Origin of the sequence: Bradyrhizobium sp. Cp5.3 (assembly GCF_000426265.1) — a bacterium.
GTDB classification, from domain to species: Bacteria; Pseudomonadota; Alphaproteobacteria; order Rhizobiales; family Xanthobacteraceae; genus Bradyrhizobium; species Bradyrhizobium neotropicale.
On record NZ_AUFA01000005.1, the window covers coordinates 337,056 to 394,726 of the forward strand.

Annotated in this window: 51 protein-coding genes (2 of these 51 cut by a window edge); 23 read left to right on the top strand and 28 right to left on the bottom strand. The window is 64.9% G+C overall.

Features of this window, described 5'->3' with window-relative positions; all coding sequences use genetic code 11:
- Positions 1-544, bottom strand: partial view of a catechol 2,3-dioxygenase gene (locus K289_RS0111690; protein WP_027551681.1) — the 5' portion only. The gene continues 425 nt to the left of window position 1, outside the view; the window shows 544 of its 969 coding nt (coding positions 1-544); it begins with the start codon at positions 542-544; its stop codon lies off the left edge, out of view.
- A 427-nt stretch (positions 545-971) separates the two neighbouring features.
- Here K289_RS0111690 and K289_RS0111695 point away from each other — a divergent pair, with 427 nt between their 5' ends.
- The 3 genes from K289_RS0111695 (at position 972) to K289_RS0111705 (ending at position 4,090) form a co-directional block, all read left to right on the top strand.
- Complete coding sequence (locus tag K289_RS0111695) at positions 972-2,711, top strand: ATP-binding protein (RefSeq protein WP_027551682.1); 1,740 nt, start codon at positions 972-974, stop codon at positions 2,709-2,711.
- Between the two features lie 306 nt (positions 2,712-3,017).
- Positions 3,018-3,593 carry a peroxidase-related enzyme gene (locus K289_RS0111700; protein WP_027551683.1) on the top strand — a complete coding sequence of 192 codons (576 nt, stop codon included), beginning with the start codon at positions 3,018-3,020 and terminating at the stop codon, positions 3,591-3,593.
- The gene (locus K289_RS0111705) at positions 3,590-4,090 is read left to right on the top strand and encodes an MgtC/SapB family protein (protein ID WP_027551684.1); all 501 of its coding nucleotides are present in this window, start codon (positions 3,590-3,592) and stop codon (positions 4,088-4,090) included. Before K289_RS0111700 ends, K289_RS0111705 begins: the two co-directional genes overlap by 4 nt.
- Positions 4,091-4,118: 28 nt before the next feature.
- Here K289_RS0111705 and K289_RS51495 read toward each other — a convergent pair whose 3' ends face one another.
- Positions 4,119-4,286 (bottom strand): hypothetical protein, encoded by a 168-nt coding sequence (locus tag K289_RS51495; protein WP_198024686.1) that lies wholly within the window; start codon positions 4,284-4,286, stop codon positions 4,119-4,121.
- Positions 4,287-4,660: 374 nt separating this feature from the next.
- Between K289_RS51495 and K289_RS0111715 the strand changes: the two genes are divergently transcribed.
- On the top strand, positions 4,661-6,868 hold the full coding sequence (locus tag K289_RS0111715; RefSeq protein WP_027551685.1) for an alkaline phosphatase family protein: 2,208 nt from the start codon (positions 4,661-4,663) through the stop codon (positions 6,866-6,868).
- A gap of 386 nt (positions 6,869-7,254) precedes the next feature.
- Here the strand turns inward: K289_RS0111715 and K289_RS51500 are convergent, their stop codons facing one another.
- On the bottom strand, positions 7,255-7,410 hold the full coding sequence (locus K289_RS51500) for a hypothetical protein (RefSeq protein WP_198024687.1): 156 nt from the start codon (positions 7,408-7,410) through the stop codon (positions 7,255-7,257).
- 423 nt (positions 7,411-7,833) lie between these two features.
- Between K289_RS51500 and K289_RS51505 the strand changes: the two genes are divergently transcribed.
- Entirely contained in the window at positions 7,834-7,989 is a 156-nt protein-coding gene (locus K289_RS51505; protein ID WP_198024688.1) for a hypothetical protein, read from the top strand.
- A 15-nt stretch (positions 7,990-8,004) separates the two neighbouring features.
- On the opposite strand, the gene K289_RS0111730 is transcribed toward K289_RS51505, so the two are convergent.
- On the bottom strand, positions 8,005-8,628 hold the full coding sequence (locus tag K289_RS0111730) for a ParB-like protein (protein ID WP_027551686.1): 624 nt from the start codon (positions 8,626-8,628) through the stop codon (positions 8,005-8,007).
- 300 nt (positions 8,629-8,928) lie between these two features.
- Here K289_RS0111730 and K289_RS0111735 point away from each other — a divergent pair, with 300 nt between their 5' ends.
- From K289_RS0111735 to K289_RS0111760, 6 genes are all read left to right on the top strand, one after another.
- Complete coding sequence (locus K289_RS0111735) at positions 8,929-9,273, top strand: hypothetical protein (RefSeq protein ID WP_027551687.1); 345 nt, start codon at positions 8,929-8,931, stop codon at positions 9,271-9,273.
- A gap of 224 nt (positions 9,274-9,497) precedes the next feature.
- Complete coding sequence (locus K289_RS0111740; protein WP_007592476.1) at positions 9,498-9,785, top strand: acyl carrier protein; 288 nt, start codon at positions 9,498-9,500, stop codon at positions 9,783-9,785.
- A 10-nt stretch (positions 9,786-9,795) separates the two neighbouring features.
- Positions 9,796-10,266 (top strand): 3-hydroxyacyl-ACP dehydratase FabZ family protein, encoded by a 471-nt coding sequence (locus K289_RS0111745; protein WP_027551688.1) that lies wholly within the window; start codon positions 9,796-9,798, stop codon positions 10,264-10,266.
- The gene (locus K289_RS0111750) at positions 10,263-11,471 is read left to right on the top strand and encodes a beta-ketoacyl-ACP synthase (RefSeq protein WP_027551689.1); all 1,209 of its coding nucleotides are present in this window, start codon (positions 10,263-10,265) and stop codon (positions 11,469-11,471) included. Before K289_RS0111745 ends, K289_RS0111750 begins: the two co-directional genes overlap by 4 nt.
- Positions 11,472-11,587: 116 nt before the next feature.
- Positions 11,588-12,865 (top strand): beta-ketoacyl-ACP synthase, encoded by a 1,278-nt coding sequence (locus K289_RS0111755; protein ID WP_027551690.1) that lies wholly within the window; start codon positions 11,588-11,590, stop codon positions 12,863-12,865.
- An 8-nt stretch (positions 12,866-12,873) separates the two neighbouring features.
- Positions 12,874-13,806 carry a lipid A biosynthesis lauroyl acyltransferase gene (locus K289_RS0111760; protein WP_027551691.1) on the top strand — a complete coding sequence of 311 codons (933 nt, stop codon included), beginning with the start codon at positions 12,874-12,876 and terminating at the stop codon, positions 13,804-13,806.
- Positions 13,807-13,932: 126 nt separating this feature from the next.
- Here K289_RS0111760 and K289_RS0111765 read toward each other — a convergent pair whose 3' ends face one another.
- A complete protein-coding gene (locus K289_RS0111765; RefSeq protein ID WP_245283892.1) occupies positions 13,933-15,681 on the bottom strand; it encodes a winged helix-turn-helix domain-containing protein in 1,749 nt (582 codons plus the stop codon).
- Between the two features lie 301 nt (positions 15,682-15,982).
- Between K289_RS0111765 and K289_RS47700 the strand changes: the two genes are divergently transcribed.
- On the top strand, positions 15,983-22,366 hold the full coding sequence (locus tag K289_RS47700) for an autotransporter-associated beta strand repeat-containing protein (RefSeq protein WP_156917918.1): 6,384 nt from the start codon (positions 15,983-15,985) through the stop codon (positions 22,364-22,366).
- Positions 22,367-22,384: 18 nt separating this feature from the next.
- On the opposite strand, the gene K289_RS0111775 is transcribed toward K289_RS47700, so the two are convergent.
- The 9 genes from K289_RS0111775 to K289_RS0111815 all read right to left on the bottom strand — a co-directional run bounded on the left by K289_RS0111775 (position 22,385) and on the right by K289_RS0111815 (position 32,623).
- Positions 22,385-22,570, bottom strand: a complete 186-nt coding sequence (locus tag K289_RS0111775) for a hypothetical protein (protein WP_027551693.1) — start codon at positions 22,568-22,570, stop codon at positions 22,385-22,387.
- A gap of 445 nt (positions 22,571-23,015) precedes the next feature.
- On the bottom strand, positions 23,016-24,128 hold the full coding sequence (locus K289_RS0111780; RefSeq protein WP_027551694.1) for a polyamine ABC transporter substrate-binding protein: 1,113 nt from the start codon (positions 24,126-24,128) through the stop codon (positions 23,016-23,018).
- A gap of 6 nt (positions 24,129-24,134) precedes the next feature.
- Positions 24,135-25,316, bottom strand: coding sequence for an aminotransferase (locus K289_RS0111785; protein ID WP_035684461.1), 1,182 nt, complete (start codon positions 25,314-25,316; stop codon positions 24,135-24,137).
- Positions 25,317-25,323: 7 nt separating this feature from the next.
- On the bottom strand, positions 25,324-25,650 hold the full coding sequence (locus K289_RS0111790) for a rhodanese-like domain-containing protein (RefSeq protein WP_027551696.1): 327 nt from the start codon (positions 25,648-25,650) through the stop codon (positions 25,324-25,326).
- Between the two features lie 157 nt (positions 25,651-25,807).
- Complete coding sequence (locus K289_RS0111795) at positions 25,808-27,736, bottom strand: potassium transporter Kup (protein ID WP_027551697.1); 1,929 nt, start codon at positions 27,734-27,736, stop codon at positions 25,808-25,810.
- A gap of 143 nt (positions 27,737-27,879) precedes the next feature.
- Entirely contained in the window at positions 27,880-29,778 is a 1,899-nt protein-coding gene (locus K289_RS0111800) for a potassium transporter Kup (protein WP_027551698.1), read from the bottom strand.
- A gap of 170 nt (positions 29,779-29,948) precedes the next feature.
- Positions 29,949-30,779 carry a flagellar motor protein MotB gene (locus K289_RS0111805; protein WP_027551699.1) on the bottom strand — a complete coding sequence of 277 codons (831 nt, stop codon included), beginning with the start codon at positions 30,777-30,779 and terminating at the stop codon, positions 29,949-29,951.
- Between the two features lie 24 nt (positions 30,780-30,803).
- Positions 30,804-31,577 carry a motility protein A gene (locus K289_RS0111810; protein WP_027551700.1) on the bottom strand — a complete coding sequence of 258 codons (774 nt, stop codon included), beginning with the start codon at positions 31,575-31,577 and terminating at the stop codon, positions 30,804-30,806.
- Positions 31,578-31,798: 221 nt separating this feature from the next.
- Positions 31,799-32,623, bottom strand: coding sequence for an SDR family NAD(P)-dependent oxidoreductase (locus tag K289_RS0111815; protein ID WP_027551701.1), 825 nt, complete (start codon positions 32,621-32,623; stop codon positions 31,799-31,801).
- A 102-nt stretch (positions 32,624-32,725) separates the two neighbouring features.
- Here K289_RS0111815 and K289_RS0111820 point away from each other — a divergent pair, with 102 nt between their 5' ends.
- Entirely contained in the window at positions 32,726-33,007 is a 282-nt protein-coding gene (locus K289_RS0111820; protein WP_027551702.1) for a hypothetical protein, read from the top strand.
- Between the two features lie 17 nt (positions 33,008-33,024).
- Here K289_RS0111820 and K289_RS0111825 read toward each other — a convergent pair whose 3' ends face one another.
- The 4 genes from K289_RS0111825 to K289_RS0111840 form a co-directional block, all read right to left on the bottom strand.
- Positions 33,025-33,744 carry an RraA family protein gene (locus tag K289_RS0111825; protein ID WP_027551703.1) on the bottom strand — a complete coding sequence of 240 codons (720 nt, stop codon included), beginning with the start codon at positions 33,742-33,744 and terminating at the stop codon, positions 33,025-33,027.
- 119 nt (positions 33,745-33,863) lie between these two features.
- Positions 33,864-34,748, bottom strand: coding sequence for a phosphatidylcholine/phosphatidylserine synthase (locus K289_RS0111830; RefSeq protein WP_027551704.1), 885 nt, complete (start codon positions 34,746-34,748; stop codon positions 33,864-33,866).
- An 87-nt stretch (positions 34,749-34,835) separates the two neighbouring features.
- Complete coding sequence (locus K289_RS0111835; protein WP_027551705.1) at positions 34,836-35,534, bottom strand: phosphatidylserine decarboxylase; 699 nt, start codon at positions 35,532-35,534, stop codon at positions 34,836-34,838.
- A gap of 84 nt (positions 35,535-35,618) precedes the next feature.
- Positions 35,619-37,574 carry an ABC transporter ATP-binding protein/permease gene (locus tag K289_RS0111840; RefSeq protein WP_027551706.1) on the bottom strand — a complete coding sequence of 652 codons (1,956 nt, stop codon included), beginning with the start codon at positions 37,572-37,574 and terminating at the stop codon, positions 35,619-35,621.
- 200 nt (positions 37,575-37,774) lie between these two features.
- Here K289_RS0111840 and K289_RS0111845 point away from each other — a divergent pair, with 200 nt between their 5' ends.
- Positions 37,775-38,380 carry a TIGR00730 family Rossman fold protein gene (locus K289_RS0111845; RefSeq protein WP_027551707.1) on the top strand — a complete coding sequence of 202 codons (606 nt, stop codon included), beginning with the start codon at positions 37,775-37,777 and terminating at the stop codon, positions 38,378-38,380.
- 4 nt (positions 38,381-38,384) lie between these two features.
- Here the strand turns inward: K289_RS0111845 and K289_RS0111850 are convergent, their stop codons facing one another.
- The 4 genes from K289_RS0111850 to cysS all read right to left on the bottom strand — a co-directional run bounded on the left by K289_RS0111850 (position 38,385) and on the right by cysS (position 42,369).
- Positions 38,385-38,762 (bottom strand): VOC family protein, encoded by a 378-nt coding sequence (locus tag K289_RS0111850; protein WP_027551708.1) that lies wholly within the window; start codon positions 38,760-38,762, stop codon positions 38,385-38,387.
- Between the two features lie 123 nt (positions 38,763-38,885).
- Positions 38,886-40,484 carry a citramalate synthase gene (cimA, locus tag K289_RS0111855; protein WP_027551709.1) on the bottom strand — a complete coding sequence of 533 codons (1,599 nt, stop codon included), beginning with the start codon at positions 40,482-40,484 and terminating at the stop codon, positions 38,886-38,888.
- Positions 40,481-40,972 (bottom strand): GNAT family N-acetyltransferase, encoded by a 492-nt coding sequence (locus tag K289_RS0111860; protein WP_027551710.1) that lies wholly within the window; start codon positions 40,970-40,972, stop codon positions 40,481-40,483. Before K289_RS0111860 ends, cimA begins: the two co-directional genes overlap by 4 nt.
- Positions 40,972-42,369 (bottom strand): cysteine--tRNA ligase, encoded by a 1,398-nt coding sequence (cysS, locus tag K289_RS0111865; RefSeq protein ID WP_027551711.1) that lies wholly within the window; start codon positions 42,367-42,369, stop codon positions 40,972-40,974. Before cysS ends, K289_RS0111860 begins: the two co-directional genes overlap by 1 nt.
- Positions 42,370-42,654: 285 nt before the next feature.
- Between cysS and K289_RS0111870 the strand changes: the two genes are divergently transcribed.
- Positions 42,655-42,960, top strand: a complete 306-nt coding sequence (locus tag K289_RS0111870; RefSeq protein ID WP_027551712.1) for a hypothetical protein — start codon at positions 42,655-42,657, stop codon at positions 42,958-42,960.
- Between the two features lie 128 nt (positions 42,961-43,088).
- The gene (locus K289_RS0111875; RefSeq protein ID WP_027551713.1) at positions 43,089-44,279 is read left to right on the top strand and encodes a DUF2865 domain-containing protein; all 1,191 of its coding nucleotides are present in this window, start codon (positions 43,089-43,091) and stop codon (positions 44,277-44,279) included.
- 57 nt (positions 44,280-44,336) lie between these two features.
- Here the strand turns inward: K289_RS0111875 and K289_RS0111880 are convergent, their stop codons facing one another.
- A complete protein-coding gene (locus K289_RS0111880) occupies positions 44,337-45,245 on the bottom strand; it encodes a DUF2189 domain-containing protein (RefSeq protein ID WP_027551714.1) in 909 nt (302 codons plus the stop codon).
- A gap of 545 nt (positions 45,246-45,790) precedes the next feature.
- Here K289_RS0111880 and K289_RS0111885 point away from each other — a divergent pair.
- The 5 genes from K289_RS0111885 to K289_RS0111905 all read left to right on the top strand — a co-directional run bounded on the left by K289_RS0111885 (position 45,791) and on the right by K289_RS0111905 (position 50,323).
- Positions 45,791-46,624 carry a cytochrome c oxidase subunit II gene (locus K289_RS0111885; RefSeq protein ID WP_027551715.1) on the top strand — a complete coding sequence of 278 codons (834 nt, stop codon included), beginning with the start codon at positions 45,791-45,793 and terminating at the stop codon, positions 46,622-46,624.
- Positions 46,625-46,704: 80 nt separating this feature from the next.
- Positions 46,705-48,483: a cbb3-type cytochrome c oxidase subunit I gene (locus tag K289_RS0111890; RefSeq protein WP_027551716.1), complete on the top strand. Its 1,779-nt coding sequence runs from the start codon at positions 46,705-46,707 to the stop codon at positions 48,481-48,483.
- A complete protein-coding gene (locus tag K289_RS0111895; RefSeq protein ID WP_027551717.1) occupies positions 48,480-49,184 on the top strand; it encodes a cytochrome c oxidase subunit 3 in 705 nt (234 codons plus the stop codon). Before K289_RS0111890 ends, K289_RS0111895 begins: the two co-directional genes overlap by 4 nt.
- Positions 49,185-49,198: 14 nt before the next feature.
- Positions 49,199-49,921 carry a heme-copper oxidase subunit III family protein gene (locus K289_RS0111900; protein ID WP_027551718.1) on the top strand — a complete coding sequence of 241 codons (723 nt, stop codon included), beginning with the start codon at positions 49,199-49,201 and terminating at the stop codon, positions 49,919-49,921.
- A gap of 9 nt (positions 49,922-49,930) precedes the next feature.
- Entirely contained in the window at positions 49,931-50,323 is a 393-nt protein-coding gene (locus K289_RS0111905; RefSeq protein WP_027551719.1) for a cytochrome C oxidase subunit IV family protein, read from the top strand.
- A gap of 24 nt (positions 50,324-50,347) precedes the next feature.
- Here K289_RS0111905 and K289_RS0111910 read toward each other — a convergent pair whose 3' ends face one another.
- The 3 genes from K289_RS0111910 to K289_RS0111920 are packed head-to-tail and all read right to left on the bottom strand — an operon-like array spanning position 50,348 to position 53,876.
- Complete coding sequence (locus K289_RS0111910) at positions 50,348-52,105, bottom strand: NAD+ synthase (RefSeq protein WP_027551720.1); 1,758 nt, start codon at positions 52,103-52,105, stop codon at positions 50,348-50,350.
- Between the two features lie 24 nt (positions 52,106-52,129).
- Positions 52,130-52,483 carry a diacylglycerol kinase gene (locus K289_RS0111915; protein WP_027551721.1) on the bottom strand — a complete coding sequence of 118 codons (354 nt, stop codon included), beginning with the start codon at positions 52,481-52,483 and terminating at the stop codon, positions 52,130-52,132.
- Between the two features lie 4 nt (positions 52,484-52,487).
- Positions 52,488-53,876 (bottom strand): class II 3-deoxy-7-phosphoheptulonate synthase, encoded by a 1,389-nt coding sequence (locus K289_RS0111920; RefSeq protein WP_027551722.1) that lies wholly within the window; start codon positions 53,874-53,876, stop codon positions 52,488-52,490.
- A 181-nt stretch (positions 53,877-54,057) separates the two neighbouring features.
- On the opposite strand from K289_RS0111920, the gene K289_RS0111925 reads away from it, so the two are divergent.
- On the top strand, positions 54,058-54,954 hold the full coding sequence (locus K289_RS0111925) for an alpha/beta fold hydrolase (protein ID WP_027551723.1): 897 nt from the start codon (positions 54,058-54,060) through the stop codon (positions 54,952-54,954).
- A gap of 3 nt (positions 54,955-54,957) precedes the next feature.
- Here K289_RS0111925 and K289_RS0111930 read toward each other — a convergent pair whose 3' ends face one another.
- Positions 54,958-56,277 (bottom strand): ATP-binding protein, encoded by a 1,320-nt coding sequence (locus K289_RS0111930; RefSeq protein ID WP_035684467.1) that lies wholly within the window; start codon positions 56,275-56,277, stop codon positions 54,958-54,960.
- Entirely contained in the window at positions 56,274-56,936 is a 663-nt protein-coding gene (locus K289_RS0111935) for a response regulator transcription factor (protein ID WP_027551725.1), read from the bottom strand. The genes K289_RS0111930 and K289_RS0111935 overlap by 4 nt, the downstream gene beginning before the upstream one ends.
- A 221-nt stretch (positions 56,937-57,157) precedes the next feature.
- On the opposite strand from K289_RS0111935, the gene K289_RS44240 reads away from it, so the two are divergent.
- Positions 57,158-57,671, top strand: partial view of a membrane protein gene (locus K289_RS44240; protein ID WP_035684470.1) — the 5' portion only. It continues 236 nt past the right edge of the window; 514 of the gene's 750 nt are visible here — the first part of the coding sequence; its start codon is at positions 57,158-57,160; the stop codon falls past the right edge of the window.

The following is a 57,671-nucleotide window of genomic DNA, read 5'->3' on the forward strand; positions in this document are numbered from 1 at the left end:
GCTCGGTGAGCCGGCAGCCGAGATAGTTCTCGAAGAACTCGCGGTTCGCCTTGATGTCGACGGCGAGGCAGTTGAGATGATCGAGACGGCGGACGTTGACGCCGCGCGCCGGAAAACGCTGCGCCTGGTTCTTCAGCGCCGGCTTGAGTTCGGGCGGAGCCTGGTACCATTCGGTCTCGTAATAGAGCTCGACGATGTGGCCGTCGGGATCGCGGCAGCGGAACGTCGGCCCCTGCCCCATGTCGCCGTCGATCCAGCCGATGTCGAAACCTGAACCCTTGAGCGCAGCAACGCGGCGCTCGAGCGCCTGCTGGCTGCGCGCGCGCAGCGCCATGTGGCCCATGCCCGACGTCTTCGACGCCGTGAGCTTCAGCGAATAGCGCTCATAATCGTCCCAGCCGCGCAGGTAGACCGACTCGCCTTGTCGTCCGCTGACCGTCATGCCCATGACGTCGACGAAGAACTTCAGGCTCTCGTCGGGCTTGGGTGTCAAGAGTTCCATGTGACCGAGATGAGCGAGATCGAAAATCGGTTCGGGCTGCATGGTTTCCTCCAAGGCAAGACGTGCAATCCGCTTGATCGGATCGCGCAATCGGGCGCAGCGCGCAGCGGCAAAGCGCGGGGCAGCCCTGAGGGCCGCCGGGTTCATTTGTACTAATGTACAAATGATTAGGTCCCGTCAACAAATAGAACGCCCCCAGGGAACCGGTCGGGGGAGCCGGCTTTGTTCCGTTGGGGCCACGGGCCGAGTGCCCGGATGGTAAAATCTTCCTTAATCGCCGTCGGGTCGCCCCAGCCTGGAAATGCAGCATTTTCCCGCTGATTCCGCGCACAAATCTGCATTGGGAACAAACGTCTCGGCCGAATTGTCGTGGATTTAACGAAGCGCCCGCGCCTGCCGTTTAACCGTTTGTCCAGTGACGGCCCGCATAGTCGGGAGAAATCCCTCGTGCTTGCCAGGTTCATCTATCGTGACATCCTTTGGACGCGTGATTTCGGTTCGCGGATCGCTCGCCCGGGTCGGGCTGTTGGCGGAAAGCCGGCTGCCGATCTCGGAGGTTCGGGCGACCGTCGGCCGTTTCGTCAGCATCCGCTGCGCCAGCTCGGTCATCGTCGCCATGATCACCGAGGTCTCCTGCGAAAATCTGTCGAGCACCGACAATTATATCGCGATCGCCTCGGTCGACCTCCTCGGAGAAATCCTCAACGCCAACGACAAGGCGAAATTCCAGCGCGGCGTCACCAACTATCCGACCATCGGCGATGCCGTCGACCTGATCACCAGCCAGGAGCTGCGCACGATCTACGCGCCGACCGGCTCGGACCAGATCAATGTCGGCTTCCTGCAGCAGGACCGCTCCGTCGTCGCCTATGTCGACGTCGAGGAGATGCTGTCCAAGCACTTCGCGGTGCTGGGATCGACCGGCGTCGGCAAATCGACCGGCGTGTCGCTCCTGCTCAACGAGATCCTTAAGTCCCGCCCGAACCTGCGCATCTTCCTGCTCGACGTGCACAACGAATATGGCCGCTGCTTCGGCGACCGCGCGCTGGTGCTCAACCCGCGAAACCTGAAGCTGCCGTTCTGGCTGTTCAACTTCGAGGAAATCGTCGACGTGCTGTTTGCGGGCCGCCCCGGCGTGCCCGAGGAGCTCGACATCCTCGCCGAGGTCATTCCGGTCGCCAAGGGCGTCTACACCCAGTACCAGAACGCCGACCGCATCGGTTTGAAGCGCATCGATCCCAAGCAGGTCGGCTACACCGCTGATACGCCGGTGCCCTACCGCCTGGTTGACCTGATCTCGCTGATCGACGAGCGCATGGGCAAGCTCGAGAACCGCTCCTCGCGCATCGTCTATCACAAGCTGATCTCGCGCATCGAGGCGGTGCGCAACGACCCCCGCTACGCCTTCATGTTCGACAACGCCAATGTCGGCGGCGACACCATGGCCGAGGTGATCAGCCATCTGTTCCGCCTGCCCGCCAACGGCAAGCCGATGACGGTGATGCAGCTCGCCGGCTTCCCGGCGGAAGTCATCGATTCCGTCGTCTCGGTTCTCTGCCGCATGGCCTTCGACTTCGGCCTGTGGAGCGACGGCGTCTCGCCGCTGCTGTTCGTCTGCGAGGAAGCGCACCGCTACGCGTCCGCCGATCGCAATGTCGGCTTCGGGCCGACGCGCAAGGCGGTGTCGCGCATCGCCAAGGAAGGCCGCAAATACGGCGTCTATCTCGGCCTCATCACCCAGCGTCCCGCCGAGCTCGACGCCACCATCATCTCCCAGTGCAACACGCTGTTCACGATGCGTCTTGCCAACGACCGCGACCAGGCGCTGCTGCGCGCCGCGGTCTCCGATGCGGCCGCCAACCTGCTCTCCTTCGTGCCCTCGCTCGGCACCCGCGAGGTGCTGGCGTTCGGCGAAGGCGTCGCGCTGCCGACGCGGCTGCGCTTCAAGGAGGTGCCGCCGCACCAGCTGCCGCGCGGCGAAGCCACCATCAGCAGCGTGCCTTCGGTCACCTCCGGGCACGACATGCATTTCGTCAGCGCCGTGCTCGAACGCTGGCGCGGCGCCACCTCGCAGCGCGACGTGCCGAATGACCCGGTGTTCGCGGCCCCGCCCGCGAAATCGTTCTCCAGCTTAGATGCCCCGATGCTGCAACCCTCGATGGGGCTCGATCCGGACCGCTTCTCGCTGCTGAAGAAGCCGCTGCGGTAAGCGGCGAGTTCTCGTGTCCCGGACGCGCTGCAACGCGCATAGCGCGTCGAAGACGCGCGTGAACGCGCTTATGGCGTTGCGGCGCAGAGCCGGGACCCAGGCCACACATACGACCCTCGGAAACATGGGCCCGCCTCTGCAGCGCACCGCTGAAGGGCGCTGCGCTGCGTCCGCGGCACGAGCGCGCGACCCGTGGCACGCGCGTTCCCCAATCTCGGTATTGGGAGCCCAACCCAATCGCAGGGCACGTTGAGCGCGGCGCCCGCATCGACTATCTTTTGCCGACCCGATCCGGAAACCATGCCAATGACAAAGCCCCCACGCTTTCCCGCTCCCGCGCTCGACACGCTGCCCGAGGACATCCGCACGCGCCTCCTTGCCGTGCAGGAGAAGAGCGGCTTCGTGCCGAACGTGTTCCTGACCCTGGCCTATCGCCCCGACGAGTTCCGCGCGTTCTTCGCCTATCACGACGCGTTGATGGAGAAGGACTCCGGTCTCACCAAGGCCGAGCGAGAGATGATCGTGGTGGCGACGTCGGCGGCCAACCAGTGCCAATACTGCGTGATCGCACATGGCGCGATCCTGCGCATCCGCGCCAAGAACCCGCTCATCGCCGACCAGGTCGCGGTGAACTACCGCAAGGCGGACATCACGCCGCGGCAGAAGGTGATGCTCGACTTTGCGATGAAAGTTTCCGCCGACGCGCAGCGGATCTCCGAGGATGATTTCGCCGCCTTGGGGCCCCACGGCTTCAGCGACGACGACATCTGGGACATCGCCGCGATCTCCGCCTTCTTCGCGCTGTCGAACCGGCTGGCCAATTTCACCGGCATGCGGCCGAACGACGAATTCTACCTGATGGGACGCCTGCCCAAACAATGAACGAGCTCGACTGGTCCGACATCCTCCTGCGCCTCGCCGTTGCCACGCTTGCCGGCGGTGCGATCGGACTGGACCGCGACTTCCACGGCAAGCCGATCGGGCCGAAAACGCTCGGCATCGTCAGCCTCTCCACCGCCACCGTCGTCGTGCTCGCTGTCCAGTTCGCCGAGCCGGGCAAGATCTCCGATGCGGCGAGCCGTGTCATCCAGGGTGTGCTCACCGGCATCGGCTTCCTCGGCGCCGGCGTCATCGTGCAAGGCCACCGTCTCCGCGTCCACGGACTGACGAGCGCGGCCTGCGCCTTTCTCGCCGCGTGCCTCGGCATCGCCTGCGGCGTGGGACAATGGCGGATCGTCGCGATCGCGGTGGCCCTCGCCCTCGTGCTGCTCACGATCGGCCGGCCCGTCGAGCGTTGGCTGCACCGCCGGTTTGGCGGCGAGGACGAGGCGCATGAGCCAGAAACGCCGCCGAAAACGCCCGGCCCGAATGTGAGCTAGGAGCGAAGCTGTAACTGCGCTTCGCTGCTCACGTCTTCCGCCGCAGGCTCCAGAGACTTCCGGCGCCCAGGACAGCCGTCACGAGCAGAACGGCCACGAAGGTCTGAATGATGCCGAAGTTCAGGGCATCGCGCGCGACGAACAGCGCGGTGATGGCGCCTGCGAGCAGAAAGAGAATGCGAAGGATCACGCTCATGGTCACTCTCCAGGTCAGCATGACCTGGAGCCCACTAGCACCTCGACGCCGGGCGCAACGCTGGTTCTACGATCATGCCGCCGGACCATAGCGGCCTGTAGCAATGTGAATTTGCGATACGTCAAGCCCAAGCGTGCCACACTCGAGGAGTGCCACACTGTCGCGCGTTAGGTTGTTGTTTGACTGTGAACTTTTCGAAAGACCGCCACATCCTCCTCCGCAAGATGCGCCAGCGATCACACGCAGCCTAGTCGCTGCGACGTACAGGTGTCGCCAGGGCGTCACATGCGCGTCGTCGGCCACGCTCGATAATCGCTCCGGCTTTTCAAACCACATCCACGCTGGAATCGCGCAGCGAGCATTGGGGCATCCACATGAACAAGAAGACTTTTTTCTACTTGATATCGGCGATGTCGCTCGCCACATCGCTGGCCAGCGTGGCACCGCCTGCCCGCGCCGACGACAATGATCGCGACCAGGGCTTCGGCAACTCCCGCAATCAAGACCACGGTGGCCATCATGGCCGCAAGTCGCGGCAAGTCGTGCTGATCTCGCTTGACGGGGCCAAGCCCGATCTCATCCAGCAATTCATCGAGGAAGGCGTGCTGCCGCGCGACGGCGGCCTGGCGCGGCTGAGCCGCCACGGCGCGGTGGCGCTGCAAAACGTGACGGCTTCTCCGTCGCTCACCGCGGTGTCGCACATCGAGATCGCAACCGGCTCGACCGCGGTCCACAACGACATCCCGTCGAACACATTCCAGGCGATCATCGGACCGATCTCATCGAGCCTCAGCGGTTTCGCAGCTCCGATCGGCGGCTATCAAGAGAGCCCGCTCGGGCCTACGCCGTACCCGACCGCGGCACCGCTGTGGGTGCAGCTGCGCCAGCAGGGCAAGAAGGTGGCCACCGCGACCTGGCCGGGCGGCGACGGCGCCGACATCTCCATCAACAACACGGTGGTGCAACCGGCTCAGCCGACCCGCGTCACCAACTACACCGTGCCGTTCGGAGCGTTCGGCGGCATCGGAGCCCAGGGCTTTTCGCTGTCCCAGTCCGACTTCGCGCCCGATCCGGCGGTGGTCGCAGGGCTCCAGGCGGCCGGCCACTTCTCGTTCAGCCCGGTGCTGGCGACGACGACGCCGATCGAGACCTTCTCCTGCTCCTCGGCGTCGACCGCGACCTGCACCAGCGCGTCGACGCTCGACGTCAAGTACGCGATCCGCGTCGCAGCACTCGATACCACCAATGACAACCAGGTGAACTACGATACGCTGGTGTTCTTCGATGCCGCGCACGGCATCACGCCGGGACCGTTCCATGCGCCGTCGACCGGACCTGCCTATGCCAAGTTCGGCGGCGAGAACGCGCCGTTCTTCTTCGAAGGCAGCGGCGCCAAGGTCGGTGCCGCCTACTTCGTCTCGCAGCTTTCGCCCGACCTCTCGGTCGTGCGCTTCGCCCGCTATGGCGCCAACTTCATCCCGCGCAACACGCCGGTGCTGGCCGACGTCGACGACATCAACAACAATATCGGGTTCTGGCGTCCGCAGGCCGATTTCCGCATTCCGGAGCGGCTGAGCCCGGGCTTCACCAACTTCCCCGACGTCGAGATCGAGACGATGTTCGAGGACATGGTCAAGACCTTCGTGCGCTACCAGGCCAAAATCGGCGTGCGTGCGATCGAGACCAATCCCGATGCCGACCTGGTCATGATCTATATTGAGCAGCCCGACGGCTCCGAGCATCAATTCCTGCTCACCGATCCCCGCCAGGGCACCAACCCGAAGGACCCGAACTCGATCGGCGCCAACCAGGATCCCGCCAAGGTCGCGCGCTACGCCTCGTACATCCGCTTCGCCTATCAGACCGCCGACAAGGCGGTGAAGCGGATCGCCGATGCCGCCGAGCCGGACAGCAACGTCATCGTGGTGTCGGACCACGGCTTTGCGCCGTTCCACACCTCGGTCAGCATGGCCAACATCCTGAAAAATGCCGGCATCGACACCAGCAAGGTGGCAATCCGCACCTCGGGTCCGGCGGCCAACATCTACATCAACCTGCAGAACCGCGAAGCGGGCGGCACCGTCGATCCGGCGACCTACAAGGCGCTGCTTGCCCAGATCAGCGACGCGGTGAAGAACGCGGTCGATCCGAACCCGAAGTTCAACTTCTCGCTCAATAGCGGGCACATCTTTACAGTCGTCGAAACCCGGCCGCTGCAATGCGAGGCCGGAACCGGGCTGTGCATCAGCAAGACCATCGGCCAGGATTTCGGCGATGTGTTCGCGCTGATGGCTCCGGGCTACAATTTCGACGGCATCCAGAATCCCGGCGTCGCCCGCCTCGGCGACGCTCCGTTCAATGCGACGACGACCATGCTGTCGATGCCGAACTTCTACGGCGCCCACGGCCACGATCCCGAGCTGCCGGTGATGAGCGCGACTTTCATCGCCGCCGGCCCGCAGATCGAGAAAACGACGCTCCGGCGCATGCGCAACGTCGACGTGGCGCCGACCATCATGCGGATCCTCGGCGTCAAGCCACATCAGGTCGACGGCGAAGTGCTGCGCGAAATCCTGCGCTGAAACGGGCCGCTCGATCCTTCAAGCTCAGCCGATGGGCGCCAGCGCCCATCGGCTCTTCTTCCGAGCCGCCGCCTGCAATCCGCTGTCGTCGCGGCGACTTCAATGTCGTCACGAGCGTCTCTCGGGCTGGCCCCGCAGCCGCTTCGGGAGATCCTGTCAACGGTGTTGCCGTGAGCCAATCGCGGCGCCATCGCCGCAGATTGCAAGCACTGCGTTCGTCAACGCCCCTCGAGCAAAACAACACAAGGCGACCGGGAACCCGAGGGCAAGAATGCCCTCGACAATGGCGATGTGATTGGTCCAGTCGATGAGAGCGGCCTGGAGCCGGGAGGATCGTTCCGGGCGTGCCACCGCTGCGTTGCTTGCGGCTGCGAAGCACTATGCCGCTAGCGCTTGTCCATCAACTCGAGCGCTGGGGCAAAGCGCTCGGAGAACGTCAACGTCCTGGCGTGGTGAGCTGCGGCAAACGCGGCCGAGACGAAAGTGTAAATCCCTGCTGAGGCGACCGCGAGCATGGCAGCGGCGAAAACCAGACGACGCATTCCTGCCTCCTGTGTGGGCTGGATTGCGGACGAGGATGGAACGGCTTTGTTTCAGGACCTTTTCGTGGGGGGCGGAAAATGATTTCGCTCAAGAGACCGTGATGAGGTTTCGGTACGTGAGGCCACCTGCCGCAACGAGGTTGGCGCACCCTCGTAGACTCGCTCATCCCTTCCAATGCCCACCGCCCAGGCTCGTGCGATTGAGCGACAGCGGGAGACTCTTGTGCGCGCGGACTAGTCCAAAGCGACGCATGAGCAGCGCGAACTTCACGCTCGAAAAGCGCGACCAACAATAGTCAGCGTTGTTTTACGTCAGGCGCGAGCCGCGTTGGGAATTTTGCGCCTGGCACCACGATCGTGAATCGCAAGACTGCCGCGACAAGCAGCTCTTGCTGGACTGCAGAGTCTTCGAGGAACACTCAAATGAACGTCGCCATTCAGAAGCTCAATGGCCTGTGGCACCTCATCGTCGGGTCGTGTCGGATCCGAACTCCATTCCTGGAAACCCAGGACCGCGAGCTTGTCGTGACCTACGCCCGGCGCATCTACCCCGGCGCCAGGATCTTCCAACGCGACTGACGTGAGCTTCGCGCCCTAGTCATCGTCCGCGGGGCCGCACCAGCCGGGCAGATAGATCGCGTCCTTGCTCTTGGCTGCCGCCAGGGCCTTCTCGAGCGCCTTGTCGAAATTGGCGTCCACCGCCTTGCGCGAAAGTTGTCGGCGCAAGAAGTCGGCCCACAGGAATTCGGAGAACGGCGTGGTGTCCTTGGCGAAGCCGCCCATGCGGCGAAGCTCGCCGGCAAGGCTGCGGAAGGGATCGTCCTTGAGGTCGGCGACCGATTTCGGCAAATCCTTGAACGGCCGCCGCTCGCCCTTGGCGTCGTAGGGGTAAACCCAGCGCTTGTTGTCCATCACGCCCCAGAAGGCCTCGCGCTCGACCATCCTGAGATCGCCGATGACGGTGACCAGCACGTCCTTGACGCCCTCGTCGTGCAGCGCGCGGCCGAGATGGTGGTGGTCGACGACGTAGTAGCGATCGTCCGGCCCATGCACCACCGGGATCATGTGGGTGCCGAGCATATCGGACTGCTTCTTCGTGTCGTGCTCGCGCCAGCGCTTGCGCTTCTCCTTCACCTCGCGCATGCCGACCGTCATCTGCGTCGGCCGCAGCGAGAGGATCGGTATCGGATGCACTCTGGGCTCGCGCGTGGACATGATTGAAGGCCCCTTGGTTGGTTGCAATTGGCAGTTCAGGAATCGGCGGACTATGCCATGAGCCCCGCGGCGGCAAAATGCATTCGGCCTGTGCAGAGATCACAAGCCGATGTACACGAGCCTGTTGTTGCAACGCAAACGTGCATCCGCAACGCCGGAATGAGGTGGGTTCCGGATGCCACGCAGCATCCATGAACGATAATGCGAAAGCGCAAATGCGCGGGCCCGTTGAGAAGATTTTCTGCAACGCCTGAGGTCCCTGTGCTATCTAAAATCGCTGCTTCGGAGTGATCCCCCCGCGCCATGAAAACCCAGCGGCCCATAAGCTCGGACGAGGAGCACCAGGTGCTCCAGTTCAGGCCGCGCAACTCGCCCTCCCCGTCGGTCCGCCGGGGTAACGGGACGGTCCAGCCGCTGCGTGCAGCGACACCCGAGCCGCTCGATCTGTCGCGCTACGAGCAGCCCCGCGAGGAGCCGGACGACTTCCGCCATCGCATGCTTGCCAACATTGCGGCGCTCGCCTTCACGATCGCGCTGACGGCAATCGGCATCTGGCTCGCGGTCAGCATCGCCGACCTGCGCCGGACGCAGGATTGCGTGCTGATGGGCCGGCGCGACTGCGTCAAGATCACGACGCCGCATATCTAGGCGGCCACGTCCCGGCCTGGGCCCCGTTTGAAGCCGTTTGGCAGGCATCCCCAGGGGGGCCATTGGCCCTGTCCGGCTCCATTGAACTCAGGGCGGCGCTCCGATATACGGGCAATCGACCCGGCCAGAGGGGGGTTTGAGGGCGTCATCTGGGGCGCGATGCCCACCCACCATGCCACTCTGGCAAATCTGACAAATACCTGCAATATATCAAAGGCTTAGTGATGTCCTCCACATTCGATCAGGTCGCTACGATCATCGCTGAAACCTGCGACATCCCGCGCGACACGATCACGCCGGATAGCCACGCTATCGATGACCTCGGCATCGACAGCCTCGATTTCCTGGACATCGCGTTCGCGATCGACAAGCAGTTCGGCATCAAGCTGCCGCTGGAAAAGTGGACCCAGGAGGTCAACGACGGCAAGGCAACCACCGAGCAGTATTTCGTGCTGAAAAACCTGTGCGCCCGCATCGACGAACTGGTTGCGGCCAAGGGCGCAAGCGCCTAATCGCGCGGCCATGCAACTCGAATACTTCCACATGATCGATCGCATCGTCGACCTCAACGTCGACGAGAAGCGGATCGTCGTCGAAGCCCTGGTTCCGAACGCGAGCACCATCTTCGAGGGACACTTTCCGGGCTATCCCCTGATGCCCGGCGTGCTCCTGATCGAATCGATGGCGCAGGCGTCGGGCTGGCTGCAGCTCGGCGTGCTGAAGTTCGAGCGCATGCCGATTCTCGCCGCCGTGAAAGAGGCCAAGGTGCGCGGCTCGGTCTTCCCCGGCGATCTCATGAGCATCGAGGCAACCCTTACCCATCAGGGCTCGGGCTACGCCGTGACCGAAGCCAAGATCCGGGTCGGCGGCAAGCTGCGCGCGAATTCGACGCTCACCTTCACGCAGATCCCCTTCCCCAATGCGGATATGCGCGGACACATGGACGCGATCGCCAAGCGCGTCGGATTTCCGCAACAGGCCGTTTCGCCATGACTGAGAACTCCGCTACGAAGCCCGGCCAGACGGAAGTCTGGATTACCGGCATCGGCCTTGCCACCTCGCTCGGCGAAGGGCTCGACGCCAACTGGGCCGCGCTCCAGGAGCGGCGCATCAATGTCGACGAGAAGGGATTTGCGCCCTGCGTCGTGCACCCCCTGATGCCGGTCAGCTTCGACGGCCAGATCCCGAAGAAGGGCGACCAGCGCCAGATGGAAGCCTGGCAGCGCATCGGCACCTATGCCGCGGGGCTGGCGCTCGATTCCGCCGGGATCAAGGGAAACAAGGACATCCTTGCCAAGATCGACATGGTGGTGGCGGCCGGCGGCGGCGAGCGCGATCTCAATGTCGATTCCGGCGTGCTCACGGCCGAGGCCAAGGGCGCCAATGCGCCGGGCTTCCTCAACGAACGCCTGATGAGCGACCTCAGGCCGACGCTGTTCCTGGCGCAGCTCTCCAACCTGCTCGCCGGCAACATCGCCATCGTGCATGGCCTTGGCGGTACCTCGCGCACCTTCATGGGTGAAGAGGTCGCGGGCGCGGACGCTGCGCGAATCGCGCTGGCGCGCATCGCCTCGGGCGAGAGCGACATCGCGCTGGTCGGCGGCTCGCATAATGGCGAGCGCAAGGACCTCCTGGTCCTCTACGAATTCGGCGACTTCAATTTGAAGGACAAGTTTGCGCCGGTGTGGGCGCGCAAGGACCACGCCGGCTTCGCGCTCGGCTCGGCCGGCGCGTTCCTGGTGCTGGAGTCCAAGGCGCACGCCGAGGCGCGCGGCGCCAAGCCGTATGCAAGGTTGACGAGCGTCGTCGCCGACCTCGCCAAGCGCAAGCAGCCGGGCGACATGGCCGCGACGCTGGAGAAGCTGTGGGCGAAGCTGCCCAAGCGCGAGGGCAAGGGCGCGATCATCTCCGGCGCCACCGGCGCGGAGCCGGCGACGTCGGAGGAGCGGAGCTTCCTGAAGGGCCACGCCGACTTCCCGGTGCGCGCGACCGGCACGATGTTCGGCCACACCATGGAAACGCAATTCCCGCTCGGGATTGCGCTCGCTGCGCTCTCGATCTCGCGCGGCGCGCTGTTCCCGCCGAACGATTCCACCGGAACCGAGATTGACATGCAGGGCGCCCCCACCCAGATCGTGGTGGTGGGAGCCGGACACTGGCGCGGCGAAGGCATGGCGCTGGTCGAGGCGGTTCGCTAAAGCGCGTCGCGCTTTAGCGGTTATTGTTTGAGCATGATCTTCTCGGAAAACCGCGCCAGACTTTGCGCTAACGCGGCCCTCCGGGTCCGGATCATGCTCTAGCTAGCGGGGGAAACATGACTGCACCACGCGACAAATTCGGACGTCCCGTCGTCGTCGTCACCGGCATGGGCATCATGACCTCGCTCGGCACAGGCAAGGCCGACAACTGGTCGAAGCTCGTCGCCGGCGAATCCGGCATCCGCACCATCACGCGCTTTCCGATCGACGGTCTGAAGACCACGATGGCCGGCACGGTCGATTTCGTCAGCGTCGATCCGTTCTCCTCCACCGCCCTGTCCGAGCGGATGGCCGAGATCGTCACGGAGGAAGCGCTGGAGCAGGCCGGCATCGGCGCCAAGGGCGATTTCCCGGGCCCGCTGTTCCTGGCGGTCGCACCCGTCGAGGTCGAGTGGCCGCAGCGCCTCGAGCTCGGCCACGCCGTCGGCAAGCCCGACATCAACTACGACGATCTCCTGCGCATCTCCGGCGGCGGCAGGTTCGGCGCCTATCATCACCGCTTCATGTTCGGCTCGGTCGCCGCCTACCTCGCCGAGACCTTCGGCACCAAGGGCTCGCCGATCTCGCTGTCGACGGCCTGCGCCTCGGGCGCGACCTCGATCCAGCTCGGTGTCGAGGCGATCCGCCGCGGCGAAACCGATGCCGCGCTCTGCGTCGCCACCGACGGCACGGTGAATCCGGAAGCGCTCGTTCGCTTCTCGCTGCTCTCGGCGCTGTCGACCCAGAACGACCCGCCGCAGGCGGCCTCCCGCCCCTTCTCCAAGAACCGCGACGGTTTCGTCATGGCTGAAGGCGCCGGCGCGCTGGTGCTGGAGAGCTATGAAGCCGCGACCGCGCGCGGCGCAAAGATTCTCGGCGTGCTCGCCGGCTGTGGCGAGCTCACCGATTCCTTCCATCGCACGCGCTCCTCGCCGGACGGCAAGCCGATCATCGGCTGCATGAACAAGACGCTGGCCGACGCCGGCATGGAGCCCGGCCAGATCGACCACATCAACGCCCACGGCACCGCGACGCCCGAAAACGACAAGATGGAATTCAACACGACATCGGCCGTGTTCGGCGAGCTCGCGCAGAAGATTCCGGTCACCTCGAACAAGTCGATGGTCGGCCACACCATCTCGGCGGCGGGCGCGGTCGAGGCGATCTTCTCGCTGCTCACGCTCGAGCATCAGCGGATTCCGCCGACGATCAACTACGACAATCCGGATCCCACGATCCTGTTCAACGTCGTCGGCAACAAGGCGCGCGACGCCCGCGTCACCGCGGTGATGTCGAACTCGTTCGGCTTCGGCGGCCAGAACGCCTCGCTGATCCTCACCCGCGAACCGGCCTGACCGGACGCATGGCTCTGCTTCCTGCGAGCACGAAGGCCCGCGCGCGGGAGGCTGCCAAGTCGATCGGCGGCGGCCTGATTGGCGCCGCGACCGTCGGCATGCTGCGCACCACGCGCTATTTCGATCCGGTCAAGACCGCGAACTTCTTCTCGCGCGTCACAAAGCTGATCGGTCCGCGCCTGCGCGAGCACCGCATCGGCCGCGCCAATCTCACCGCCGCCTTCCCGGACAAATCGCCGGAGGAGATCGAGCAGATCCTGATGGGGGTCTGGGACAATCTCGGCCGCGTCGGCGCCGAGTTCGCCCATATCGACCATGTCTGGGACTATGACCGAGATCATCCTGAGAAGAGCCGGATCGAGCTGCCCGAACGCAGCGTCGAGCTGTTCGACCAGATCAGGGATGACGGCAAGCCTGCGCTGATCTTCGCCGCGCATCTCGCCAACTGGGAATTGCCGGCGCTCGCCGCCGTCGCGCATGGGCTGGATGCGGCGATCCTCTACCGCCGGCCGAACATCGCCTCCGCCGACCGCATCATCCAGGAGATGCGCCAGGTCAACATGGGCACGCTGATCCCTGCGGGGCGCGACGCACCGCTTCGCCTTGCGCAGGCGCTGAAGGACGGCAAGCACGTCGCCATGCTGATCGACCAGTACCTCACCGCCGGCGTCGAAGTCACCTTCTTCGGCCGCAAGACCCGCGCCAACCCGATGCTGGCGCGGCTCTTGCGCCAGGTCGAATGCCCCATCCACGGCGTGCGCATCATCCGCCTGCCCGATGGCCGCTTCACCGGCGAGATCACCGAAGAGGTCAAGCCGGTCCGCGATGCCGACGGCAGGATCGACATCCAGGGCACGACGCAGGCGATCACCAGCGTGGTGGAGAGCTGGGTGCGCGAGCATCCGGAGCAGTGGCTGTGGCTGCACCGGCGGTGGCGGTAGGCAGCACAGCTTTCTCCGTCATGGCCGGGCTTGTCCCGGCCATCCACGCGCTGCCACGAGATCAAAGACGTGGATGCCCGGGACGAGCCCGGGCATGACGACCGAGCACGCGGCTGCACGTAGCCCTCACCGCTCCGGCAATCCGGCGTCGACCTCGGCCTGAACGACGCGATCCCAGGCTGCGATACACACCGGACTTGCGTTCTTCATCGGCGGCGAGACGTTGAGCCTGGTCGTGCCGGGCCGCAGCCGCAGTCCCTCCGCGATCGCCGCCCTCGCCTCCGCGAACCGGCCCGTTCTCTGGTAGGCGGCAGCGAGCAGAAAGTGCGAGCGGCCGGTCCCCGGAGTGACAGCGATCGAACGCTGCAGCCACGGCAACGCCTCTTCGTCGCGTCCCATCGAGACATACGCCATGCCTGCGCCGAGCAACCAGGTCCAGCGCGAGGCCGGCGGCGTGTCGTAGCGGTCGGCTTGCTGGAATGTCGCGAGCGCATCGTCGAAGCGGCCGAGATAGATCTGCCCGAGACCGATCAGGTAGAGCGCCGACCCGTTCCACGGATCGAAGCTCAAGGCCCTGGCGCAGGTGACGAGACTTTCCACGAAATGGTTGGTCGCGCTGAGGAAGCGGCAAGTGGCCTCGAGCACCGGAATGGAATTCGGCTTCAACCGCAACGCCTGCTCGAGCGTCGCATTGGCCCTGGCCTCGACCGCGGCCGCCTCCTCCGGGCTGAACCAGACCATCTGGATGCCGCGCATCTGGAGCGAAGAGAGCGCGACGGCGAGATCGACATTATCAGGGTCTTCGTCAAGCGCCTTTTGTAACATCGACTGCGCCACGCCAAAACGCTCGCGCGTCGTCTGGTTGATCGAAGCGATGGCCTGCTCGATCGCGACCTTGTCACCGCCCGCCGACGCGCTGCGGCTCGTGGATGACGACGCACTCGGCTCGAGGATTTCGTTGAGGCGGCGCGCAAGCACATGGCCGACGCCCGCAACGAGCCGGGACTGCGCGAGCTGCGCATCCGGCTCATCAGCATTGACCGAAGCAGCGACCACCGACTGAACCTCGCCAGTGCCCGCCTTGATAAGGCGCGCCCGCAGTGTCCAGGACTGATCGCTGTGCTGCAACTCGCCTCGGATTTCGTAATCGGACGGCGCGGACGGCGCGCTGGCGCTTTCGACACTCGCCAGCGCGGGCGAGCGCGGCGCAACCACGCTGACCTTCTGGATCTTGGCAAAGCCATCCGTGAGACGGCCGGTGACCTCCGCCGCCATCACCGCGCCGCGCGAATCGTTGCTGGCGTCAACGATCGGCATCACCGCGATGCGAGGCGGCGTGCGCTTGAACAGGAGCTCCGGCTTCAAAACCGGCGCGGCCACCGCAAGCCCCACGACGATCACACCGAGCCCGGCCATCGCGGCGACCATGGCCCGCCGGCTGAAACCGAAGATGGCGCGCTGCGACCTCGCCTCTGCCGGGACACCTTCGGCCGGCGCCGCAGGCCCGGCCACCACGGCCTGGGCGAGCGGAGGCGTCTCGGCAGGCGCCGTGACCTCCGGCTCAGCCTGGACCTCCGCCGTCAGCAAGTAGCCGCCGCCGGAAGCGAGCTTGATCATCTGCCGCCGCTCGTCGCCGAGCGCGGTGCGAAGCTCGCGGATGCATTGAAACAGGCTGTCCTCGCCGACATGGACGTTCGGCCAGACCGCCTCCATCAGCTCCTGCTTGCTCAGGACCCGGCCGCCGCTGGTGGCGAACAGCCGCAGCATCTCGAAGGTCTTGGGCCGGAGCTTGATCGGAGTGCCATCGGCTCCGCTCAGCTCCGCGCGCTGCTGGTCCAGCACGAAGCCGGCGAAACGAAGCAAATGATCCCCCAAAGCAACTCTCCCAGCCGGCTCGTATAGCGGAAGTCTGCCGAAAATGACCGAAAATCGGGTCTGAAACGGAAATATCAGAAATCTTCAGAAACTCGCCAGCGCCTTATCAGGACACCGCTTCCCTCTCGGTGAGATGAAGATGCGGCAGACTCGACTTTCCGGGCTGCGGGAATGTTCGCGCACGGATGAGCTGCGAGGCTGATCCACGCCGCGCGGCGGGGGGCACGCAACAGTGGCAGCGGCAACGGATCGATTTGGCGGCAAGCACCGCTTGCGGGCGCTCTTTTTGGTGTCAACGGCCTTGGCGTTGGTATCGACGCTGCCGGCGCTGGCCCAAAGCACGGGCGCCAATGGTGGGGCTGGCGGTAACGCACCAGGCAGTTCGACGCCGGGCGGGGGTGGCGCGGCGGGTCTCGGCGGCGACGGCTCGACAACAGGCACGAACGGCGGCAACGCGACCGGGCCCGGCGGCAATGGCGCCGCCGGGGCCGGCGGCGGCTCGGATCAGGGCGGCGGGGGTGGCCAGGGCTACAGCGCTGCATCGGGCGGCGGCGGCGGCGGTGCAGGCGGCGCCGGGCTGACCTTAACCTCGGACCTGACGAACAACGCCGCGATCACGGGCGGCAACGGCGGCAACGGCGGCTATGGCCGTTCGGCCAACAGCCCGACCTACTCCTATGCGGCCGGCGGTGGCGGCGGCGGCGGCGGGTCGGGCGTCATCGCCACGGCGGGCCGCAATCTCGTCAACACCGGCACGATCGCCGGCGGCAATGGCGGCGGCGGTGGCGCGGGCATGGGTCCGGGCGTCCCCTTCCCGAGTTCTCCCGCTGATGGCACCGGCGGGCGCGGCGGCAATGGCGTTACCGCTACGGCTTCCGCCGGGCTGACGATCACCAATTCAGGCTCGATCAAGGGCGGTGGCGGCGGCACAGATTTCCAGAACGTGAATATTTCCTACAGGCCGCAGGCCGGCGGCTATGGAATCGTCGGACAGAACCTGACGATCGTGAACAGCGGTACGATCGCCGGCGGTGAGCAGGGTGCCGCCAACACGTCGCCTTTTGGCGGTGGGACCGGCGTGCTTTCGTCCGCCATCGTCATCACCGGCGGCGTCAACAGCATCACCGCGCTCGCCGGCAGCAACATCGGCGCGATCGAACTCGGCGGCGCCACGACAATGGCAGGCGCTTTCAACAGCACGGTCCAGGTCAATGGCGGCGTCACCATGTCGGTGACCGGGGCAACGGCGGCGAATGACGCAACCGGCATCACGACGCTGACGAACTACGGCGCCATCGCCATCGGCGCCGGCCGCACGCTGAGCGCCCAGACGATCAACAACAATGGAAGCACGATCAGCATCGGCGCCGGGGCGACGTTGCAAGGCGTCGGCAACACGCTCAACAACAACGCGGTCATCGATGTCGGCGCCGGCGGTGCCATTGTCGACGCCGGTGCGGTGAACAATCTTGGCGGCGCCACGATCAATTTTAACGGTCCCACCGGAACGGCGACGCTGTCTTCGGGAACGAACAGCATCGTCAATGACGGCAACATCAAAGTGCTCGGCGGCAACGTCGCCGTCACAGGCGACATCACAAACCAGAACAACGGCGTGCTGACGCTGACCGGCGGCAACATGACCGGAGTTGGCACGCTGACCAACAGCGGAAGCGCGATCGTCAACATCGGCGCCGGTTACAATCTCGGCGTCGGGACGCTCAACGTCTATGGCGGCAGCGTGACCGGAACAGGCACGATCACGGCTTCAACCGCAATCAATCTCTCGGGCGGATCGATCGGCGCGACGCTCGCCGGCGCCGGCGCCCTGACCAAAGCCGGCGCCGGGACGACGATCCTCACAGGCGCCAACACCTATACCGGCGGCACCACGATCAACGCCGGCACGCTGCAGCTCGGCGCCATCGGCAGCACCGGCGCGATCCAGGGTAATGTCACCGTCAGCGCCGGCAGCACGTTCAGTCTCGTTGACGCCAACACCAGCGGAATCACCAGCATTTGGAATTCTGGAACCACGGATTTCCGCAACGGCACAAGCGCAGGCAACGCCACCGTCACCACCGATTCTGGCGGAACGACAGCGTTCCACGACTCCAGCAGCGGCGGCAGCGCCCGCTTCATCACCAACGCCGGCGGCGCGTTCGACATGTCGGGCCTGACGGTGGCCGGGATGACCGCCAGCTCGATCGAGGGCGCGGGCAATTATTTCCTGGGGTCGAAGCAGCTCACCGTCGGCGGCAACAATGCTTCCACCACGGTCAGCGGGGTCATCGCGGATGGCGGCGCCTCCGGCGGCACCGGCGGTTCGCTGGTCAAGACCGGCACCGGCACGCTGACGCTGACCGGAAACAACAGCTACACTGGCGGCACCACGATCGCGGCCGGCACCTTGCAGATCGGCAATGGCGGGACGACCGGCTCGATCAATGGAAATGTCGTCAACGACGGCGTGCTCACCATCAACCGCAGCGACGCGGTCACCTTGCCCGGCGATATTTCCGGCAGCGGTTCCGTCAAGCAGATCGGCTCGGGCACCACGATCCTGACCGGACACAACAGCTACACCGGCGGCACCACGATCGCGGCCGGCACTTTGCAGATCGGCAATGGCGGCACGACCGGCTCGATTGCCGGCACTATCGTCAACAACGGCGTGCTCGCCTTCAACCGCAGTAACGCGGTTACCTTGGCCGTCAATATTTCAGGCAGCGGTTCCGTACAGCAGATCGGTTCGGGCACCACGATCCTGACCGGCACAAACACCTATAGCGGCGATACAACCGTCTCCAGCGGCCGGTTGCAGTTCGGCGATGGCAGCGCGAGCGGCAGCAACAATCTGGGCGGCAACCTCAATGTGACCGGCGGCACGCTGGCGATTCAGGCGCCGGCCACCCTGAATGTCACGCAGACCGTAACCTTCGGCAACAACACCGCATTATCCATCGTCGCGGGCACGAACAGCCCCACGCTGTCCGCCGACCGCGTCGCGATCGGCAACGGCGTCGCCTTCAACATCAGCGGCATCAACGATGCGAGCCAACTCGACAAGGTGCTGATCGACACCCGATCGGGCATCAGCGGCGCCTTCGCCAGCGTCACCATCGGAGGCTTCAGCGGCACGGTGGACTACCTCACGATGTCCGTTCGTAAATCGGCCGACAACCTGCAATACCTCGCCACCTATGGCCTGAGCTGGACGGCGGGTAACGACCTCGCCCATGGCACCTTCACGCTGACCAACGCCACCGACACCTTCACGGTCGGCGCAGCACTGACCGATCAGGCAGCGAACCCCGCGACCGGATGGAACGGCACGTCGCTCACCAAGGCTGGCGCCGGCACGCTCATCCTGGCCGCACATAACAGCTATAGCGGCGGCACGACGATTTCGGGCGGTACGCTCCAGATCGGCAGTGGCGGCGCGACCGGCTCCATCCTGGGGACAGTCACCGTCGGCAGTGGGGGCACATTCGACGTCGTCAACGCCGACACGAGCGGCATCACCAGCATCTCGAACAGCGGGAACACAAATTTTCGCAACAATACAAGTGCCGGCAGCGCCAGCGTCACCAATAACGGCCAGCTGAATTTCTACGACACCAGCACAGCCGGTACCGCTACCATCACCAACAACGGCACGACGAATTTCCGCAACACCAGCACTGCTGGCAGCGCGACCATCACCAACAGCGGCGCTCTGCTCTTCAACAACACGAGCACGGCTGGGACCGCCACGATCACCAACAATTCCACCGGCAGCATCAACTTCAACAACTCGAGCACCGCCGGGGCCGCCACAATCACCAACAGCGGTCAACTAACCTTCAACGACACGAGCGCGGCCGGCAGTGCCATCATCAATAACAACGGTGTCTACCTCAACTTCTACGACACCAGCACGGCCGGCAACGCCACCATCACGAACAACGGGTACACATATTTCCGCAACAGCACCAGTGCCGGCAGCGCCAGCATCACCAACAACAACGGCGGTTGGCTGTATTTCAACAACACCAGCACGGCCGGCAATGCGACCATCACCAACGGCGGCGCGCTGAATTTCTACGACACCGGCACGGCCGGCAATGCTACTATCACCAATACCGGTACGCTGGCTTTCAACAACACCAGCACGGCCGGCCACGCCACCATCAACGTCAATAGTGGCAACCTCGCGCTCTGGAACGCCGGCACGCTCGGCAACGCCAATGTCACAAACAACAGCGTGACGTCGTTCAACGACGGCAGCTCGGCCGGCAGCGCAACCATCACCAACAACAGCAGTGCCCAGCTCAATTTCTACAACACCAGCACCGCCGGCACAGCGACCATCACCAACCACAACATCATCAATTTCCGGGGCACCAGCGCGGCCGGCAACGCGGCCATTTCCACCGACCATGGCTTGATGTTCTTCGACGCCAGCACCGCCGGCAGTGCCGCCCTCACCAACCTTGCCAGCGGTGAGATCATTTTCATGAACACCAGCGCCGCCGGCAGTTCGGTCATCACCAACAACGGCTACGCCGTCTCGTTCCTCGACACCACCACGGCCGGCAGCGCCGCCATCGTCAACAACTCCATCCTGCAGTTTGCCGACAGCAGCACGGCCGGCAACGCCACCATCACCAATAACGGCGCCCTCGGATTCTTCGTCAACGGCACGGGAGACAGCGCCAGCATCCTCAACAACGCCGGCGGTAGGGTTGATTTCTCGCACAGCGCCGGCCCCGCCAATGACGGCAAGCTCAGCATCGGCTCGATCGCGGGAGCCGGCGCTGTCTATCTGGGCGCACGGCAGCTCACTGTCGGCGGCAACAATCTGAGCACAACGGTCAGCGGTGTGATCAGCGACTGCGGCGCGAGCGGCACGGCGTGCTACGCGAACCTGTTCGGCCTGAGCGCCACCGGTGGTTCCCTGGTGAAGGTCGGCACCGGCACGCTGACCTTGTTGGGCACAAACACCTACACCGGCGCCACGATTGTGAACGGCGGCACACTGGCGGTGAACGGCTCGATTGCGTCCTCCAGCAGCCTCACCGTGAACAGCGGCGGCGCGCTCGGCGGCACCGGTGTCGTCGGCGCCACGACGATCGCAAGCGGTGGTACGCTCGCGCCGGGTAATTCCGTGGGCACCCTCACCGTCAGCGGCAATCTCACCTTCAGTGCGGGCAGCTTCTACAGGGTCGAGGTCTCCGCGACCGCCGCCGACCGCACCAATGTCTCGGGCACCGCAACGCTGACCGGCGCCACCGTGCAGGCGGTGGCGCTGCCCGGCAGCTTCCGCAGCCAGACCTACACCATTCTCAATGCGAGCGGCGGGCTCGGTGGAACGCAGTTCGCCGGATTGAGCGTCACCGGCAGCTTCAGCCCCACCCGCAATCCGCACCTCACCTACGATCTGAACAACGTCTATCTCGTGCTCGATCCCGGCACGATCGTGCTGCCGGCCGGCACGGGCGCCAACCAGATCAGCGTCGCCGGCGCCATCAACAAGGCGGTCGAGGGCGGCGTGACGCCGCCTTCCGGCTTCGACGCACTGCTCAACATGGGCGGCGCGCCGCTCAACCGCGGCCTCAGCCAGGTCTCCGGCCAGCCCGGCGCCGCAGGCACGCAGGCGGCGTTCAGCGCCACGCAGCAGTTCGTCAACATGCTCGATCCGCTCGGTGGCGGCGGCTCGGATGGCGAGCGCGGCGGGACCGGCGGCGACGGCGGGACGCTGGGCTACGCTTCCATCGCACCAAGCGACGCCCGCGTGCGCGAGGCCTATGCCGCGGTGACGCCGCGCGAGGTAAGCGGCGATGTTATCGACCGGCGCTGGGGCGTGTGGGCCTCGGGCTATGGCGGCGCCAGCACGTTGAACGGCAACGCCGCATCAGGGTCGAGCACCACCACCAGCCGCATCTACGGCACCGTGGTCGGCGCCGACTATCGGGTCTCCCCGAACACGCTGGTCGGCTTTGCGCTCGGCGGCGCCGGCTACAATTTCGCGCTGTCTGACAGTCTCGGCAGCGGCCGCGCCGATCTGTTCCAGGCCGGACTCTATGCCCGCCATTCGTTCGGGCCGGCGTATCTCTCGGCAGCCCTCGCCTATGGCTGGCAGGACGTCACCACCGATCGCACCGTGACGGTCTCTGGCACCGACAAGCTCACCGCCAACTTCAAGGCGAGCACCTTCTCGGGCCGCGTGGAAACCGGCTGGCGCTTCGCACCAATCCCCGCCTCCACCTTCGGCGTCACCCCTTACGCGGCCGTGCAAGCCACCACCTTCCATCTGCCGGGCTACGGCGAAACCGCGATCGTCGGCAGCAATCAGTTCGCGCTGTCCTACACCGCGCAGGACACGACCAATGTCCGCACCGAGCTCGGCGCCCGCACCGACCAGCACTTCCTGGTCAACGACGGCGTGCTCACCCTGCGCGGCCGGCTCGCCTGGGCCCACGATTCCAACACCAACCGCCTCGTCAGCGCCGCCTTCCAGACGCTGCCGGGCGCGGCCTTCACAGTCAGCGGCGCGCGCCCCGCCGCCGACTCCGCACTTCTCGGCGGTCGCGCCGAGATGAAATGGAACAACGGCCTCTCGCTCGCCGGCACCGTCGAGGGCGAGTTCTCGCAGAGCACGCAGACTTACACGGGCAAGGGCACGGTGCGTTATGAGTGGTAGGCGGCGTCGCGCGGCGTCTCAGGCGCGGTGAGACACGGCTTGGGTGGCGGTAATTTCGATCAAGCGAGCGGAGCGACGCGATCCGAGCGCCGAGATACTCATCCTGAGGAGCGCCGAACGCGCGTCTCGAAGGATGAAGGCCAGGCCGGTGGCCTCGCCCTTCGGGACGCGCGCGAAGAGCGCGCTCCTCAGGGTGAGGGTCATTGCCACGATGCAATTTTGCCGGTGTTTTGCCCGACGAGTCAAACGACCGGAGGCTGATGATATCAGGCTCGTGCGGCGAAGTGCTTCAGGTTTTGCGCCTGCGGGTCGATTCAACCAAACCTCATCGCGACTTAGGTACCGTCACCGCCGGCAACGCGCCGGTAGCGGCTCTACTTTGCATGGGGTTGTTTTGCAGAATTTGGTTGCCGACTTCCCCTCACCTCCCCGTTCCGAGCGGAGCCAGCCTGCGCGTTCCTCACCCTGTCAGCTTGTGAGGTTTTCTCGTCATTCCGGGGCGCGCGTCAGCGCGAGCCCGGAATCCATTGAGAGGCGGTCTCTGCGGCCCGATGGATTCCGGGCTCGCGACTTCGTCGCGCCCCGGAATGACGCTGTCGGGGTGAGGATCTGGCTTTTTGGACTGCTTCGCGCGCAGACGCGATGACGGCTACCTTCCCGTCTTCACCTTGGTCCAGAGCCGGTTGATGATGCGCTGGGTCGCCGGCTCGCGGGCGGTGATGACGAAGAGCTTTGAGAGCGTCGCCTCGTCCGGATAGATATTCCTGTCGTTCAGGATCTTCGGGTCGACCAGCTTCTGGCTGGCGAGGTTGCCGCTCGCATAGGACAGGAAGTCCGAGTTCTTGGCGGCGACGTCGGGGCGGTAGAGATAGTTGATCAGCTCGTAGGCTTCCTTGACGTTCTTGGCATCCGCGGGGATCGCGAGATTGTCGAAAAACATCTGCGCGCCCTCTTTGGGAATCGCGTAGCCGATCTCGATGCCGTTCTTGGCTTCGGCTGCGCGGGCGCGCGCCTGCATGATGTCACCGGACCAGCCGACCACGAAGCAGATCTCGCCGGTGGCGAGCGCGCTGAGATATTCGGAGGAGTGAAACTTGCGCACGGACGGGCGGACCTTGGCGACGACGTCCGCGGCCTTCTCGAGGTCGGTCGGCTTGGTCGAGTTCGGATCGATCCCGAGATAGTTCAGCGCCGCCGGAAAGATGTCGTCGGCGGAATCGAGCATGTGGACGCCGCAGTCTTTGAACTTGGCAAGGTTCTCCGGCTTGAAGACGATGTCCCAGCTATCGATCTTGGCATCAGGCCCGAGGATCGCCTTCAGCTTGGCGACGTTGTAGCCGATCCCCGTCGTGCCCCACATGTAGTTGGCAGCGAACTCGTTGCCGGGATCGTAGGTCGCAAGGTGCTGCGTCACGAAGGGCCAGGCGTTGGCGAGGTTCGGCAGCTTCGACTTGTCGAGCTTCTGGAAGATGCTCGCCTTGATCTGGCGCTGCAGGAAATAGGCGGTCGGCACCACGACGTCGTAGCCGGACTTGCCGGCCATCAGCCGCGTCTCCAGAGTCTCGTTGGCGTCGAAGGTGTCGTAGACCACCTTGATGCCGGTCTCCTTGGTGAAGTCCTCAAGGACACCGGGCGCCATGTAGTTCGACCAGTTGTAGAAGTTGACGACGCGTTCCTCGGCCCCTGCGGGAGCGGAAAGCAACGTCAGCGCTGCGGCGATGGCCAGACCGAAGCAAAGCCCGGAGCGGCTGACGTTCGTCATCTTGATCTACCTCTTGCGCCCGCGCACCGCATCCGACAGCCGCTCCAGTGCGGTGTCGAGCGTCTCGTCCTTCTTGGCAAAGCAGAAGCGCACCACCGAGGTCACCGGGTCCTTCTCGTAGAAGGCCGACACCGGGATCGCCGCGACCTTATAGTCCTTCACGATGCGCCAGCAGAACTCGGCATCGTTCTCGTTGAGCCCGAGCGGCGAGAGGTCGACGGTGAGGAAGTAGGTGCCTTGCGACTTCAGCACGGGGAAGCCGAGGCTCTCGAGGCCCTTGGTCAGACGGTCCCTGCTCCGCGTCAGATCCTTGCGCATCGACAGGAAATACTCGTCGGGCTTGCCGAGGCCGTAGGCGACGGCGGCCTGGAGGTTCGGCGCGCTCGTGAAGGTCAGGAACTGGTGCACCTTGGCGGCAACGCGCAGCAGCGGCGGCGCGGCGCAGACGAAGCCGATCTTCCAGCCGGTGAGCGAGAAGATCTTGCCGGCCGAGCCGACCTTGATGGTGCGCTCGCGCATGCCGGGGATGGTGATCAGCGGGATGTGCTTGTGCTCGTCGAAGGTGACGTGCTCCCAGACCTCGTCGCAGATCGCGATGACGTCGAACTCCTGGCAGTAGCGCGCGAGCAGCTCGAGGTCCTCGCGCGGATAGACCACCGCGGACGGATTCAAGGGGTTGTTGAACAGCACCGCCTTGGTCTTTGAATTGAACACGCTTTTCAGCATGTCCTCATTCAGCCGCCAGCCCGGCGGCTCGAGCCGCACCAGGCGCGGAATGCCGCCGGCCTGGCGGATGATCGGGAGATAGGAATCATAGACCGGCTGGAAGCAGACCACCTCGTCGCCGGGTTGGACCACGGCGAGGATGGCCGATGTCAGCGCCTCGGTGCCGCCGGAGGTCACCATCACCTCGCTCATCGGATCGAGCTTGAGGCCGTGCCAGTGGCCATAATGCGTGGCGATCGCCTGGCGCAGCTCCGGGATGCCCATCATCGATGGATACTGGTTGTAGCCGTTGAGCGAGGCATCGGCCGCGGCGCGGCGGATGTCCTCCGGGCCCGGATCGTCGGGAAAGCCCTGGCCGAGATTGATGGCGTTGTTGTCGCGTGCGGCCTGCGACATCGCCTCGAAGATGGTGACCGGAAGGTCGGCGAAGACCTTGTTCAGCGAGGAGCTCTTGGTCGTCATTGCGAGGTCAGCCACCGACCTTGGTGGGGAGACCCGCTGCCTTCCAGCCGAGAATGCCGCCGGCCAGATGCTTGTCGTAGGCAAGGCCCGCCGCCTGCGCGGCGAGCGAGGCCGTCACCGAACGCTTGCCCGAGCGGCAGGCGAACACGACCTCCTTGCCTTGCGGATCGGGGATCGCCTTGGGATCAAAGGTCGAGAGCGGCACCACGACACCGTAGGGATAGGCTTCGGCCGAAACCTCGTTCGGCTCGCGCACGTCGACGAGCAGATAGCGCCCTTCCGAAACACCCTTGGAGACCTCGTCCGGGGTGAGATCCTGTACCTGGTTAGCCAAATCATCCTCCAACGTCCAAGCGCGCGCCGGGAAGCATCCCGGCGGCGGCAACCTTGCCTCTCGGCTCACGAAAATCAAGCGCTACAAAGGCTTGAGCTCAGCCCTGCAAGTTAAGGCTAAATCGCAGGGACTTGAAGCACGGCTTTGGAACAGCGCCTCAGATCGTCACCTGGGTGCCGACCTCGACCACGCGGCCGCTCGGGATCTGGAAATAGTCGGTGGCGTCGTTGGCCGAGCGGCTCAGTGAGATGAACAGCCGATCCTGCCAGCGCGGCATGCCGGAATGGGCCGCGGGCTTCAGCGCCCGGCGCGACAGGAAGAACGAGGTCGACATGATGTCGAACTGCCAGCCGAGCTTGCGAGCGATCGCCAGCGCCTTCGGCACGTTGGGCGATTCCATGAAGCCGAATTTCAGCGTGACCTTGGAGAAGGTCGGGCTGATCTGCTCCAGCCGCACCCGCTCGGCCGGATCGATGCGCGGCGTCTGCGCGGTCTCGATGGTGAGAATGACATTCTTCTCATGCAGCACTTTGTAGTGTTTCAGACTATGCATGAGCGCAGTCGGCGCGCTGAGCGGGTCGCTGGTCAGGAATACGGCGGTGCCGGGCACGCGCTGCGGCGGCCGCTTCTCCAGCATCGCCACGAGGTCGGCGAGCGGGAATTCGAGCTTGCGCGACTTCTCGAACAGGAGCCGGCTGCCGCGCCGCCACGTGTACATCAGGAGGATCATGAGCGAGCCGAGCGCCAGCGGCACCCAGCCGCCCTCGAACACCTTGAGAAGGTTGGCGGCGAGGAAGGTCAGGTCGAGGAACAGGAAGGGGACGATCAGCGCCGCGGCGGCGAACGGCGACCATCGCCAGGCCTTCCAGACCACGACAAAGCCCATCATCCCCGTGACCACCATGGTTCCGGTGACGGCGATGCCGTAGGCGGACGCCAGCGCGCTTGAGGAGCGGAACAGAAGCACCATCAGGATCACCGCGACCAGCAGCAGCTGGTTGATGCGCGGGATGAAGATCTGGCCGGAATGGGCTTCAGAGGTATGGCGAATTTCGAATCGCGGCAGAAGCCCGAGCTGGATCGCCTGGCGCGTCAGCGAATAGGCGCCGGTGATGACGGCCTGGCTCGCGATCACGGTGGCCATGGTGGCAAGCACGACCATGCTGCCGCGGAGCCAGCCTTGCGGAAACAGCTGGAAGAACGGGCTCACGATCGCGCCGGGATCATCCAGGACGAGAGCCCCCTGCCCGAGATAATTCAACGCCAGCGACGGCAGCACGATGAACAGCCACGCGGTCTGGATCGGGCGCTTGCCGAAATGGCCGAGGTCGGCATAGAGCGCCTCGGCACCCGTCACCGCCAGGAATACCGCGCCCAGTGTGACGAAACCGATGATGCCGTGGTGGAGCATGAAAGACACGGCGTAAAGCGGGTTCAGCGCGTACAGCACCTGCGGCTGCCGCATGATCGGGCCGATCGCCGCGACCGCGATCACCGCAAACCAGACGCACATCACCGGACCGAAGAACGCTGCGACGCGGGCCGTGCCACGCGATTGCACGGCGAACAGGCAGAGCAGGATCACCACGGTCAGCGGAACGATGTAAGGCTCGAACGTCAGCGTGACGTCCTTCATGCCTTCGATGGCCGACAGCACCGAGACCGCCGGCGTGATCACGGCGTCGCCGTAGAACAGGGCGCCGGAAATGATGCCGAGCAGGACGATGGTCGCGCCGCCCGTGCCGACCGCGCGCTGGGCCAGAGCCATCAGCGCGAGCGTGCCGCCCTCGCCATTGTTGTCGGCCCGGAGCAGGATCACGACGTATTTGAGCGTCACCACGATGATGAGCGCCCACAGGATCAGCGAGACCACGCCGAGCACGGCCGCTATCGTCGGCGATCCTTCCGCGCCCGAAGCGACCGTCACCGCCTCGCGGAACGCGTAGAGCGGACTGGTGCCGATATCGCCATAGACGACACCGATGCTGCCAAGCGTCAGCGCGCCAAAGCCGGCCGTGGTGTGGGCCTCGCCATGCCCATTGGCCGCCGCCGTTTCCGGGGCGGGAACTGCTACGTCACTGGTCATGGGAGAGACTGGTGGCCTCTAAAAATGCTTCACTGCACAACGGCGGAAGAGAGCGCGCGGCTTATAGTCCTGCGCTACCGGCATAGCCTAGACCTATTTTGGGCCCTTGCCATGCGAAAATCGCATAAGTCCGCCAATCGCGTTCAAATAGTGACCTGCGTGCCGACTTCAACCACTCGGCCCGTGGGAATCTGAAAATAGTCGGTAGCGTCGTTGGCCGACCGGCTCAGCGCAATGAACAAATGGTCCTGCCAGAGCGGCATGCCCGACTGCGCCGAGGCCTTCAGCGACCTCCGCGACACGAAGAACGACGTCGACATGATGTCGAACTGCCAGCCCTGCTTGCGGGCGATCGCCAGCGCGCGCGGCACGTTGGGCTGCTCCATGAAGCCGAAGCGCAGGCGCACCTTGGAGAACTTGTCGCTGACCTTCTCGATGCGGAAGCGTTCCGACAGATCGACCCGCGGCGTATGCGCGGTCTCGATGGTCAGCACCACGTTGTGCTCGTGCAGCACCTTGTTGTGCTTGAGGTTGTGGAGCAGCGCCGTCGGCACGAAAGCGGGATCGCTGGTGAGGAACACCGCGGTGCCCTTGACGATGTGCGGCGGCCGCTTCTCCAGGCTCCGGATCAGATCGTCCAGCGGCACCTCGATGCGGCGGGTCTTCTGGAGCAGAATCCCCGTGCCGCGCCGCCACGTCCAGATCGTCGCCGCCATGCAGGCGCCGAACAACAGCGGCACCCAGGCGCCCTCGAGCAGCTTGAGCAGGTTGGCGCTGAAGAAGGTCATGTCGACCATGACGAAGGGCAGGATCACGACCGCGGCGGTCGCGGCGCGCCAGTTCCACAATTTCCAGATCACGATGAAGCCCATGATGCCGTCGGCGACCATGGTGGTGGAGACGGCGATGCCGTAGGCCGAGGCGAGACCGCTGGGGGTGCGGAACAGCAGCACGAGCAGCATCACACCGATCAGGAGCAGCCGGTTCACGCGCGGCAGATAGATCTGGCCGGCGTGGCTTTCGGACGTGTATCGCACCTCGAAGCGCGGCAACAGGCCGAGTTGCACCGCCTGATACACCAGCGAATAGGCGCCGGTGATCACCGCCTGGCTCGCGATGACGGTGGCCGCGGTCGCAAGCCCGACCAGCGGCAGCACCAAATGCTCGGGCACCATGCGATAGAAGGAGTGCTCGATCGCGCTGGGATCGGACAGCACCAGCGCGCCCTGCCCGAAATAATTGATCAGCAGTGAGGGCAATACGAAGAACATCCAGGCTGACTGGATCGGCTTGCGGCCGAAATGACCGAGATCGGCATAGAGCGCTTCGCCGCCCGTCACTGCCAGGAACACTGCACCTAACGTCACGAGGCCGATCGTGCCGTGCGAAAGCAGGAATTGCAGCGCGTAATAGGGATTGATGGCGGCGAGCACCGACGGATCGTCGGCGATGTGAACGATGCCCATGACCGCGAGGCAGGTGAACCAGATCACCATCACCGGCCCGAAGGCGGACGCCACCAGCGCGGTGCCCTTGCTCTGGACCGCGAACAGCACCACCAGGATCATCACCGTGAGCGGCACGACGTAATGCTCGAAGGCCGGCGTCGCCAGCTTGAGGCCGTCGACCGCCGACAGCACCGAGATCGCCGGCGTGATCATGGAATCGCCGATGAACATGGAGGCGCCGACCACGCCGAGCGCGAGCAGGAACCAGCTTCGCCGCCCCAGCGCGCGCTGGCCGAGCGCCATCAAGGAGAGCGTGCCGCCCTCCCCGTTGTTGTCGGCGCGCAGCAGCAGCAGCACATATTTGGCGGTGACGACGATCAAGAGTGCCCACAGGATCAGCGAGAGCACGCCGAGCACGATGACCCGCGAGACCGGCTCGCCATGGGCCGCGCCCCTGACCGCCTCGTGAAATGCGTAGAGCGGCGAGGTGCCGATATCGCCAAAGACGACGCCGATGCTCCCGAGCGTGAGGGCCCAAAAACCCGAGGTGACCGGCCCTTCCTGGGCTTCGGTCGATGTGATGCTCGCCGTCATGAGGATGGAGAACGCTTCTTCCCACGAATTGATCCGGCGCCTTTTGACGCTTCCGGCGCGCCTGTCAATTGGCACAACATAGCAGGCGCCGCAGCGGGTGCTGTGACGGCCTAGCCACGTTCATCGCCAGCGCGACGACATGCCTCAGGTAAAATGGTAGCGCAAGGGCTTTACGGCTTCAGATTCGGCGGCAGCGGCGGATCTTCGCGCATCAGCGTGATGGTCACGCGGCGGTTGGCGGCGAGCGACGGGTCGTCGGGAAACAGCGGTTGGGTATCCGCCTTGCCGGAGACGGCGAAGATGTTCGACGGCGGCAGGCCCTCGCGTTCAAGGATCTGACGCACGGCGTTGGCGCGATCGGCCGAAAGATCGAACGCGCCATAGTCGCTGCGCGTCGGCACGAAGCCAGCCGCGGTGTGCCCGGCGATGGAGACGCGCAAGGGAGTCGACTTCAGCGGGACCGCGAGCTTCTCGATCAGGCGGCGGGTGCGATCGTAGGGCACCTTGGAGCCGTCCGGAAACATCGAGCGGCCGTCCTGGTCGACGATCTCGAGATTGAGACCCTGCTTGGTCTCCTCGAACATGATGTGCTTGGACATCTCGGTCAGTTCCGGCATGTCCTGCAACGCTTGGCGGAGCGAGGCCGCGGCAAGCGCGAAATCACGATCGATCCTGGTCTTGGCGCCCGAGGTGCGGTTGCGATCCTCCTGGTCTGGCGTCGGCGTGTTGGAGGCATCTTCGGGCTGGATGTGGTCAATGTTCTTCAGCCGCGGACGCGTCGGCAGACCGTCGGCCTCGACGATGCCGGCGTAGCGCGCCTCGCTCTGGATGCCGAAGGCGTCGCGCATGGAGCCGGCGACGATCTTCAGCTTGTTGGCGTCCTGGGTCGAGAATGCGACGAGCATCACGAAGAAGCTCATCATCAGGCCCATCAGGTCGGCGAAGGTCACGAACCAGCCGTGACCGCCTCCATGTGCATCGCCGCGCTTCTTCTTGGCCATGTCTTACGATCCCGGCGGGCGGCGTCAGGCCGGCACCGGCTCGCCCTCGGCGTGGCGATGTTTCTCCGGCAGGTAGGCCAGCAGCATTTCGCGCACGAGCGTCGGGCTCTTGGAGTCGCGGATCATCAAAATGCCGTCGATGATCAGCGTGCGGTTGGTCTCCTCGTCGAGCAGCTTGCCGTGCAGCTTGTCGGCGATCGGCAGACAGAACAGATTCGCCACGAGCGCGCCGTAGAGCGTCGCCAGCAGCGCGGTCGCCATGAACGGGCCGAGCTTGGACGGGTCGGTCATGTTGGCGAACATCTGCACCATGCCGATCAGCGTGCCGATCATGCCGAAGGCCGGGGCGCAGTCGCCGATGGCGCGGTAGATCTTGCTGCCCTCGTCGAGGTGCATGAGAAAGTTGTCACGGTCGCGCTCGAGATTGTCGCGGATGAAGTCGAGGTCGTAGCCGTCGGCGACGTAGCGGATGCCCTTGGCGAGGAACGGCTCGTCGGTCTCGACCTTCTCCAGGCCGACCGGGCCCTGCTTGCGGGCGATCTCGGCGATGCGGGCGAGCTCGTCGACGAGGTCATGCGCCGTCAGCCGGCTCATGGTGAAGGCGAACTTGGCGCCGAGCGGCAGGCCATGCAGCAGTGCGCTGAGGGGAAAGCGGATCATGGTGGCGGAGATCGAGCCGCCGAAGATGATGATCATCGCATGTTCGGAGATGAACATGTGGAGATCGCCACCCATGATCATCATCACCGAGATGACGATGATGCCGGCCGCGAGCCCAGCGCCCGTCATAATATCCATGGGACACTCCAACACCAACGCAACAACGGCCATCCTGGCCGGTGGCGCGGCCCAACCCCGAACCGCATCGGAAACCCTAATTGGGCGCCATTAAAGACGCGTAAAGGTTAAGTCGGGCTCCGTGCGGCGCGTCGGCGCGAGGCGTGCTGAGAGGGGCCGGCTTCGCCATCCGGCGACAGGATTGTCAAGACTTTGCTAACCATAAGCGGCCGTCCTGAGGTCTAGGACGACAGCCCCACCAGCTTGAGGCTGAGCGCGCGCAGGCGCTTGCGCGCAGCCGCGTCGTAGGCCTGCGGATTGGCGCGCGCCTCATTCATGCCGTTGAAGAACAGGCCGCTACGGGCCGCGACGTCGTCGCCTTGGATGAGATGCAGGATCGCGGCGCCGCCCTGCTCCACCGTCGAGATCGGCGTGATGCCGCCGGCACGCACCATCGTGGTGTTCATGTAGGTCGCCGGGTGCAGCGCGTTCACGGTGACGCCCATGGCCTTCACCTCCTCGGCGAAATCGATGGTGAACATGATCTGGGCGAGCTTGCTCTGCGCGTAGGCGCGCGAGCCGCTATAGCCCTTCGTGATCATGACATCGTCGAAGTCGATCGGATGCTGGCCGAGCGAGGCGACATTGACGATGCGCGAGGGGGAAGCAGTCTTGAGCAGCGGCAACAGGAGATGGGCGAGCAGGAAGCCGGAGAGATAGTTCACGGCGAAACGCAGCTCATAGCCGTCGGCACTCTCCTGACGCTGCGGCCCGCCGTTCTGCGAGCCGATGCCGGCATTGCTGACGAGCACGTCCAGACGCCGATGATCCCGCGTCACGGCATCAGTGAGCGCACGCGCGCCAGCCAGCGACGACAAATCAGACTGATAGAAGGTCGGCGCGACGTGGCCGTCGCTCACGATCTCGTCGATCAGCGTTGTCGCACGCGCGGCATCGCGGCCGTGGATCAGGACCCTCGCACCGTCTTCGGCCAGCCGACGCGCGACATGGCGGCCGACGCCGTCCGTCGAGCCGGTTATCAAGACTGTCTTGCCATTCATATCCATCGTGCGTTCGCCTCCGACTGCGGCCCTGCGCCGCGGGTCCGGAAGGAGGGATTCTCAGTATTCTATCCCGTGCGGCAAGCTCCATCGCGTGAGCCATTCGCAATGTTGACGCTGTTCAGCCTTCTCACCGCGCTTCCCGCGGTTATTGCGCTCCACATGCTCGAGCCGGAGCTCGTGCTGCCGGCCTTCAGCATCCTGCTCTTTGCCGAGGCCGCCTTCGCCGCGATCGCGGCGCGCTTGATTGGCGTCCCGGACGATCCGGAAGATATCACCCTATGGGATGTTGCCGGCGGATTCACCCTGATTGGATGCGCTGCCGCTGTGTTCGGCGAGCCGGACCAGGCCGCCCTGTTTTTGGTGGAACAGGGCGGCGAGCGGCCTTAGATCGTTCGGTCACGCCCTCAGTGGATTTCCGCCGAGCGCTTCAGCGCGGCCTTCAGCTTCTCCAGCGAGAAGTCAGGGCTGCGCGCGATCTCCAGGATCGGCGTCTCGCGGCGGCCGCAGAGCTCGGCGGCCTCAGGCAGCTTTGCTGCGAGATCGAGCGGGATCACGATGGCACCGTGCCGGTCGGCATGGATCAGGTCGTCGGACTTCACCGTCATGCCGGCGACGCGCACCTGGCCGCCAAAGCTCTCGGCATGCACCCATGCATGCGACGGGCCGATCGAGCCAGCCAGCGCCTGAAAGCCCGGCGCCCATTGCGGAACGTCGCGGATCGAGCCGTCGGTCACGACGCCGAGGCAGCCGAGCGCCTTGTGCACGTTGCTCTGGACCTCGCCCCAGAACGCGCCGTAGCCGATGTCAGGGCCGTCGACGTCCTGGATCACGGAGATGCGTGGGCCGTGGCCGGTGCCGACATACTCGTAATATTCGATGCGGCGCTTGGCCTGCTCTTCCGCAGGAAGTGGAGATTTCTGCACCGAGCGGATCGTGACGGTGCGGGCGTAGCCAACCATCGGCGGCAGGTCGGGAAACGGGCAGACAAGCTGCTTGGTGGTGAAACCGATCAGTCGCCGCTCCGGTGCAATGACCTCCATGGCGTTGCAGATCGTTGGCGTGTCATAGCGGCCCAGCGCTTCGACGACGGAAGCGGGCAGCGGCCCGGTCGCGGAATTTGTCACGGCGTTCTCTCCCAGATTGGCGGCGGCTGTTGGTGCGGTGCCGCCGGCACAGCGCGATATAGCCGAGATAGGGTCTCAACCCAACTCGCTGGACTTCATGGCAGATATTTGCGGGCCGCTCAGTGCAGCCGTCCGGGCCGGTCGTCGTGCGCCTGCTCCGGCACATTTGCCGCAAGCGCCGCAGACGATTGCGGCTGCGCCCCCTCACTGGTCGATGGCGCGGTGGCCCCCGCGGCGCGAGCCTGATCGCGGTACGACTTGTAGCCCAGCGGCAGGCTCAAGAGATACAGCACCGTGCCGGCCGAGAGGATGTACCAGGGATAGCTGATCAACAGCGCGATGAAGAAGATCACCGCGACGAAGGCCGGCAGCACCAGTTCGGGCGGCACGCGCATGCGCATGGTCTTGCCGGAGAACACCGGCAGGCGCGACACCATCAGGAAGGCGATCAGGAGCGTATAGGCCGCCGTCACCGCTGCCGGCCACCGACCGAGCTCCAGGAACGCCACATAGATCGGCAGGAGCACCGTGATCGCGCCGGCGGGCGCCGGCACGCCGGTGAAGAAGTTGGCGGCAAAAGCCGGCTTGTTGGGATCGTCGATCGTGGCATTGAAACGCGCAAGCCGCAGGCACATGGAAATCGCGAACACCATGGCGGCGATCCAGCCGGCATTGCCGAGCTCGTGCAACTGCCAGAAGTACAGCATCAGGCCCGGCGCCACGCCGAAATTGACGAAATCGGCAAGGCTGTCGAGCTCGGCACCGAATTTCGACTGGCCCTTGATCAGGCGCGCGATGCGGCCGTCGATGCCGTCGAGCGCCGCCGCGAACACGATGGCGTAGACCGCGAGCGACATCCGTCCCTCGATCGACAGGCGGATCGCCGTCAGGCCGGCGCAGATCGCCAGCAGCGTGATGACGTTGGGCACCAGCATCCGCACCGGGATCGGGCGGAACCGCCGGCGGCGTGCAGCATCCGGATATTTGAAGTCATAGGGCGTCATAGCTCGTCCTCACCTTAAGGCGAGATATAGCAAGCCGCTTCCCCCTCCGCCATTGCGGCGGAAGGCCCCCTGACGCCGACTTGATGGTTAATTGGCTCGGTAGGCGCGGGCCGGGTCGTCCGCGGCAAGATCAGCCAGGATCGTTTCGCCCGCGATCGCGGTCTGCCCTTCCGAGACCAGCGCCTTGGTGCCGACCGGCAGATAGACGTCGAGCCGCGAGCCGAAGCGGATCAGGCCGAAGCGCTCGCCGGCCCCGATGGCCTGGCCTTCCTTGACGAAGCAGACGATGCGCTTGGCCACCAGGCCCGCGATCTGGATCACGCCGATGCGCGCCGTAGGCGTCGAGATGACCAGCGAATTGCGCTCATTGTCCTCGCTCGCCTTGTCGAGTTCGGCATTGATGAACAGGCCGGGCCGGTAGGCAATGCGGTCCACCCTGCCCGCCACCGGGCTGCGGTTCACATGGCAGTTGAACACGCTCATGAAGATCGAGACCCGCGGCAGCGGGCGATCGCCGAGGCCGAGCTCGGCCGGCGGCAGCGCCATGGTGATCATCGAGACCCGGCCGTCGGCCGGCGACACCACGAGCCCCTCGCGCACAGGCGTCACGCGCACGGGATCGCGGAAGAACAGCGCGCACCAGACCGTGAGGATGGTCCCGATCCACCCGAGCGGCGACCACAGCCAGAACAGGACGAGGCTTGCCAGCGCGAAGCCGCCGATGAAGGGGTAGCCCTCCTTGTGGATTGGCGGGATCTGACGCTGGATCGAATCGAGAATGGACATCGCTATCTGCCGCTAAGGGGTTGATGGCGCGCGGGTCGCCTCGCGCCGGAGTTGTTTAGGCCAGAGTTGGGACCAGAGACAAGGTCACTCCGCGGCCGCAGGCGTCGTCAGGACGTCCTCGACCGGCGGCGGCTCCCGGTTGGGCGCCTCGCTGCTCTCGCCCATCCTCGCCAGTTTCTCGCGCGCCGCCTCGGCCTCGCGCTGCCTGTTCCACATGCCGGCATAGAGGCCGCCCTGCGCGAGCAGGTGCGCGTGGGTGCCGCGCTCGGCGATCCGGCCCTGGTCGAGCACGATGATCTCGTCGGCGCCGACGATGGTGGAGAGCCGGTGCGCGATCACGAGCGAGGTGCGGTTCTTGGCGACACGGTCGAGCGCCCCCTGGATCTCGTGTTCGGTATGGGTGTCCAACGCCGAGGTCGCCTCGTCCAGCACCAGGATCGGCGGCGCTTTCAGCACGGTGCGCGCAATCGCGACGCGCTGCTTCTCGCCGCCGGACAACTTCAAGCCGCGCTCGCCGACCTGGGTCTCATAGCCCTTCGGCGCCATGCGGATGAAATGGTCGATCTGCGCGAGGCGTGCCGCCTGCTCGACTTCGGCATCGCTGGCGTCCCAGCGGCCGTAGCGGATGTTGTAGCGGATGGTGTCGTTGAACAGCACGGTGTCCTGCGGCACCATGCCGATCGAGGCGCGCAGCGAGCTCTGCGTGATTTCCCGGATGTCCTGACCGTCGATCAGGATCTTTCCGCCGGAGACATCGTAAAGGCGGAACAGGAGGCGCGAGATGGTCGACTTGCCGGCGCCGGACGGGCCGACGATCGCCACCGTCTTGCCGGCCGGCACCTCGAAGCTGATGCCCTTGAGGATCGGCCGCGCCGCCTCATAGGCAAAACGGACGTCTTCGAAGCGCACCGTGCCTGCCGAGACCACCAGCGGCTTGGCACCGGGCGCGTCCTTGATCTCGGCCTCGCGCCCCAGCACGTTGAACATCTTCTCGATGTCGATGATCGCCTGCTTGATCTCGCGATAGACCATGCCCATGAAATTGAGCGGCTGGTAGAGCTGGATCATCATCGCGTTGATCAGCACGAAATCGCCGACCGTGTTGCGCCCCTGGCGCACGCCGATCGCACACATCAGCATGGTCGCGGTGAGCCCCAGCGTGAAGATCACGGCCTGGCCGGTGTTGAGCACCGCGAGCGAGGTGTAGCTGTGGACGCTCGCCTCCTCGTAGCGCGCGACCGAACGGTCGTAGCGCTGCGCCTCGCGCGCCTCGGCGCCGAAATATTTCACGGTCTCGTAGTTGAGCAGCGAGTCGATCGCCTTGGTGTTCGCCTCGGTGTCGGAATCGTTCATGTTGCGGCGGATGCCGATCCGCCACTCGGTCGCGATGTAGGTGTAGTACATGTACACCGCGACCATGATCAGCGTCGCGACCACATAGCGCCAGTCGAACTGCCAGAACAGCACGGCCATCAGCAGCGAGACCTCGACGATGGTCGGGATCAGCTGCAGGATCACCATGCGCACGATGACCTCGATGCCCTCGCGGCCACGCTCGAGCACACGCGTCAGGCCGCCGGTCTTGCGCTCGAGGTGAAAGCGCAGCGACAATTCGTGCATGTGGACGAAGGTGATGGCGGCGAGCTTGCGCACCGCATGCATGGCGACGCGCGCGAAGATGCCGTCGCGCCACTGCGTCAGCACCGCCATCAGGATGCGCATTGCGCCGTAGCTTGCCGTCAGCAGCAGCGGCGAGGCGATCACCCAGAGGTGCCAGTTGTCGGGTTGCACCGGCGCAGTGTTCGCCCCGGTCAGCGCATCGGTTGCCCATTTGAAGCTGAACGGCACGGCCAGCGTGATCAGCTTGGCCGCGAGCAGGAGCACCATCGACCAGATCACGCGCATCTTCAGGTCGAAGCGGTCGCTCGGCCATATATAGGGCCACAGATGCGCCAGCGTCCCGATCAGGGTGGCCCGTTCCGGCGATGTGGTAGCCGCGTCAGGCGCGGCAGCGCCGGCGGGCGAATGAGGGTGATCCATCGAGAAGCCTGGAGGCCCGCCGGATGCGGGCCCGTTGAGATTTGCGATTTTCGCTCGTCATATAGAGACTTCTGGGCGTCAGCGCATCCCGCTAGGAACCGATTCTTGCATTGTTTGTCGTCATTTACCGGTAGATTTCCGGGGGCGGCGAATCACCGATTGGACTTGACGCCCTTTCGCTGCAATGCATCATGGCACCAATGAGCACTATCAAAACCGTCTGTGTCTATTGCGGCTCCGGCCCAGGAACCAATCCCCGCTTCATCGAAGGCGCCAAGGCGTTCGGCAAAGCGCTCGCCGAGAACAGCGTCCGCCTCGTCTATGGCGGCGGCTCGCTCGGCCTGATGGGCGCGGTCGCGACCTCCGTGCTTGATCACGGCGGCACCGTCACCGGCATCATCCCCGACTTCCTGCGGATGCGCGAGAACGCGCTGACGCGCGTGCAGGAGATGATCGTCACCCCCGACATGCACGAGCGCAAGCGGCTGATGTTCGAGCGCTCCGACGCCTTCGTGGCACTGCCGGGCGGCGTCGGCACGCTGGAAGAACTCGTCGAGCAGCTCACATGGAAGCAGCTCGGCCGTCACGCCAAGCCTGTGCTGCTCGCCAATATCGATAACTTCTGGGAGCCACTGTTCTCGCTGTTGTCGCACATGCGCCAGACGCAGTTCATCCGCGACGGTCTCAAGGTCGACATCCTCAAGGCCGATCGTGTCGAGGAGATCCTGCCGAAGCTGAAATCGGCGGCGGCCCAGGTCGCCGAGGCGGAAAAGGATCTCGCGCCGGAAGTGGCGCGGCGGCTCTAGCGCCCTACTCCGCCGGAAACGTCACCGCCTCGATCCGGTTACCGTCGGGATCGACGACGAAGGCCGCGTAGTAACGCACGCGATCGTGTGGGCGGATGCCGGGCGCACCGTCAGAGGCACCGCCCGCCGCAAGCGCCGCGGCGTGAAACGCATCGACCTCGCTCGTCGTCTTTGCCCGCAGGCAGATGTGCACGCCGCTCTCCGGCGGCACGCGCGGCATGCCCTCGCGCAGATTGATCCAGAATTCCGGATAGGTCTTGCCGAAGCCGACCGTCCGCGGCCGCGTGACGAGCCGCGTGAGCCCGAGTGCTGCGAGGGTTGCTTCGTAGAATTTCGCCGAGCGTTCGAGGTCGCTGACGCCGACGGAGATGTGGTCGATCATGTCTGCCCCTCCTCCCGTCCTTGCGAGCGAAGCGAAGCAATCCAGAGTGTATCCGCGGAGACAGTCTGGATTGCTTCGTCGCTTCGCTCCTCACAATGACGATGTTTGTGGCGCCGCCGTCCCTTAAGCCGGCGCGCCCGACTTCACGAGCTTGTAGATCACCGAATCCATCAGCGCCTGGAACGAGGCGTCGATGATGTTCGGGGACACGCCGACCGTGGTCCAGCTGTCGCCGTTCTCGTCCTCGCTTTCGATCAGGACGCGTGTGACCGCGCCGGTGCCGCCATTGAGGATGCGCACGCGGTAGTCGATCAACTTCAGCCCCTCGATGTATTTCTGGTACTTGCCGAGGTCCTTGCGCAAGGCGACGTCGAGCGCGTTGACGGGGCCGTTGCCTTCGGCCGCCGAGATCAAATGCTCGCCGGCGACGTCGACCTTCACCACGGCCAGCGCCACGGTGACGCGCTCGCCGAGCGCGTTGTAGCGCTGCTCGACATTGACGTCGAACTGCTCGACCTCGAAATAATGCGGCACCTTGCCGAGCGTGCGGCGCGCCAGCAGCTCGAACGAGGCGTTGGCGGATTCGTAGGCGTAACCCGCCGCCTCGCGCTCCTTCAATTCCTCGACCAGCCGCGTCAGCTTCGGATCGCTCTTCTCGTAAGCAATGCCGGCGCGGTCGAGCTCGGCGATGACGTTGGAGCGCCCGGCCTGGTCGGACACCAGCACCTTGCGGTGGTTGCCGACCGATTCCGGCTCGACATGCTCGTAGGTCTGGGGGTCCTTCAGCACGGCGGAGGCGTGGATGCCGGTCTTGGTGACGAAGGCGCTCTCGCCGACGTAGGCAGCGTGCCGGTTCGGCACGCGGTTGAGCATGTCGTCGAGCGTGCGCGAGACTTTCACGAGGCTCGCCAGCTTCTCGTCCGTCACACCGATCTCGAAGACGTCCGAAAATTCCGTCTTGAGCTTCAAGGTCGGGATCAGCGAGCAGAGATTGGCGTTGCCGCAGCGCTCGCCGAGCCCGTTCAGCGTGCCCTGGATCTGCCGTGCGCCGGCACGCACCGCGGCCAGCGAATTCGCCACCGCCTGCTCGGTGTCGTTATGGGCGTGGATGCCGACGTGATCGCCGGGGATGTGCTTGATCACCTCGGTGACGATGGCCTCGACCTCATGCGGCATGGTTCCGCCATTGGTGTCGCACAGCACCACCCAGCGCGCGCCGGCCTCATAGGCCGCCTTGGCGCAGGCGAGCGCGAAGCTCGCGTCTTCCTTGTAGCCGTCGAAGAAATGCTCGCAGTCGAGCATCACCTCGCGGCCCGCAGCCTTCGCCGCGCTGACGCTGTCGCGGATCGAGGCGAGATTCTCCTCCTTCGTCGTCTCCAGCGCAACGCGCACCTGATAGGCGGAGGATTTTGCCACGAAGCAGATCGCATCGGCTTTGGCCTCCAGCAGCCCGGCGACGCCGGGATCGTTGGAGACCGAGCGCCCTGCCCGGCGCGTCATGCCGAAGGCGGTGAAGCGCGCATGGCTGAGCTTCGGTTTGGCGCCGAAGAACTCGGTATCGAGCGGATTGGCGCCAGGATAGCCGCCCTCGACATAGTCGATACCGAGCTCATCCAGCATCTGGGCGATGACCTGCTTGTCGGCCAGCGTGAAATCGACGCCGTTGGTCTGCGCCCCGTCGCGCAGCGTGGTGTCGAACAGATAGAGGCGCTCCTTGATCATTGCGCTGCTCCGAGCGTCTTCTTCATGGTGGTGTTGGCGAGCCACTCGTCATTGACGGTGACACTGTTGCGTTGCTGGGCGGCGTAGCCGCGCTTGGCGAAGAAGCCCTGCGCGGTGTCGCTGGCATCGACCGTCAGGCTCTTCGCGCCGCGGCTGCCAGCAAGCTTCTCCAACGCATCGACCAGCATGGTCGCAATGCCCTGCCCGCTGACCGCCGGATGCACATAGAGCATGCGGATGTGATCGTTGCCGCGCAGCGAAGCGAAGCCCACCGGCGAGCCGTCCAGCGTCGCGATCAGCGTCAGGTCGGAAGCGAGCTGGCGGCCGAACTCCTCGTCCTCCGCCGCCATCATCCAGGCTTCCTGCTGTGCCTCGTTGTAGTCGTCGCCGGTCAGTTCCTCGATGCTGGCGGCAAAGATCGCGGCAAGCATCGGCACGTCGGCCGGCAGGAAGGGACGCAAACCGGGCTTTGGGAGCGCTTGTGCCATCACGCGAGCTCCCAGGTCGTCACCGGCTTGCCGTCGGCATCCTTGCCGTCCTTGAGCACGACGCCCTTGGCGACGAGCTCGTCGCGGATGCGATCGGACTCCTTGAAATCTTTTCGCGCACGCGCTGCGGCGCGCTCCGCGATCAAGCGATCGATCTCGGCTGCGTCAACGCCGCTCGCCTGCCGCTTCCGGCCCTCCCACTGCGCCGCGCTCTCAGCAAGGAAGCCGAGCAGACGCAGCGATGCCGCAAGACCTCCCCCATCTGACGAATTGCGAAGACCATGCAGCGCCGCGATCGTCAGCGGCGTGTTCAGGTCGTCGAGCAGCGGTTCGATCACGGAGGCCGCCGGCCTGGAAGGCTCAGCGTCGGCCGCAAAACGATACCAGTCGTCGAGCGTCTTCGCGCTCTCCTCCAGCGACTTCATGGTCCAGTCGATCGGCGAGCGGTAATGCGTCTTCAGCATGTTGAGGCGCAGCACTTCGCCCGGCCAGTCCGCGAGCAAGTCGCGGATGGTGATGAAGTTGCCGAGGCTCTTCGACATCTTCTCGCTCTCGACCTGAAGGAAGCCGTTGTGCATCCAGTAGTTCGCCATGCGCGACTGGTGGAAGGCGCAGCAGGTCTGCGCCACCTCGTTCTCGTGGTGCGGAAACACCAGATCGATGCCGCCGCCGTGAATGTCGAAATGCTGACCGAGATGCTTCCAGGCCATGGCCGAGCATTCGACGTGCCAGCCCGGACGGCCCTGCACCTTGATGCCGGCCGGCGACGGCCATGACGGCTCGCCGGGTTTGGACGGCTTCCACAGCACGAAGTCGGTTGCATCGCGCTTGTAGGGCGCGACGTCGACGCGGGCTCCGGCAATCATCTCGTCGAGCGATCGCTTCGACAGCGCACCGTAGCGCGGCAGCTCGGAATTGGCCGCATTCATCGCCTGCGGCGAGAACAGCACGTGATCCTCGGCGGCATAGGCAAAGCCGCCGGCGATGAGCTTTTCGATGATCTCGCGCATCTCGCCGATATGCTCGGTCGCGCGCGGCTCCACGCTCGGCCTGAGCGCCTGAAGCGCATCGACGTCAGCATGAAACTGCCGGCCCGTCTCCTCGGTGACCTTGCGGATCGCCTCGTTCAGCGGCAGGCCGGGGAAATCCCGTGCGGCGCGGTCGTTGATCTTGTCGTCGACGTCGGTGATGTTGCGGACGTATTTGACATGCGCCTCGCCATAGAGATGGCGCAGCAGCCGAAACAGCACGTCGAACACGATCACCGGCCGCGCATTGCCGATATGGGCGAAGTCATAAACGGTCGGTCCGCAGACATACATGCGGACATTCTTGGGATCGAGCGGCACGAACGGCCGCTTGTCCTTCGTCAGCGTATCGTAAAGGCGCAATTCCATATGGACACCCATCGGCTGTTGGCCGGGCGTCCAGTGCTCTCAATGGTTTTGAGAAAAGACGGCTCCAGCCAGCGAATCGCTAGCTCGTAATCTCGCAAATGGCGCAAATGGCGAGGAGACCGTTCATGCGGGAACATATGGGCCACGAAGGGGCCTCGCGTCAAGAGAGCCGCGAAAATGCCGTCTTCTCTCCGCAAAGCGCGCCCGCCCCGCCTTGATGGTTCATCATCCTTAACCTTTTGAGCCTATTCGAGAGCTGGCGGTTCCCCCAGCCTCCGGTGCATCATGCGATCCCTGCTCGCGCTCCTCTCCAGTGCCTTCATCGTGGGTGCGACCGCTGCATCGGCCGAGACCCGCGTCTTCATCATCAATAATCAGGCTGACGGCTACGGCATCGACCAGTGCCTCGCCAAGGGCGAGAAATGCGGCGCGCAGGTCGCGCGCACCTATTGCCAGTCGCGGGATTTCGCCCAGGCCTCGGCCTACCGCCGGGTCGATCCCGATGAAATTACCGGGTCCGTCCCCAAATCCGGCGCAAACTGCCCCCATGGCCATTGCGACGAATATGTTGCAATCACCTGTCAGCGCTGAATTCGCTCGGAGCTGGCGGACTTTAGGCCCCATCTGCGCCCGCGAAACGACGTGACGATGCCCCTGGAAGCGGGTATTGGAGGGCGCGCTTCGGCCCCCACCGTCCGTGGGGCCGCGACCTCGCTAGAATGGCGGATATGCCTGAATTTTTGTCCCTGTCTCGCTCTCGTTCCCTCCTTGCCAGTGCCGTGCTTCTGAGCGCGCTCGCGCTCGCCAATGACGCATTCGCCCAAGCCGGTCCGCCCGGACCGCCGCCTCCGCCCGCGCAGGGCGGGCTCGGGCCGAATCCGATGTGCGCGCGCCTGGAGGGACAGCTCGCCGCGCTCGACCGCGGTGGTGGCGGCGGCGACCCAGCACGCGAAGACCAGATCCGCCGCTACCAGGATTCCCAGACCCGCCAGCAGGCCGAGCTCGACCGCGTCACCATGCAGGCCAAGCGCATGGGCTGCGATTCCTCCGGCTTCTTTTCGCTGTTCAACGGCCAGTCGGCGCAATGCGGTCCGGTCAACACCCAGATCCAGCAGATGCGCGCCAACCTGGACCAGATCACCGCCAATCTCGAACGCCTTCGCGGCGGCGGTCCTGGCGGCTTCAGCCCTGAGCGCGACAACCAGCGCCGATCGGTACTGCTTGCGCTCGCGCAGAACAATTGCGGCCCGCAATATGCCAACGCGGCGCAGTCGCAGGGCGGCAACTTCCTGAGCAATTTGTTCGGCGGCGGCAACAGCGCCAACAATCCTCCCGGCGCGCCGCCGCCCGCCGATCTCGGCCCGCAGTCCGGCACTTACCGCACTGTGTGCGTGCGCACCTGCGACGGCGCCTATTTCCCGATCTCATTCGCCACGGTGCCGGCGCGCTTCCCCGACGACGAGAAGACCTGCAAGGCGCTGTGCCCGGCCGCGGACGCCTCGCTCTATGCCTACCGCAATCCCGGGGAGGACATGAACTCGGCCGTCTCCGTCAGCGGCCAGCCCTACACGGCTTTGCCGACCGCGTTCAAATTCCGCAGCGAGTTCAATCCGTCCTGCTCCTGCAAGGCCGCGGGCCAGAGCTGGGCCGACGCGCTGAAATCGGTCGACGACAAGGCTGCCGCCGAACAGCAGGGTGACATCATCGTCACCGAGGAGAGCGCCAAGAAGATGCAGCAGCGGCTTAGCAAGGGCACGCCTGCCAACGCCAAGAAGGGCGCGACGCCGGCGCCGACCACCGCCACCGCGCCGGCCGCAGCACCGCCCGCGGATACGGGAACGGCTGCGAGCTCCGAGAACAAGCCGATCCGCTCGGTCGGGCCCGCCTTCCTGCCGCAGCAGCAGAAGTAGGCAGGCATTCTCCGTCATGCCCCGCGAAGGCGGCCGCCAGGTGCGGCCGTTTCGCTGTTACTGCTCGCCCTCGCGGCTCCACGGGAAGAGATTGGCCGGAAAGTCCGCTGCATAGCGCTTTCCCTTCGCCGGCGGCGGGGGCTCGTCCGGTGGATTCGGATTCGGCTCGACCACCCGCCGATAGAGGTGCCAGGTGGCATGACCGAGCACCGGCAGAACGACAGCGAGGCCGACGAAGAACGGCAGCGAGCCGATCACGAGCAGCGCCGCCACGATGAGGCCCCAGGCGGCCATCGCAACCGGATTCGCCGCCACCACTCGCAGCGAGGTGCGGATCGCATCGATCGCAGTCGCATGCCGGTCGAGCATCAACGGAAATGACACGACGCTGACGCACAGGGCTACAACCGCAAACAGGAAGCCGACACCGCAGCCGACGATGATGAGCGACCAGCCTTCGGGCGTCGTCAGCACGCGCGTTGCGAAGTCAGGAATGCTTGCAGCCGGCGCGTGGCCGAAGATCGTGACGTAGATTGCGTTCGCGACGCCGATCCAGGCCCCGAACAGGACGAGCAGGAGCACGCCGAGCTCGAGCATGGCGCCGAACGACGGTGCGCGCAGCACCTTGATCGCGTCCCATGCATCGACCTCCTCGCCGCGCTCGCGGCGGCGGCTGAGTTCGTAGAGACCGATCGCGGCGAAGGGACCGATCAAGGCAAACCCGGCAGCCAGCGGAAACAACAGCGGCAGCACCGAATAGCCGAGCACCATCCTGAACAGGACGAGACCAAGAACCGGATAGATCACGCAAACGACGATCGCGTGGCTTGGCATCGCCTGGAAATCCTCCCAACCCAGGCGCAGCGCCTCGGTCAGGTCGGACAAACCGACCTTGCGAATGGGATAAGAGGCCGCCTCGCCGAATATGTGCCGCCTGATGAGGTCGTGGGAGTACAGAGTGGCCATGAACGCACCCTCCCGTGCTGAAAATCGCGGTGTCGATCACACGCGCTTTCCAGCCACGCGTGTCCGCCTCACGAGCGAGAAACGCGAAGGGCCGAGTACGGTAACCCAGGTTCAGCGAAACGAGCCTGGCCGGACGGAACCCGTCGCGACCTGCCTCGCAAGCTTAGCGCGCACGGGGCACGGCCGCACTCACGGTTGGGTGAATTGTGCATCTGCACAGATTGTGCGTTGCGTCACCCAAGACGCCGCCACCAGTCCCGCGCAACTGACACTTCTTGCCGGGCGACATCAGCGCTCACGCCACATCAGCACGCCTACATGCTCTATTGACGCCGGGTTAGGCTGGTATCATTTTAGACACAGACGCCCTCAGCGCCGATGATTGGTGGTCGCGACCGTTCTTTTGATTTCGCGACCGGTGAAATGGGCGAGGCAACAGGCCGGCGATGGCATAGATGCCAACCAAGAAAGGCCAGCCATCGCGACAGACATGAGCTCCGCCCTGGATTCGTATCCGCAGCCTTTGATGGCAAGGATGGATCAGGATGGTTGTCGCACTGATACTGCTTCTGGTCGCGATCGGCTCGGTGCTGTTTCACCTCTACAGCCCGTGGTGGTGGACGCCGATCGCCACGAACTGGGCCTATATCGACCACACCATCAACATCACGTTCTGGATCACGGGCTTCGTCTTCGTCGCCGTCATCGCCTTCATGGCCTATTGCGTCTTCCGCTTTCACCACAAGGAGGGAAGACGGGCCGACTACAATCCGGAAAACAAGCGGCTCGAATGGTGGCTGAGCGTCGGGACCGGCGTCGGCGTCGCGGCGATGCTGGCGCCCGGTCTCGTGGTCTGGCACCAGTTCGTGACCGTGCCCGCGGACGCCACCGAGGTCGAGGTCATGGGCCAGCAATGGCAATGGAGCTTCCGCCTTCCGGGCAAGGATGGACGGCTCGGCACATCCGATGTCCGCAACATCGGATCCGACAATCCGATGGGACTCAATCGCGACGATCCGCATGCGCAGGACGATGTCGTGATCGAGAACGCCGACCTGCACCTTCAAGTGGGAAAGCCGGTCAAGGTTCTCCTCCGCTCGGTTGATGTCCTGCACGATTTCTACGTGCCCGAATTCCGGGCCAAGATGGACATGGTCCCGGGCGCGGTGACCTATTTCTGGATCAAGCCGATCCGGACCGGAACGTTCGATGTTCTCTGTGCCGAGCTGTGTGGCGCGGCTCATTATCAGATGCGGGCCAAGGTCATCGTCGACGACGAGCGTGAGTATCACGCCTGGCTGGAGCAACAGAAGACGTTTGCGGAATTGTCGGCTGGAAAAGCCGTCGTGAAGGCGACGTACCAATCCGGCGGCAAGTAGCAAGGTGCCGCCGCGAAGATAGATCGGGTGCGTGAGGCCAACTCGTCGCCCCCGATGGAAACGACCGAGGAGGTTTTTCTATGGTCGATATTCCATATGAAGGGATCGCTGGCATCCCGCCTGCCGAAGTACCTGATGTCGAGCTCTATCATCCGAGGAGCTGGTGGACACGGTATGTCTTCTCGCAGGACGCCAAGGTGATCGCCGTTCAGTACGCGCTGACAGCCTCGGCCATCGGGCTGGTGGCCCTGGTGCTGTCCTGGCTGATGCGGCTGCAGCTGGGATTCCCCGGCACCTTCTCTTTCATCGATGCCAACCAGTACCTCCAGTTCATCACCATGCACGGCATGATCATGGTGATCTACCTGCTCACCGCATTGTTCCTGGGCGGCTTCGGCAACTACCTGATCCCGCTGATGGTCGGCGCCCGGGACATGGTCTTTCCCTATGTGAACATGCTGAGCTACTGGGTCTACCTGCTCGCGGTCCTGGTGCTGGCCTCGACATTCTTCGTGCCCGGCGGGCCCACCGGCGCCGGCTGGACGCTGTACCCGCCGCAGGCAATCCTCTCCGGAACGCCCGGGCAGGATTGGGGCATCATTCTCATGATGTCGTCCCTGATCCTGTTCATCATCGGCTTCACCATGGGCGGGCTGAACTATGTGGTCACGGTGCTGCAGGCGCGCACCCGCGGCATGACGCTGATGCGTCTTCCCCTCACGGTGTGGGGCATCTTCACGGCGACCGTCATGGCGCTTCTGGCATTCCCTGCACTCTTCGTTGCCTCGGTCATGCTGCTGCTCGACCGTCTCTTGGGAACCAGCTTCTTCATGCCCTCGCTCGTCGAGATGGGCACGCTGTCGAAATATGGTGGCGGCAGCCCGCTGCTCTTCCAGCACCTGTTCTGGTTCTTCGGCCATCCCGAGGTCTACATCGTCGCCCTGCCCGCGTTCGGCATCGTCTCCGATCTGATCAGCGCGCATGCGCGCAAGAACATCTTCGGTTACCGCATGATGGTCTGGGCGATCGTCGCCATCGGCGCGCTCAGCTTCATCGTGTGGGCGCACCACATGTATGTGAGCGGCATGTTCCCGCAGTTCGGGTACTTCTTCGCCACCACGACGCTCATCATCGCCATCCCCACCGCGATCAAGGTCTACAACTGGGTGCTGACCCTGTGGCGCGGCGACATTCATCTCAGGGTGCCGATGCTGTTCGCGCTCGGCTTCATCATCACCTTCGTGAACGGCGGGCTCACCGGCCTCTTCCTCGGCAACGTCGTCGTCGACGTGCCGCTCTCGGATACGATGTTCGTGGTCGCGCATTTTCACATGGTGATGGGCGTGGCGCCGATCATGGTCGTGCTCGGGGCGATCTATCATTGGTACCCCAAGGTCACGGGGCGGATGCTGAACGACGTCCTCGGCAAGTTTCACTTCTGGGTCACCTTCCTCGGCGCCTACCTGATCTTCTTCCCGATGCACTATCTTGGACTGCTCGGGGTCCCGCGCCGGTATTTCGAACTCGGCGACGCGGCATTCATCCCGCCCTCGGCCCACTCACTGAACGCCTTCATCTCCATCGTGGCCCTGACCGTCGGCTTCAGCCAGATGGTGTTCCTGTTCAATCTCGCCTGGAGCCTGTTCAAGGGGGAGGCCGCAGGCGGCAATCCGTGGCGCGCGACGACGCTGGAGTGGCAGACGCCGGAGACGCCCCCGGGGCACGGCAACTGGGGCAAGGAGCTCCCGGTCGTCTACCGCTGGGCCTATGACTACAGCGTGCCCGGCGCCGCGGAGGACTTCATTCCGCAGAACCAGCCGCCGCGCGCGACGCGGCTCGTTCAGGGAGCTGCTTCGTGAGCGCCATCATCCTGTTCCTGACTGTGATCGCTCTCATCGCCGGATGGTGGCTGTCGCAGCAGCGGCTGACGGCCAAGCCCTGGCTGGAGGAAGGTCCGGCCGGTGACTTCCCCGGCGGCGATGCCATGACCTGGCCGGCAGCGAAGATCGGACTTGGCGTGTTTCTCGCCGTCGCGAGCGCGTTGTTCGTCCTCTTCATCAGCGCCTACTCGATGCGCATGAACGTGGTGGACTGGCGGGCGCTGCCCGTGCCGCGGCTGCTGTGGCTCAATACGGGCGTCCTGGTCCTGAGCAGCGTCGCGCTGCAATGGTCGTATATGGCCGCGCGGCGAGACGACGCTGACGGCGTCATGGTCGGCCTGCTCGCGGGCGGCGTAGCTGCCGTGATTTTCCTCGCCGGGCAGCTCCTGGCCTGGCAGCAGCTCAACGCGGCCGGATATTTCGTGGCGTCCAATCCGGCCAATTCCTTCTTCTACCTCTTGACCGCAGTGCACGGGCTACATCTGACGGGCGGCCTGGTGGCGCTGGGCCGAACCTCAGCCAAGGTGTGGCGTGGCGCTGGGATCGCCGACCTGCGCTTGAGCGTGGAGCTGTGCACCATCTACTGGCACTTTCTGCTGTTGGTCTGGCTTGTCCTGCTCGGGCTTCTCACGGGCTGGACCGACAATTTCGTCGACATCTGTCGCCAATTGCTGAGTTAGGGAGGCGAGATCAGATGACTGAGACCGTGCTGACTAATCCGGGCCAATCGCCTGCACGTCTTGAAGGCTTGCGCGGCATCGCCGCCGACTGGGCTTCCGATCAGCGCGCGTTCAAGAACGTGTCCTGGGGCAAGGCCATGATGTGGATCTTCCTCCTCAGCGACACCTTCATCTTCAGTTGCTTCCTGCTCTCCTACATGACGGCGCGCATGTCGACGACCGTGCCGTGGCCCAACCCCAGCGAAGTCTTCGCGCTCAACTTCGGCGGCAAGCACATTCCGCTGATCCTGATCGCCATCATGACCTTCATCCTGATCAGCAGCAGCGGCACGATGGCGATGGCCGTCAATTTCGGCTACCGCCGCGATCGCGTCAGAACCGCAGCCCTGATGCTGGCCACGGCAGCCTTCGGCGCAACCTTCGTCGGAATGCAGGCCTTCGAATGGACCAAGCTGATCATGGAGGGCGTCCGGCCCTGGGGCAATCCGTGGGGCGCGCCGCAGTTTGGTGCGAGCTTCTTCATGATCACCGGCTTCCACGGCACCCACGTGACGATCGGTGTGATCTTCCTGATCGCCATTGCGCGGAAGGTCCTGCGCGGCGACTTCGACGTCGAAAGGCGCGGCTTCTTCACCAGCCGCAAGGGCTATTACGAGATCGTCGAGATCATGGGCCTGTATTGGCACTTCGTCGATCTCGTGTGGGTGTTCATCTTTGCACTGTTCTATCTTTGGTGAGGTCGGCGCATGACAAACGCGGCGGTACACATGGAAGGCCAGCTCCACGCTCCGGCGCACGGCGCAGTCGCAACAGCAGCCGTGCCCGCCAAGGGGCAGCAGCACCCGATCAAGCTCTACCTCGTGGTCTGGGGCTGGCTGTTTGTCCTCAGCACGTGCTCCTACCTTGTCGACTACTTTGGCCTGCAGGGCTATCTCAGGTGGTCGCTGATCCTGCTGTTCATGGTGTTGAAGGCCGGCCTGATCGTGGCCGTCTTCATGCACATGGCCTGGGAGCGGCTGGCCCTGGCCTATGCCATCCTGGCGCCGCCGATCGCGGTGCTGGTGTTTGTGACGATCATGGTGCTCGAATCCGAATACACCCACTTGCTTCGGGTGCTGTTCTTCGGAACCCCGTCGTAGCGCTGGCAGGCCCAGTCTCCGAGGTCACCCCTCGAACGCGTCGATCGAGGCGCGGCTGCCGCGCGAGACCAGCGTCTCGTCGGGCGCGGGCAGCGGCGCGCCCTTGTCGCGGAAGCGGTTGGTGATGGGATAGCGGCGGTCGCGGCCGAAATTTTTCCGCGTCACCTTCACGCCGGGCGCGGCCTGGCGGCGCTTGTATTCGGCGACATTGAGGAGATGCTCGATATGCACGACCATCTCGCGCGCAAAGCCCGCTGCGATGATCTGGTCCAAAGGCTCCTCGCGCTCGACCAGACGCTCCAGGATGGCATCGAGCACATCATAAGGCGGGAGCGAGTCCTGATCGGTCTGGTTCTCGCGCAGCTCAGCCGTCGGCGGGCGCGCGATGATGTCGGGCGGGATGACCTCGCCCGCGGGCCCGAGCGCGCCGTCCGGCTTCCATTCATTGCGCAGCGCCGCCAGCCGGAACACCTGGGTCTTGTAGATGTCCTTGATCGGATTGAAGCCACCGTTCATGTCGCCATAGAGCGTGGCGTAGCCGACCGACATTTCCGACTTGTTGCCGGTGGTCACCACCATCAACCCGGTCTTGTTGGAGATTGCCATCAGGAGCGTGCCGCGGGTGCGGGCCTGAAGATTCTCCTCGGTGATATCGGGCGGCAGATTCTTGAAGATGCCGGAGAGGATGTTCTCGAAGCCGTTTACGGCTTCCGCGATCGGCAGCACCTCGTAGCGGATGCCGAGGTGGCCCGCGAGTTCGCCGGCATCGGCGATCGATGTCGCTGCCGTGAAGCGGTAGGGCAGCATCACGCCATGCACCTGATCCGCGCCGAGCGCGTCGACCGCGATCGCTGCGCATAGCGCGGAATCGATGCCGCCGGAAATGCCGAGCAGCACGCCGGGAAAGCCGTTCTTGGCGACGTAGTCGCGCAAGCCGAGCACGCAGGCGGCGTAGTCGCCCTTGTCGCCTTCGGGCAGTTCGACGATCGGACCCGTGCAGCGCCAATCGTCGCCATTCTTGCCAAAGCGCAGCGTGGTGATGCTCTCCGCAAACGCCGGCAGTTGCGCGGCGAGCGAAAGATCGCCGTTGAGTGCGAAGGAGGCGCCGTCGAACACCAGCTCGTCCTGGCCGCAGACCTGGTTGAGATAGACCAGCGGCAGGCCGCTTTCGGTGACCCGCGCCACCGCGACCGACAGGCGCACGTCGCCCTTGTCGCGGGCGTAAGGCGAGCCGTTCGGCACCAGGATGATCTCCGCCCCGGTCTCGGCGAGCGTCTCGACGACGTTCTCGTAGTCCTCGGACTCTTCGAGCCAGATGTCCTCGCAGATCGGCACGCCGATCCGCACGCCGCGCACGGTCACGGGGCCCGCTGCGGGTCCGCGCGCGAACAGGCGCTTCTCGTCGAACACGCCGTAATTCGGCAGGTTGCATTTGAAGCGCAGCGCGGCGATGCGCCCGCCGTCGAGCAGCGCGCAGGCATTGTAGAGCCTGCCCTCCTCGACCCAGGGCGTGCCGACCAGCAGCGCCGGGCCGCCATCGGCGGTCTCGCGCGCAAGGCTTTCGATCGCCGCGCGGCAGGCGGCCTGGAAGGCCGGCTTCTGCACCAGGTCTTCCGGCGGATAGCCGGCGATGAACAATTCCGGAAACAGCACGAGGTCGGCGCCATCGGCCACGGCCTGCGCCCGCGCAGCGCGCACCTTCGCGGCATTGCCGTCGATGTCGCCCACCGTCGGATTGAGCTGGGCGAGCGTGACCGCGAATTCTTTGAGACGTTCGGTCATGGGCGCCACGCTCCGCTTCTGTCGCTAGACGAAACCCAACCGCTCGACGAGGGCGAAGATCCAGAATGCACCGGCCATCAGCAGCGCCACGCCGACGGCGGCCGAGCCCATGTCCTTGACCCGCCCGATCTGCTTGTCGTGGTCCATGGTCAGGCGGTCGGCGAGCTTTTCGATCGCGGTATTGAGCAGCTCGACCACCAGCACGAACGCGACCGCGCAGACCAGCTCGACCGCGCGCATCGCGGTCGCGCCGATGAACCAGGCGACCGGCAGCGACACAAGGAGCGCAAAGATTTCCTCGCGGACGGCCTGCTCCGAGCGGAATGCGAAGGCCAGTCCGTTACGGGAATTGATCGTGGCCTTCCAGAGCCGGAGCAAGGTCTCAAAGCCCCGCTGCGGTCGGTATCGGCTTGACCTTGCCGGCGCGTTCCTGCTTGAGCAGCTCCGCGACCAGGAAGGCCATGTCGATGGATTGTTCGGCATTGAGGCGGGGATCGCAGACCGTGTGATAGCGGTCGTTGAGATCCTCGTCCGTGATCGCGCGGGCGCCGCCGAGGCACTCGGTGACGTCCTTGCCGGTCATCTCCAGATGCACACCGCCGGCATGGGTGCCTTCGGCCGCGTGAATGGCGAAGAACGATTTCACCTCCGAGAGGATGCGGTCGAAGGGGCGCGTCTTGTAGCCGGTGGTCGAGGTGATGGTATTGCCATGCATGGGATCGCAGGACCAGACCACCACCCTGCCCTCGCGCTTCACGGCGCGGATCAGGTTCGGCAGATGCTCGGCGACCTTGTCGGATCCGAAGCGGCCGATCAGCGTCAGCCGGCCCGGCTCGTTATCGGGGTTGAGCACGTCGATCAGCTTCAACAGCTCGTCGGCCTTGAGCGACGGGCCGCACTTCAGGCCGATCGGGTTCTTGATGCCGCGGAAATATTCGATATGGCCGTGGTCGAGCTGGCGGGTGCGGTCGCCGATCCAGATCATGTGGCCGCTTGTCGCGTACCAGTCGCCGGTGGTGGAGTCGACGCGGGTCATGGCCTGCTCGTAGCCGAGCAGCAGCGCCTCGTGACTGGTGTAGAAGTCGGTTGAGCGGAGCTCGGGATGGGCTTCCAGATCGAGGCCACAGGCGCGCATGAAGTTGAGCGCGTCCGAGATGCGGTCGGCCAGCTCCTTGTAGCGGCGGGACTGCGGAGAATCCTTCAGGAAGCCGAGCATCCACTGATGCACGCTGCCGAGGTTGGCGTAGCCGCCGGTGGCGAAGGCGCGCAGCAGGTTCAGCGTCGCCGCGGACTGCCGGTAGGCCATCAGCTGACGCTGCGGATCCGGAACGCGCGCTTCCTTCGTGAACGCGATGTCGTTGACGATGTCGCCGCGATAGCTCGGCAGCTCGACGCCGCCCACCTTCTCGGTCGGCGAGGAGCGCGGTTTTGCGAACTGGCCGGCGATGCGACCGACCTTCACCACGGGAACCGCGCCGGCATAGGTCAGCACGACCGCCATCTGGAGCAGCACGCGGAAGAAGTCGCGGATGTTGTTGGCGCCATGCTCGGCAAAGCTCTCGGCGCAGTCGCCGCCCTGGAGCAGGAAGGCCTCGCCGGCCGAGACCCGGGCAAGCGCCTTCTTCAGGTTGCGCGCCTCGCCCGCGAACACCAGCGGCGGAAAGGTCGCAAGCTGCGCCTCGACGTCGGCCAGCGCCTTGGCGTCGGGATAGTCGGGCACCTGTAGCACCGGCTTGCTGCGCCAGCTCTCGGGCGTCCACCGCTCGGACATCGCAATCTCTCCGTGAAGCAAAAAGTACAACCTGATCTGTGGGTTGCGAAGGGCCGCCTTATACACAGGCTGGTAACCGACCGCCAGTTGTAAATCAGTTTCGCATTGCAACCTCTTGCGAGAAAAGCCGAATTCGCATTTGCTGTAAACCGCAACGAAACTGGCAGGATACCGACTGCCCATGGACGCGGCACAGGACGACGTCTTCGTCGACGACATCACCTTCCCGGCCACCGACGGCTATTCGCTGGCCGGCACCCTGTTCCTGCCGCGCGGGGCCAAGCGCCATGCCGTCCTGATCAGTTCGGCCACCGCCGTCCCCCGCAAGATTTACCGGGGCTTCGCCTCCTACCTCGCCCACCGCGGCTGCGCAGTCTTGACCTATGATTACCGCGGCATCGCCGGCTCGCGCCCGCCGGCGATGGTCGGCTACAACCAGCCGAAATCGCTGGTCGGCTTCAACGCCTCGATGTCGGACTGGGCGGCGCTCGACGTCACCGCCGCGGTGCGCTGGATGCGCGAGCGCTACACCACCCTGCCTTTTGCCTATGTCGGCCATTCCTTCGGCGGCCAGGCGCTGGGGCTGATCGAGAACAACAGTGAGGTCATGCGCGCCCTGTTCGTGGCGTCCCAGGCCGCGACCTGGCGGCTGATGACGCCGCCGGAGAAATACCGCGTCTTTGCCTTCATGAATTTCGTCGGCGTGCCGCTCGCCCACATGCTCGGCTACGCCCCCGGCTGGGTCGGCATCGGCGAGGACCTGCCGAAGGGCGTCTTCCTGCAATGGGCCGAGTGGGTCTCGAGCCCCCGCTATCTCTTCGATGCAAAGCTGCCGGCGCTGGAGAATTTTGCGAAATTCAGCGGCGAGTTGCGCGCGCTCTGCTTCTCCGACGATCCCTGGGCGACGCGGCCTGCGGTCGAGCTGCTCGCCGAAGGCTTCACCGCGATCAAGCCGGAGGTGTTGACGGTGAAACCGTCCGATGTCGGCGCCAAGGCGATCGGCCATTTCGGCTTCTTCCGCCCCGAGCACCGCGACACACTGTGGCGCGGCGCGGCGGAATGGATCCAGGGCGAGTGAGGGTCAGGCACGATCGGCCGACACAGGCAACTTGACGAGAACCCGCAATCCGGTTCGGCCGGCCTCCGCCGAGTTCACGGCGTCAATGGATCCGCCAAGACGATTGACGATCCGCCTGACGATCGAGAGACCAAGGCCCACGCCATCGCCTTCCGGACGCTGTCCGCGGAAGAATGGCTCAAAAATCCGGCCAATCTCGTCCGGCGAAACCCCGGGCCCGCTGTCCTCGATTTGAAGGATCGCCGTAGTACCGTCCCGATACACGCACGCATCGATCCGCCCGCCATGGGGCGTGAAGCGCAACGCATTGTCGAGGAGATTGCGGACCACGGCGGCAAGCATCACGGCTTCACCGCGAACCGCGACAGGTTCGACGCGAGCAAAGCCGAGATCGACGCTGCGATTGACGGCTTCGGGCAGTGCTTCAGCGACAACCTCTTTCGCCACACGGTCCAGCGCCACGACGGGCATCGTCGCTTCGTCAGGCGATCCCGCGTCCTGTCTTGCGAGTGCGAGCAATTGCTCGAGCAGATGCATGGTCCGGCGGATGCCCTGCCGAAGCGCGGAGAGACGGTCGCGCGCACCGACGGGCAGATCGACAGGATCGAGATTCTCCGCCTGAAGGCTGAGTGCCGTGATCGGCGTGCGCAATTCATGCGCGGCGTCTGCAACGAAGCGGCGCTGCTGGTCCATCAAAAGACGCACGCGCTGCAAGAGCCCGTTGATCGACGCGATGAAAGGATGCAGTTCGCTCGGCATTTGCGCCACCGGTAGCGACGTCATGTCGTCGGCGCGCCGTCCGTCGAGATCGTCGGCAACACGAACCATCGGCCGCAGCGAGCGCGCGATGACGATCGCCGTCACCAGCAATAGGCAGGGAATGAGGGCAGCAATCGGCAGAACGGTGCGAAAAGCCATGTCGCTCGCGATCTCGTCGCGCACGGAGGTACGCTGCGCCACCGCGAGCCGGGTGCCATCAGGCCGCGTCCCCAGCAGCACGCGGATCGGCTGCCCCTTTCGCGTTGCCAGCGCGAGACCGTCCTTGAGGCTCCAGAGCTGCTTGAGCCCGTCGTCAGCGGCCTGCGGCGCCGCAGGCTGATCGATCAGCCACACCTCGGCATCTTCATCCACGCCATGCAGCTCGCGGCCACCGGTGAGGCTGCCGCTCTGGACGAGGCCGGCGATCTGGATCAGGACCGAATCCTGCATCTCGATAGCCTCGTTGAAGGCCCAGTGATGGGCGAACAGGCCGCCGGCCAGTCCGGTCAGCAGGATGATTGCGGTGAGGCCCGCGAAGAGACGGCCTCGCAAGGACCTGATCATGGGCGCCGGTCCACCATCCAGCCGACCCCGCGCACGTTGCGGATCGCATCCGCGCCGAGCTTCTTGCGCACCGCATGAATCAGGAATTCGATCGCGTTGCTCGCGACCTCCTCGTTCCATCCATAGATCTGCCGCTCGAGCTCGCCGCGCGAAAGGATCGTCCCCGGACGCGACAGCAGCGCCTGGAGCAGCGCGAATTCGCGCGCTGTGAGCACCGCGGACTTCGTCAGGTATGAGGCCTCGCGGCTTGCCGGGTCGAGGCTGAGCGTTCCGTTGCCGAGCTGCGCTGGCGAGCCGCTGGCCTCGCGGCGCGTGACCGCGCGCATGCGCGCCAGCAACTCGCGGATTTCGAAGGGCTTGACGAGATAGTCATCGGCGCCGAGATCGAGCCCCTCGATCCTGTCATCGATCGCATCGCGCGCCGTCACGATGATGATGGGGAGCCTGCGGCCCTCCGCGCGCAGTCGCCGCAAGATATCCCGACCGTCCGCGTTCGGCAGGCCGAGATCGAGCAGCAGCACCTCGTAGGATTCATTCGCGACAGCAAGCAGCGCGGTCTCGCCGTCCCTCACCCAGTCGACCGCATAGGCCGCGTCCCTGAGCGCCTGCTCAACGGCAGCTCCAACCATCCTGTCGTCCTCGATCAGCAGCACCCGCAAGCGTCAATCCTTCGTGGGCCGTCCGGCCTCAAAACCATGGCCGCTCCGACTTAGCGCAGGGTTAGGGAGCGCCAGCAGGCCCAAATTGCGGCGAAAGCCGTCCCGCTCTGAAAATTCTGATTTCTAATCTGGGCCTAAGTCAACCGCGCGACGGTCCGCATCGCTTCGATGCGAGATCGGTTTTGGGAGATTTGGACGTGTCGCGATATGGCGCAAGACGGATGCTGAATAAGGTTCCGGAGGTCACGGCGATCTTCTGGGCCATCAAGGTTCTCTCGACCACGGTCGGCGAAACCGGCGCCGACTATCTCGCGGTGCACGTCGGCCTCGGCACCAGCCTGACTGCGATCTGCATGACCGGCCTGCTAACCGTCGCGCTCCTTCTGCAACTGAGCCGCCGCGCTTATGTGCCCTGGATTTACTGGCTCACCGTCGTACTCGTCAGCGTCGTCGGTACGCAGCTCACCGATCTCCTGACCGACAAGCTCGAGGTCAGTCTTTATATCAGCACCGCTGCCTTCGCCTGCGCGCTCGCAGCCGCGTTTGCGGTCTGGTACGGCACCGAGCGTACGTTGTCGATCCACACCATCGTCACGACACGTCGCGAGCTGTTCTACTGGACAGCGGTTCTGTTCACCTTCGCGCTCGGCACGGCCGCAGGCGACCTGGCAACGGAAGCGCTCGGTCTCGGCTTCCAACTCGGCGTCGTGGCGTTCGGAACGCTAATCGCGGCGG

Coding starts and splice junctions, on each gene's coding strand:
- K289_RS0111700 (WP_027551683.1), top strand. CDS start 3,018: ATGACAAAGCCCCCACGCTTTCCCGCTCCCGCGCTCGACACGCTGCCC.
- K289_RS0111705 (WP_027551684.1), top strand. CDS start 3,590: ATGAACGAGCTCGACTGGTCCGACATCCTCCTGCGCCTCGCCGTTGCC.
- K289_RS51495 (WP_198024686.1), bottom strand. CDS start 4,286: ATGAGCGTGATCCTTCGCATTCTCTTTCTGCTCGCAGGCGCCATCACC.
- K289_RS0111715 (WP_027551685.1), top strand. CDS start 4,661: ATGAACAAGAAGACTTTTTTCTACTTGATATCGGCGATGTCGCTCGCC.
- K289_RS51500 (WP_198024687.1), bottom strand. CDS start 7,410: ATGCGTCGTCTGGTTTTCGCCGCTGCCATGCTCGCGGTCGCCTCAGCA.
- K289_RS51505 (WP_198024688.1), top strand. CDS start 7,834: ATGAACGTCGCCATTCAGAAGCTCAATGGCCTGTGGCACCTCATCGTC.
- K289_RS0111735 (WP_027551687.1), top strand. CDS start 8,929: ATGAAAACCCAGCGGCCCATAAGCTCGGACGAGGAGCACCAGGTGCTC.
- K289_RS0111740 (WP_007592476.1), top strand. CDS start 9,498: ATGTCCTCCACATTCGATCAGGTCGCTACGATCATCGCTGAAACCTGC.
- K289_RS0111745 (WP_027551688.1), top strand. CDS start 9,796: ATGCAACTCGAATACTTCCACATGATCGATCGCATCGTCGACCTCAAC.
- K289_RS0111750 (WP_027551689.1), top strand. CDS start 10,263: ATGACTGAGAACTCCGCTACGAAGCCCGGCCAGACGGAAGTCTGGATT.
- K289_RS0111755 (WP_027551690.1), top strand. CDS start 11,588: ATGACTGCACCACGCGACAAATTCGGACGTCCCGTCGTCGTCGTCACC.
- K289_RS0111760 (WP_027551691.1), top strand. CDS start 12,874: ATGGCTCTGCTTCCTGCGAGCACGAAGGCCCGCGCGCGGGAGGCTGCC.
- K289_RS0111775 (WP_027551693.1), bottom strand. CDS start 22,570: ATGACCCTCACCCTGAGGAGCGCGCTCTTCGCGCGCGTCCCGAAGGGC.
- K289_RS0111780 (WP_027551694.1), bottom strand. CDS start 24,128: ATGACGAACGTCAGCCGCTCCGGGCTTTGCTTCGGTCTGGCCATCGCC.
- K289_RS0111785 (WP_035684461.1), bottom strand. CDS start 25,316: ATGACGACCAAGAGCTCCTCGCTGAACAAGGTCTTCGCCGACCTTCCG.
- K289_RS0111795 (WP_027551697.1), bottom strand. CDS start 27,736: ATGACCAGTGACGTAGCAGTTCCCGCCCCGGAAACGGCGGCGGCCAAT.
- K289_RS0111800 (WP_027551698.1), bottom strand. CDS start 29,778: ATGACGGCGAGCATCACATCGACCGAAGCCCAGGAAGGGCCGGTCACC.
- K289_RS0111805 (WP_027551699.1), bottom strand. CDS start 30,779: ATGGCCAAGAAGAAGCGCGGCGATGCACATGGAGGCGGTCACGGCTGG.
- K289_RS0111810 (WP_027551700.1), bottom strand. CDS start 31,577: ATGGATATTATGACGGGCGCTGGGCTCGCGGCCGGCATCATCGTCATC.
- K289_RS0111815 (WP_027551701.1), bottom strand. CDS start 32,623: ATGGATATGAATGGCAAGACAGTCTTGATAACCGGCTCGACGGACGGC.
- K289_RS0111820 (WP_027551702.1), top strand. CDS start 32,726: ATGTTGACGCTGTTCAGCCTTCTCACCGCGCTTCCCGCGGTTATTGCG.
- K289_RS0111830 (WP_027551704.1), bottom strand. CDS start 34,748: ATGACGCCCTATGACTTCAAATATCCGGATGCTGCACGCCGCCGGCGG.
- K289_RS0111835 (WP_027551705.1), bottom strand. CDS start 35,534: ATGTCCATTCTCGATTCGATCCAGCGTCAGATCCCGCCAATCCACAAG.
- K289_RS0111840 (WP_027551706.1), bottom strand. CDS start 37,574: ATGGATCACCCTCATTCGCCCGCCGGCGCTGCCGCGCCTGACGCGGCT.
- K289_RS0111845 (WP_027551707.1), top strand. CDS start 37,775: ATGAGCACTATCAAAACCGTCTGTGTCTATTGCGGCTCCGGCCCAGGA.
- K289_RS0111850 (WP_027551708.1), bottom strand. CDS start 38,762: ATGATCGACCACATCTCCGTCGGCGTCAGCGACCTCGAACGCTCGGCG.
- cimA (WP_027551709.1), bottom strand. CDS start 40,484: ATGATCAAGGAGCGCCTCTATCTGTTCGACACCACGCTGCGCGACGGG.
- K289_RS0111860 (WP_027551710.1), bottom strand. CDS start 40,972: ATGGCACAAGCGCTCCCAAAGCCCGGTTTGCGTCCCTTCCTGCCGGCC.
- cysS (WP_027551711.1), bottom strand. CDS start 42,369: ATGGAATTGCGCCTTTACGATACGCTGACGAAGGACAAGCGGCCGTTC.
- K289_RS0111870 (WP_027551712.1), top strand. CDS start 42,655: ATGCGATCCCTGCTCGCGCTCCTCTCCAGTGCCTTCATCGTGGGTGCG.
- K289_RS0111875 (WP_027551713.1), top strand. CDS start 43,089: ATGGCGGATATGCCTGAATTTTTGTCCCTGTCTCGCTCTCGTTCCCTC.
- K289_RS0111880 (WP_027551714.1), bottom strand. CDS start 45,245: ATGGCCACTCTGTACTCCCACGACCTCATCAGGCGGCACATATTCGGC.
- K289_RS0111885 (WP_027551715.1), top strand. CDS start 45,791: ATGGTTGTCGCACTGATACTGCTTCTGGTCGCGATCGGCTCGGTGCTG.
- K289_RS0111890 (WP_027551716.1), top strand. CDS start 46,705: ATGGTCGATATTCCATATGAAGGGATCGCTGGCATCCCGCCTGCCGAA.
- K289_RS0111900 (WP_027551718.1), top strand. CDS start 49,199: ATGACTGAGACCGTGCTGACTAATCCGGGCCAATCGCCTGCACGTCTT.
- K289_RS0111905 (WP_027551719.1), top strand. CDS start 49,931: ATGACAAACGCGGCGGTACACATGGAAGGCCAGCTCCACGCTCCGGCG.
- K289_RS0111910 (WP_027551720.1), bottom strand. CDS start 52,105: ATGACCGAACGTCTCAAAGAATTCGCGGTCACGCTCGCCCAGCTCAAT.
- K289_RS0111920 (WP_027551722.1), bottom strand. CDS start 53,876: ATGTCCGAGCGGTGGACGCCCGAGAGCTGGCGCAGCAAGCCGGTGCTA.
- K289_RS0111925 (WP_027551723.1), top strand. CDS start 54,058: ATGGACGCGGCACAGGACGACGTCTTCGTCGACGACATCACCTTCCCG.
- K289_RS0111930 (WP_035684467.1), bottom strand. CDS start 56,277: ATGATCAGGTCCTTGCGAGGCCGTCTCTTCGCGGGCCTCACCGCAATC.